This is a genomic window from Nocardia alni, assembly GCF_019038435.1.
Lineage (GTDB): Bacteria > Actinomycetota > Actinomycetes > Mycobacteriales > Mycobacteriaceae > Nocardia > Nocardia alni.
Genome location: NZ_JAGPOX010000009.1, coordinates 1 through 56877, shown reverse-complemented (window position 1 = coordinate 56877; position 56877 = coordinate 1). Strand labels below are relative to the sequence as shown.

Below are 56877 nucleotides of genomic sequence, written 5' to 3'. Positions count from 1 at the left end.
GTCGTTATCGTCGGCGGCGGTATTGGTGGATCGGCACTGGCATTCGCACTGGCCAACGCCGGAATAGACACCGTCGTACTCGAGCGACAGAAGAGCCATACGGATCGCGTGCGCGGCGAGGTGATCAACTGCTGGGGCGTCCGGGAGGCCCGGGAATTGGGTGTTCTCCCGATTCTGGAAGACGCCGGCGGAAATTATGCGAATCGGTTCGTCGCCTACGACGAGACCGTGAGCCCGGAGCACGCCGACTCGGTGGCGCTCGACGTCGGATCCATGCTCCCCGATATCCCCGGGGTCCTGGACGTCGGCCACCCGCAGGCCTGCGCGGCACTGCTCGCCGCCGCCGAGAAGGCCGGTGCGCGCACGGTACTCGGCGTCGAGGACACCGTGGTGGAATGCGGACCACGCCCTGTCGTCCGCTACAACGGCCCGTACGGGGAGCGGACGCTGCACGCCCGGCTGATCGTCGGGGCGGACGGCCGGGTATCGGCAACCCGCCAGCAGCTCGGTGTTCGCCTCACCCAGACCCCGGCCAATTCGCTCGGCGGCGGCCTGCTCGTCGACGGCGTCGACGGATGGCGGCAGGACACCAGCGGCATCGGTACGGAGGACGACCTGCTCTATTTCGTCTACCCGCGAGCCAACGGACGGGCCCGGCTGTATCTGCTGCACTCCCCGCATCAGCGGGGCCGATTCTCCGGGGCATCGGCGTCGAAGGATTTCATCAAGGCGTTTCAATTCCACTGCATTCCGAACAGCTCGGAAATCTTCGGCAATATCCGGCCCGCGTCACCGCGGACGCCGTGCGCCTTCTTCCCGATGAACGACTCGTGGTGCGACACGATCACTCGCGACGGGGCCGTTCTGATCGGCGACGCGGCCGGTTGGAGCGATCCGGTCATCGGCCAGGGCCTATCGATCGCCCTGCGGGACGCCCGGCTCGTGCGAGACGCCCTCCTCGCACATTCGGAGTGGACGCCGGATATCTTCGCCGACTACACCGCCGAACGCGAGGTCCGAATGCGGCGGCTGCTTCTCTCGGGGAAGGTCCGCACGGCGATGAGCCTGACCTTCGGGCCCTACGGGCGGAGGCGCAGAAAAGCCTATGCCGCCGCCTGGCCGAAGGACGAGATCCTGGCGGGCTCGCGGCTGGCGACTTTCAAGGGGCCGCACAACGTAGCCGCCGAATCGTTCGAGTCCGAGGTCATCGAGCAAATCATGCAATTAGGTTCGTAGAAAGGATTTTACCGTCATGTATGTGCGCAGCGCCGAAACCGATCCGATTATCCGGAAGAACGGCTGTGACATCCGGCAGCTGTACCCGTGGGACGACGTCGTGACCCCACCGTGGAACAGCACCATGTGCACGGTCCGGCCGCTGGAGTCGAGCACCGAACACCACCACGCCACCGACGAGACCTTCATCTTCCTCGCCGGCCGGGGCACGGTGTCCATCAACGGGACGCAGGAGCGGACCGTCGAGCCCGGTGACCTCGTGTACATCCCGAACGGCAACGACCATGTCGTCACCAACACCAGCGAGCGCGACCCGCTGAGGTTCATCAGCATCTACTGGCTGCAGCCCGAGGTGCCGGCATGAGTACTCCCCAGTTGTACGGGTCGACGTTCTCCCCGCCCACTCCCAACGGCGATTTCCATCTCGGCCATTTCGCGGGTCCGGTGCTGAGCAGCGACGTGTGCGCACGGGCCATGCGCCGCCACGGCCACGAGGTCAGATTCGCGTGCAGCACCGACGACAATCAAACCTATGTGGTGACCACCGCCAGAAGGATCGGAACCGACCCGAACGCCCTGCTGGCGCAGGCGTACGAATCGACCTCGGCGTCACTGGATCTGGCCGGGATATCCACCACCGGATACACGACGACCGACGCCCCGTACGAGGAGTTCGTCCGGGAATTCTTCACCGCATTGCACGCCGACGGGGCATTCGACCTGCGCGAGGTCGAGCTGCCCTATGACGTGGACGCACAGGCATATCTGACCGAGGCGTTCATGACAGGGCGGTGCCCGCAGTGCCTGGCGCACGCGCGGGCGGGCGTGTGCGAGGCGTGCGGGCTGTACAACCTGCCCGGGCAGTTGCTCGACAGCGGTGAGCGAACCGTGGAATACCGGCCGGCGCGGATCTGGATGCTGGATCTGGAACGGCACCGGCGGCTGATCGGGGAGGAACTGCGCGAATACCACCACGCGAATCGCCAGTCCCTGCAACGGATCATCGAGAAATCACTCGACGCGCCCCTGCCGTCCATCCCGGTGACCTATCCGATCGACTGGGGTATCGGCGTGGACTGGGACGGCGTCCCGGGCACGATCAACGCGTGGCCGGAAATCTTCGTCGGGCACCTGTACTGGTTGCGGCTGATGAACCCGGCTCCCGGCATGACGGAACTCGTCCAGTTCATCGGCGTCGACAACGGCTTCTACAACGCCTTCGTGTACACCGCGCTGTCCGCACTGGCCCGGCGGGCCGGCATCGCCGAACCGCCGCGGCGGCGCACGATCACCAACAACTATCTGCAACTGGGTGGCCGCAAATTCTCCACGAGCAAGGGCGACGTCATCTGGGCACGCGAATTCCTGGCCGAAACCGGCCGTGATCGCGCGCGATTCATTCTGGCGTTGAAATCACCGGAATATCAGCACGCCGAATTCACCCCGGAATCGGCTCGGGACACTCTCACCGAACGGTTCGACACGCCGTTGCGGCGCCTGTCCGAGGCGTTCGCCGCGGTACCGCCGCGCCTGGACGCCGTGACGTCCGAATATCCCGCGACGTGGTGGACCCGGGCCCTGGCGGCCTCGACCGCACGATTCGACGAGGCCTACGACCTGGACACCTTCAGCGCGAAGGCCGCCGCCGAGGCATTCGCCCTGCACATCGAGACGCTGCTGCTGGGCTACACCACCCGCGACATGAGCAGGCCGGACGAGCAGGCCGGAGCGGTGCGATTCCTGCACGCGCTGGCCACCCTCGCCGATCCGATCGTCCCCGATATCGCGCGGACGGTGACCGCACTGTTCGAATCCCACCTGGACGCCGCTGTCCCCGTGGCGGTTTGAGGACCCGATCGTCAACTACTCGAAGGAATCTGACCCATGCTGCGTACATTCATGAATTCGAAAATCCATCGGGCCACGGTAACCGAGAGCAATCTGAACTACGTCGGTTCGATCACCATATCCCTGGACCTGATGCAGTCCGCCCGCATCGGAGTTCACGAACTGGTCCAGGTCGTGGACATCGATAACGGCGAACGATTCGAGACCTACACCATCGCCGGCGAGCCCGGACTCGGCCAGATCTGCGTCAACGGCGCGGCCGCGCGACTGGTTCAGCTCGGCGACAAGATCATCATCATTTCCTACGCCCAGCTCACCGAGGAAGAAATCCGCACGCACCGCTCGACGGTCGTCCACGTCGGCGACTACAACAAGATCCAGGAAATCGTCGATCACGAGCCGGCGAACACCCTGTACGAGACGGTCTGACCGCGTTCGGCGCGGCAGAAAGCGAAGAGTCACATGTCAACTCCGCAGAATATTCCGGTACAGCCCGTCCTCGGCATCGGATTCGGGCCCGCGAACCTGTCCACCGCGATCGCCGTACAGGATCGGGGTCTGCTCGAACACTGCCACTTCATCGAGCGATCCCCCGGCTTCCAGTGGCAGAACGAGCAGATGCTCGCCGGGGCGGATATTCAGAACAATCCGTTTCGCGATTTGGTCATGCCGCGCGACCCGGGGCACGAATACACATTCATCCGCTATCTGTACGACCGCGGCGATCTCACCTCCTACCTGCACTACAACGCCAAATTCGCGCTGCGCAACGAGTACAACGGCTATTTGAACTGGGTCGCATCGCATTTCGACGACCACGTGACCTACCGGCAGGAGGTTCGGGATGTCACGGTCGTGCAGGATCCGGCGGGCGCAGAGTGCTTCGAGGTCCGGACTCTCGACCGGATCTGGCGGGCACGCCACCTGCTCCTGGGCACGGGACGCTCGCCGAACATTCCCGAGGAATTCGGCGCCGGCAGCCCGCGGGTATTCCACGCCAGCCGCTACCTGTCGAGCATGGCGCGCCTGTCGGACGAGCGCGCGGCGTTGCGGACCGTGGCCGTGGTCGGGTCCAGCCAGAGCGCCATCGAGATCGTGCTGAATCTGCTCGGACGCCCGGATGTCGAACGCGTGGTGTCGATTCAACGAGGAATCGGGTTCCGGCTCAAGGACACCAGCCCGTTCTCACGCCGGGTGTTCCTGCCCGAATTCATCGACTATTTCCACCCGCTGCCGCTGGAAACGAAGAAGAGCCTGCGAGCCCAGCTTCGCGCGGTCAACTACGGCGCGTGCGATCAGGACGTCATCGAGCGGCTCACCACCGTGCAGCGGGACTACGCCCAGCGGGGATCGGATCGCTTCGCCCTCGCGCCGTTCTCGCGGGTGCACGCCGTCGACGCCGACGGCGACGGACCGCTGACGCTGACCCTCGCCGACATCAACAACGGCAGCACCTCGACGCTCGGCGCGGACGCCGTCGTGCTCGCCACGGGATACCGCGACTTCGGCACCGACGCCGACGACGAGCAATGCCACCCCCTGCTTCGCTCGGTCCGCGACAGAATCGGCGTGCACAGCGACGGCACGCCGCGGGTGCACCGGGACTACTCCCTGGACTTCGCCGGCCCCGACGACGAGCTGTCGATCTACCTGAACGGACTGTGCGAGGCCAGCCACGGCATGGGTGACGCCGGGGCGCTGGCGGTGCTGTCCACGCGCGCGGACGATATCGCCGAATCGCTCGGCGCACGACTGTCGGCGAGGCGGCGCGCACCCGCCGGACTGCTGCGCGTGTCATGAACGCGGGCGCCGACATGAACAGGGACACCGTGGACGCCGACATCGTGGTCGTCGGGGCGGGCATCGTCGGACTGTGCACGGCCGCGGCGGTCGTGCACAGGGGCGGCAGGGTCGTGATCGTGGCGCCCGGCGACGCGCCCGTCTCCGAGGCGTCCGGCGGGTTGATCCGGCGCTTCGACCTCGACGCCGGGCCGCTGGCCGAGCTGGCGTCGGCCAGTTTCGACCATCTGCGGGCGATCGCCTCCGCCTACTGCGCGTTCCAGCCCAGCGGCGCCCTGACGCTTCAATACGGCCACGATCCACTGCCGACGCATGTGCGCACCCGCACGGTGCCGTACGCGTCCCAGTCGCTCAACCAGCGGTGGCCGCAGATCACTGTGGCGCCCAACGTGATCGGCGTCTTCGAATCCGGCGCCGGATGGATCGACGCGCCCAGGATGCTCGTCGCCGAGCGCGGCGACCTGCGGGCCCGCGGCGCCTGCTTCGTGCACGACCGCGCGGTCCGGGTGATCACCACACAGGGCCGGGTCCGTGGCGTCGTGACCGCGGCCGGTGAGCGGATCATGGCCAGGAGGGTGGTGCTGGCGGCCGGCGCCGGGTCGGCGGCGCTGGCCCGCACCGCGCAGGTGTCCTACCCGCTGCGCACCCGGAAGATCGGCTACTGCTACTTCCGGGTCGGGCGGGATCGAATCCGCAACCTGCCCAGCGTGGTCGACCGGGTCGGCGCGATGTGGGTTCGTCCCTGCACGAACCCCGATTTCGTCCTGGCCGGGCACAAGGTCCAGGTGTTCGGGGTGCCCGCGGTCGTCCGCCACGAGATCTCCGACTCGGACGTGCGCCAGATCCGCACCGCGGTCGCGCCCGTATTTCCGCTGGTGGCCGATGCTCCGGTCGTGGGCGGGGTGACCGCCTACGACGCGGCTCCGGACTCCGCGACACCGGGCCCGGTCCACCACTGCGCGAACCCGCACGGCCTCACGATCGCCGCCGGATGGAACGGGGGCGGGTTCAAGGCCGCACCCGCCATCGCGGAACTCGCACTCGAGGATCGGTCGTGAGCACGTCGCCGGGCAGACCGGCCAGGCTCAACGCCACCGACGAAATGCTCGCCGTGGCAGAGAATTCCGTCGGCGCGTCACGTCGGATCCAGATCGTCTGGGCGCTGCCGCACCGGCCGGATCCGGCTCGTCTGCATGAATTCTGGAAGAGGCTGGACGCCGGTGTGCTCAGCCGGCAGCCGAGATCGCCCGTGCTCCCCGGGGCGCGCCGATGGTGGTCTGCCACCGGCAACGAACAGCAACCCTGCCTGGGCGCGGATCCCCTGCGCGACAACCAGATTCTGGAGTGGCTCGACCGCCAGGTGACCGCCCCGCTCGACGGCCGCCGCCTGTGGGCGCTGAGCTACTGCCCCACCGAGACCGGATCGGTTGTCTGCCTTACGGTCCCGCACTCCACCATCGACGGCATCGGCCTGCTCCGGGCAATCGACGCGACCACACGGCGACCGGACGCTCCCCTGCCCGACCACCCCAGCGGCATCGACGACCTGCGCGACATCGCCGATCAGCTGATCACCGGGACCCCGGATACCGCGCGCTGGCTGGGCAAGGTCGGCCGCGACGCGCGGTTGCGCGCCTCGATCCGCGACGCGGTTCGCTCGATGGCGAAATCACGTGACCGGTCCGGCGATTCGTCCGCGGGTGAAGAGCCGCAGTTCTTCTCGACCGCCTTCGTCACCGTGCCGGCCGCGGCGTGGGAGGCCGCGGCCGACGCGGTGGGCGGCACGACCAACAGCCTGTTCCTCAGTGTCGCCGAACGCCTGTGCCGCACGGCGATCGAGGAAACGCGCGGCAGGCCACTGGAGATCGGTATTCCGATCAGCCTGCGCGGCGAGGACGACGATTCCTCGGCGAACGCGCTGGTGGTCGTGCCGCTGCGAATCGACGAGAACGCCCCGGCCCCGCACCGGGTCCGCGCGCTGACCAAGGACCGGCTCGCCCGCGTATGCCCGGAAGACACCACGCTGATACCCCAGGCCCTCTGGCATCACCTGCCGCACGCGCTGTCTCGTGCCCTGAAGACACCGGGCGCCCAGTTCACCGATGCCGTCGCCTCGAACTTCGGCGAGACGCCGGGCCGGGTGCCGGACGCGATCGACCATCGGCCCGCGTCGAAGGTGTTCGTGCGGACCATGAGCGTCCCCGGAGTGGTACCCGGCCGGGCACGACTACGCCTGTCGCTGTGCATGATTCGCGTCCGTACCGAACTGTCCCTGTCGATCACCGGAATCCCCGGCCATTTCGGCGCCCCGGGCCGGCTGGCCGACACCGTCGAATCCGTCCTGCACAGCCTGCGCATACCGGCCGAGAAATGGACTGTCTCATGATCCCCGATCGCTGGTTCCGGACCGTACCGGACTCCTCCACCCTGTCGCACAGCCGAATCCTGTCCCGGGTGCTGGTGCCGCTGGCCCGGCTCGACGAGCAGATCGCCGATTACGAGGCCATGCAGGGATGCCGCGCCGATCTGCGCATGCCGATCCCGGACTTCGGCGGCCTGGAACTCGCCGCCGTCGGGGGCGTGCTGCTCATCGCGAGTGAACGCCCCTTCACCACCATGCAGAAGCGCACGCGGTTCTCGTTGATCGTCCCCGAGCTGGACCGCCAGATCGGGATCGCGACGCAGGTGGGCGCGCAGATCCTCGAGCCGGTCGAGAAAATTCTGCCGGGCCGCAGAGCCCGTCTGCGGTATCCGGGCGACGTCATCGCCGAACTCGTCGAGCACCGGCCGCTGACAGGCGAGCGGCCACACTCTCCGAGTCCGGCGACGGCGGGGCGTCGGACGATCGGCCCGAATCTCGAAGTGCCGCTGCACGAACTCCCCGCCGTCGCCCATGCCTTCGCGACGGTGATCGGATATCCGGCCAGTCCCGGATCGTCACCGCGCACGCACCACGTCCGCGTCGGCGACCTCCTCATCGCCGCCCGGACGCCGGCGCTGTGACGCCTCGACCAACTCGACATCCCCTCCCCGTCGGGTCGAATCGCATTGCCATCGGTTCGCGGCACTCGATGCGGAAAATCGTGTCAGCGGCCCCGCGCCCGGATCCGATGCCCGGGCAGCGGCCGTAGGCACAGGGCCGGCCGATCCGCGGCACCCGTCGGGCAAAGCCCGAAGATCGACAATCCGGACATCAACTGGACTCGATGAACTGCGCATCACCCCCCGGGCGTGCGCAGCGAGGCACTCGCGGACCGGGCCCGCGATCTCTCCACGCAAACTAGTAGATGTTTTTACCATCCAGATGTTAACATCATCTTAGCTGTGGTTGCAGCCCCTTCGCCGCAGACTTGGGGCTGCGGCCGCGGCCCGTTCGATCAGGAGTTATCACCGCCGTGGAGACAACCGGCGACACACAAGCCGATCCGACATGGGAGATCCGGCGGCTGTACGCAGCCGCGGCGATTTCCCATTCCCCGCGTCGCACGAACTCGAGATGCCATGGGCATCCAGATGTTGATATCATCCGAGTTCGGATACGCCATCGACCACGGAAGTTGTCATGAGTACCACGGTTCGATCACGAGAACGGGCACGCACCGCAGCCGATGTGCTTGCCGACGCACGCTGCGTGATGGGGACGCCGAGACGACCGGCCGCGCGGCTGCGCTCGATCGGACTCGATGACGCCGCGACGCCGGGGAGCGCCGCGGGAATCGACGCGGCGTTGCCGGCAGCACTGGTATTCGGGGCCGCCAAGGCGGCCGGTTCGAGCAGCACCGGGGAGTGCCGCGCCGAGGCCGCTGCCGTGGGACTGCTGTGCGATTTCTCCGCGCTGCACGAACAGCCACCGGCCGCCGGCGGGGACGGCCCGTCGGCCGAGCACGCCGCGGACTCGCACGCTCGCGACATGGTTCTGACCCGGGTGGTCAACGAGTTGGTCGGACGGCCCAGCAGTACCGTCGTGGCCCGCGTGCTGGCCGCCCTGTCGAACGACCCGGACAGGGCGGCGCAGCAGGCTGCCGTCGAGACCGCCGAGGACGGCACGCCCGCGTCCGCGGCGCGTTCGGCGGCCGTGCTGATGTCGTGTGCCTGCGAGATGGGAGCCATCGCCGCCCACGCCACCGCCGCCGACCGCGCGACGCTTGCCGGCTTCGGGCACCACATCGGACTGGGGTTCCAGCTGACCCAGGACCTGCTCGGAATCTGGGGCAACCCCAGTGTCACCGGACGACCGATGTACGGGGACATCGCGGATCGGGTCGAGTCGCCACCCATCACCGTTGCGCTGCAAGCCGATTCACCGGTCGCGCGAGAGCTCTGCGAGCTCTACGCTGGAGAGTGTAACGATACTTCCACACTGCATCGGATGGCGTGCATGATCGAACTAGCCGGCGGCCGCAGTTGGGCCAATCGTCAACTCGACCACCACCTGACGACGGCCCGGGAATGTCTCTCGGCGCTGTCGCCCAGCGCCGATACCGAAGACCTGGCCTTGCTGACGGGGATGATCGCCGGCAGGGCGTCATGAGTGAGCGAGGCGACCTCGATCGGATCCCCGTGGCGCCGGGAGCATTACCGTTCTTCGGCCACGGATTACGGTTGCTCGCCGACCCGCTCGGCTTCATCTCCTCACTCGGCGGGAAGAACGCACTGAGCCGAATCCGGCTGGGCCCGTTGACCATCGTGATGGTGTGCGACCCGGACACCAGTCGCAGCGTGCTGCTGGACGATAGGACCTTCGATCGCGGCGGCCCCCTCTACGACCGCTCCCGCGAATTCGCCGGTAACGGCCTGGGCACCTGCACGCACAGCGCGCATCGCCGCCAGCGGCGACTGTGCCAGCCGGCCTTCGCGGCCGATCGCCTGCCCGGATACGCGCAGGCCATGACCGCCTCGATCGATGAGGTCCTGGCATCGTGGTCGCCCGGGCAGACCATCGATGTGAGCGCGGAGATGTCCAAGCTGACGGTCCGGGTCGCGGTCCGCACGATGTTCTCGTCCTCGTTCCCGGCCCACCTGGTGGATCAGGTGGCCGACGACTTCGCGGTGATCGCCAAGACGATGTTCCGGCGAATGGTGATGCCGCCCATCGTGAACCGGATGCCCACCCCGGGCAACCGGCGCTACTACGGTGCACGGCAGCGGCTGCGCGCGGTGGCCGCCGACCTGATCGCGCAGCGCCGGACCGATCCGCACGATCAGTCGGACCTGTTGTCCGCGTTGATGCGGGCCCGCGATACCGACGCGGGCGACGACGCCGGTCTGCACGACGAGGAACTCGTCGACCAGGTGTTCACGTTCCTGTTCGCCGGGGCCGAGACGAGCGCGAGCACGCTCGCCTGGGCCCTGTATCTGCTGTCGCAACACCCGCAGGCGCGCAGTCAGGTCAACAGTGAGGTGGACCAGCACCTCACCGCGGCAACGGCATCGGCGAGCGACCTGCCGAACATGCCCACCCTGGACCTGGTCCTGCGGGAAGCGCTGCGACTGTATCCGGCGGGCTGGCTGCTGACCAGGGTCGTCTCGGCCACCACCCAACTCGACGGAGTCACCATCCCCGCGGGGACCATCGTCGCGGTGAGCCCGCACCTCATTCACCGCCGCGCGGACCTCTACGCCGACCCCGGCGAATTCGCGCCCGAGCGCTGGCACTCCACCACCGCGGGCATCACCACCTACATCCCGTTCGGTGCGGGCGCCCGGCGGTGCATCGGCGATCAGTTCGGCCTGTTGGAGGCGGGCCTGGCGCTGGCGACCATCACGGCTCGATGGGACCTGACCCCGGTGTCCACGCGGCCGGTATCGGTGTCGCTGGAACATCTTCCCGCACCGAAGAATCTGATGATGACGCTGACACCGAGAGCACACTCCAGCACCGCGGCGTCGGCATAGCCATGGCCACGCACGAAGCGACATTCGCCGGACGGTCCCCCGCGATCCTGCCCGTGAATTGGCTGCGCGAGGCGCGGATCTGCTGGTCGTTCACCCGGCGTGATCTCAGCGCGACCGTGATCCCCGCGACCATATTCGCCATCGCCGCGTGGGCGCACACCGGACACCAGGCGCTGTCGCTGCTGGTCGTCGCGGTGAAGTGCCTGGTCTACTTCTGGCTGTACATCTACACCTTCAACCTGTCCAACCAGCTGATCGGTATCGAGGAGGACAGGCTCAACAAGCCCGAACGGCCGCTGGTCACCGGGCTGGTGACGCCGCGGGGAGCGTGGTGGCGCCTGGCGATCGTGACGGCCTTGTTCCTCGCGGCCGGCGCCGCCCTCGGAGTGCTCTGGTGGACCCTGCTGTGGGTCGCGGCGTGGGTATTCCACAACCATCTGGGCGGTGCGCGCCGCTTCTGGGGCAAGAACGCCGCCATGGTCGCCGGCACCATCGCCCAGCTCGCGGCCGCCTGGCAGATAGTGACGCCCCTGAGTACCCCGGCCTGGACATGGATTCTGGCGATCGCCGTCCCGCTCGGTCTGCTGGTGTCCCTCCAGGACCTGCGAGACGTCCAGGGCGACCTCGCGATCGGCCGCCGCACCGCCGTCACGGTATTCGGCGACCGCGCCTGCCGATATGTTTTCGCCGTCGCGTTCGCCGTCTACCCGTTCGGCCTGTACGCGCTGCTGTACCGGCACACCATCTGGCCGGCCGTGGCCCTCGGGGGCGTGTGTGCCGCGGTCGCGTTCACCATCGCCTATCGCGTCGTCGCGATGCGCACTCCCCGGGCCGACCACAGAACTTACATGCTCTACACCTACTGGTATTGCCTCACGCTGGCCAGCGCCGTCGCCGCCCTGGCGCACCACTCGCACATGCACACATGACACGGCCGCTCGAGCGGCGCGCTGGCGGGCCGGGGAAGCACGGGATGGCAGGATGAGATGACCTGCCCGAACGACAGGAGAACAAAGACAAACCATGGCTCGATTGACGAGAGCGGAACAGCAGGAGATCACCCGCCAACGGGTACTCACCGCGGCGAAAACGGAATTCGCACAGCGCGGATTCCGTGCCGCCACCGTCGACGGTATCGCCGAGAGAGCCGAACTGACCCGCGGCGCCGTGTATTCCAACTTCCCGGGAAAGCGAGCCCTGTACTTCGCCGTCCTCGCGCGCGAGGCCGAACAGGCGCCCCCTCCTTCCGGCCGGCACAACGGGCACAGCCCCAGTGCGGCATTGGGCATGTTCGCGCGCACCTGGGTTCAGGGCCTGCCGCGGATCACCGATTACCATTACGATTCCGACAACAAATTCCTCTCACCGGCGCTGAGCCTCGAGTTCATCCCGGAGATCATGATCGATGAGCGCGTGCGCCGCTGCTTCGCCCAGCTCATCTCCCTCGACGCGATCCTGCTCGCCGCGACCCTGGACGAACTCGATCCCCAGCACTCCCCCACCCGGTCGCTGCGCATCGCGGAGGCCGTGCTGACCATCCTCTACGGCGCGACCCAGCTCTCGTTCGCCGCGCCCGGAGCGACCGACCCCGACCATGTCATCGCGCTGTGCGAGCACGTCGCGCACCTCGAAGGCGAGCCGGTCGCGCCGCCCGCGCCGCGAGCGACCGCCGCATCGGTCACCACCGTCGACGAGCCCTGGTCCCCGCCCGCGGCGATCGACCGGCTGCACAACAAGCCCGCCCGCACCGGCTCAGGCATCGTCTCCGTCCTGGGCATGAACCGCATCTCCGCCATCCGCGAGATCCTGCGCGCGAGCCCGCAGGAGCATCGGCTCACCCTCGTGATAGTCACCAACGATCCCGCCGAACTCGCCCCTCTGGCCCGGCTGGCGATCGCCGACTTCAGCCGATCCCTGCGCCACGCCTTCCCCGCCCGGGCGATTCCCGATATCCAGATCATCGTCGACGAAGCGGGCGCGACCGCCGCGGCGTGCGGACTCGACCGCGTCACCGACGACACCGAATTCACCATCGCCACCGGTACGAACCGCATCACCGCCAGGGCCGAGGGCCCGGGAGCGTTTCGCGCCGTCGCCGAGCACGCGAACCAGCGGTCGACGTCGTTGCAGCGCTAGCGTTCCCGCTGCGGCGCACCGCAGTTGAGTCATTGGCTGTTCAGATTTACTGCAACAAAAAGGGTTTCACTGTCGCACCCGGGGAAGCGCATTCTCGGGCGGGGTCGGCACGTGGCCGGTTTTCGTAAGTCCAAGTGGCCCATATCCGCAAGCTCGAATCCATGTGCCTTTGGGACAAAAAGTTGCTAATTTCGGACAATGGATTCGTTCCGCCTCCCGCCAGGCGTTCTGCCCCACAGCACAGCCAGTGTGCAGATGATGGTCAACGCTGGACAGGCACACGGCCTGACCGAAACGTTGATGCTGGATGGCGCCGGAATAACCTCGGACGAGCTAGCCGATGAGAATACGCTGATCTGGCCGTATCAGGAATTCACGGTCGCGCGAAACCTGTTGTCCCAGCTCGGGGACCGGCCCGGACTGGGCGCGCAGACCTCTGCGCAGGCCACCATCGGCAAGGGCGGGGTGGTCATCCTGGCCGGGCTGGTCAGCCAGACGGTCGGCGACATTCTCGTGCTCGCGACCCGCTACCAGGAACTGCTATCCGTCGTCGCGCCCTACACCTGGGAGGAGAATGATGACGAGTTCATGATGGTGGTCCACGGTGAAGGAGTTCCCGAGGATGTGCGCTCGTACTTCGTCGAACGCGAAATCGGCTCCGTCCTCGGCGCTCGCGAGATGCTGAATCTGGATCTTCCTGTCGTGGGCATCGAGATGCAGATCCCCGCCGACCGCGGTGAGCAGCTGGCGCGCATCCCCCCGTACGACCGGTATCGGCTCGCCTTCGAGCGGCCCCGCAACATGCTGATCTTTCCCCGCTCATTTCTGAAACAGCCCATGCCGCATGCGGATGCGGGCACGGCCGCGGCTCTCGAACGGCAGTGCCAGGAGGCGCTGCGCCAGCTCCGGGAAACCGGCCGCACGCTCACCACGACGGTCCGCGAGCGCCTGCTGAACGACCGAGGGCAGATGCCGACGATGACGCAGGTGGCCGCGGAACTGCATATGACGGTCCGCACCCTGCGACGCCGATTGACCGCCGAGGGCACCAACTTCCGCAGTCTGCTCAACAACGTTCGCGAGATCAAGGCCGCCGAACTGCTCCGCACGACGGCCACGGTCGAGGACGTGGCCCGCCGCCTCGGCTACGCCGAAACCGCCAACTTCACACACGCTTTCACCCGCTGGCGAGGCATGTCGCCGCGTGCGTACCGGCAATCGGCGCCGCGCAAGTAGTCCGGCCGGACGATCGCCCGAATCAGTTGCCGCGTACGGACTCTCGATCCGTGATCAGCTCCGGGTGGAACGTGGTCACCATCCGGCGGATCCCCTCGCGCCAGCCGACGGTCGTGTCCCCGATGAGTTCGCGCAGCCGGGACGCGTCGGTCGGATTACCGCGCAGCGCATGGGAACTCTCGTCGAATACGGGTTCCTTGCCGACCAGCGAACCGAGGTACTCACACCACTCCTGCAGGCTGACGATCTGCTCGCCGCACCAGTTGACCGTCGTGGCCGGGACCGACGCCGCCGCGAGCAGCTTCGGGATGGTCGCGATGATGTCGTCCTCGTGGATCGGGTTGTAGCGAGCCGGGCCGCCGGGCGGAACCGGGATCGGGATGCCGGCCAGGATCATCTCCATGTGGTAGAACGGCCATCCGCCGTGGTCGCCGTACGGGACGTTGAGCCGGGCGATGATGGTGGGCAGGTCGAGCGCCCGCGCCATCGTGCGCGCGACGACCTCCCCGGCGATCTTGGAAATCGAGTAGGTCGGGAACATGGGTTTGTGGTTGTCGCCGAGGGCGGCCCGCTCGGTCCGGGGTTCGTCGCCCGGCGGGTCGTAGACCGCGGCGGACGAACAGTGCAGGAAGGCTTTCGCGCTCCGGCAGTGCGCCATCAGCAGGCCCACGGACTCGGCGTTGGCGCCCAGATCCTTGTCCCAGTCACCACTCTTGGCGACGGCCAGGTTGAGCACGTAGTCGAAGTCGGTCGGCAGTCCGGCGAACTCTCCGGTCGCCAGATCGACTGTCTCGCACCGCACCCCGGCCTTGTCGAGGACCGCACGGGCCGCGGTGTCGCTGAACCGGGCGATCCCCCACACTTCGTTGTCGACCGCAAGGGCCCGGGCGATGGGGGTGGCGACCTGTCCGGTCGGACCGGTGATCAGGATCTTGGAGTCACGCATCCGCTGATGGTAAACGACCGACCGGCACGTTCCACCCGGAATCATTCACCTGTGACCACCGCGCGGCGAGGAACGATCCCGTGCTGGGCGCTCGACTAACTGCGAAGTGCCACAAGGCCCTAGGATCGAGTATGGCGACCCCGACGGGTCCGGAACGGAGGCAGTGCTGTGGGCGACAACGAGGAAATCGCACTCGATCTCGGTCTTGATCGGGCCCACGGTGCCCGCATCTACGACTACATCCTGGGCGGCAAGGACTATTACGACCTCGACCGCGCGGCGGGCGAGGAATCACTTCGGGCGTGGCCCGCGCTGCGGGTCCGCATGCGGGCCAACCGTGAATTCATGCACCGGGCGGCCCGGTTCCTGGCCGCCGAGCGCGGCATTCGCCAGTTCCTCGATATCGGCACCGGCATCCCCACCCGGCCCAACCTGCACGAGGTGGTCCAGGCGATCGCGCCCGAGACGCGAATCGTGTACGCGGACAACGATCCGATCGTGCTGGCCCACGCCAGGGCATTGATGTCCAGCACCCAGCAGGGGCGCACCACCTACATCAACGCCGACATGCGTGAGCCCGAATCGATTCTCGCCGCACCGCAACTGCGCGAGACGCTCGACCTCGACGAGCCCGTCGGGCTGCTGCTCATCGCGATGCTGCACTTCATCGAGGACGACCAGGAGGCATTGCGGGTCGTCCGCCAGGTGATCGACGCGCTGCCCTCCGGCAGTTACTTCGCCACGACGATAGCCACCGACGACTTCGATCCCGAACCGCTGGCCAAGGTCCGCGATCTGTACCACGCACACGGCGAAACGCTCGAGTGGCGCACCAAAGCGCAAGCGCAAGAGTTCTTCACGGGCCTGGAACTCGAGGAGCCGGGCCTGGTGCAGATGCACAAGTGGCGTCCCGACTCCAGCAACGAGGGCATCGCGGACTCCGACATCGCGATGTACGCAGCGGTCGCCCGCATACCCTGACCGGAACGAAACACGGTGTGTAGCTCGGTGACCGGCGCGACTGCCGGCCACCGAGGCTACCGTTAACTACTGACTCGACGCTTTACTGGTGTCGAACAGAGTCATCCAGAACTCGCGCTGCACGGCGTCCCACAGATCCTGATGCTGCGGCAGCGCCTCACGCGCGTCGGCGAGATCCAGCGAGCGGATATCCCCGGAGAACACGATGGTCCCCGGCTGTGCGAGCGGCAGGAGCTTGCCGGGCCATTCGACCGCGGGACTGCAGTCGCCGAGCAACATTACGCGCTGTATCCACGGCCGCTGGCGAATCAGACTCCAGTCCGCCATCTTCCTGCCATCGGCAGTCGTCGTCGTGCGCAGGCCTTTTCGCTTCACTACCGCCCTCTTTGCCGCTCGCGGTTCCCGATGCCGGGGGACACGACACCCCGGCATCGGGAAGATTCGAACGCACTATCCGTGATCACCTGACACACAGGAGCATTCGCTCCGAGATCGGCGGCAGGCAGGGGCGCTCTCCGGGCAGACGCTGCGTCGATCGCTCGTTCAACGAGGCTTCTCATGCTCGTCTCCTCCTGTCGCGGAACGCAATTGACTGCCTGCGGTACAGACCTCGAGTCAGGCGTCTCGGTTGTCGGACAGTGTTCCAGACACAGCACGCATATGCAACGGCACCTGCGAATGAACATACAGTCGCAGATGCAAACGCAGATCCATCTGCACGTGCGTTTGCATGTACAGTGGTACTGAGAGTCTCAGTAATCGGCAGGAAGTGTGTGAGTGTGATGTCCGACAGCGCTGCCCCGCGCGCGACGACCCAGGACGAGATCGGTTGGCGCAAGAGCTCGTACAGCGGTCCGCATGGCAATTGTGTTGAGTTGGCAGGCCTTTCGCGCGATCACATAGCGATGCGAAACTCTCGCGATCCCGATGGCCCGGTCTTGTCCTGCACTCGTGCGGAATTCGCCGCGTTGGTGCGAGACATCAAGGACGGCGGCCTGGACGGGCTGATGCTGTAGGGTGTCCCGCGGTGGTGCACCCACAGGGCTGCAGATTCTGTACAGCATGGGAGTGACTCGATGACAGGCGGTGCGGTAGTTCAGCCGTCCGCCGAACGTGGTCCGACAGTTCTACGGATCGCGCTCGGTGGCCAATTACGCAAACTCCGTGAGGAACGCGAGATCACCCGCCAGGCCGCGGGCGACGCGCTGCGCGCATCCGAGACCAAGATCACGCGGCTCGAACTCGGTCAGACCGGGTTCAAGGAACGCGACATGCAGGACCTGCTCACGCTGTACGGCGTGGACGACCCCGAGGAGCGCGAACGCTTCCTCGGGCTGGCTCGTCAGGCCAGCCTGCCCGGCTGGTGGCATCGCTACACCGACCTGCTGCCCTCCTGGTTCGAGACCTACGTCGGTCTGGAACAGGCCGCCTTCGGCATCCGCATCTACGAAACCCAGTACATCCCCGGCCTTTTCCAGACCGCGGACTACTCCCGATACATCTTCGGACTGGACTCGCGGGAAGAAGCGCAACGTCTGGTGGACATGCGAATGCGCCGGCAGCGCATACTCACCCGCGAGCCGAGCCCGCCGACGGTATGGGCCGTGATCGATGAGCATGTGCTGCGAAGACAGCCACGGGACCCGCGAGTGGCCCGAGACCAGCTGGCACATCTGCTCGAACTGACCGAACTGCCCAACATCACCATCCAGGTACTCCCCGAGACCTCCGGCCCCACTCCCGCCGAGGGCGGCTCGTTCACCATGCTGCGCTTCCCCGAACCGGAACTGCCCGACGTGGTCTATCTCGAACAACTCACCGGCGCACTCTATCTCGACAAGAGACAGGATCTGCTGCGCTACCGGGCGCTGATGGACACCCTGTGCGCGGCCTACGCCCGGCCGCCGGAACAGACCGCCGACTTCCTGCAGAAGCTGCTCAACGACCGCTCCTAGCCCGTCGTTCCCCCTGGTCCGGGGGCGACCTACGGGCGGAACGACGCCCCTCCGTCGCGAACGTGCATGATGGTCCTTGTCTCGGTCCGGCGGAAGCCATGACCGGTTTTGTTGACGGAGGAGCAGCTCGATGTCGATCGCTATCACCGAAGACCATGTCACGCTTGCCGATACGGCCGCGAAGTTCCTGCTCAGGCGGGAGGCGCGGGCTGCGGGGCGGGCGCTACTGGAGGCCGAGACCGAGACGCTGCCACGGTTCTGGGACGAGGTGCCCGGCCTGGGCTGGCTGGGCCTGCACCTCCCGGAGGAGTACGGCGGGTCGGGGTACACGCTGGAGGAGCTGGTGCTCGTCGTGGCGGAGCTGGGCGGCGCGATCGCACCCGGTCCGTTCGTGCCGACGGTGATCGCGAGTGCGTTCATTTCCGTTGCGGCCGAACAGATTACGCGGGAGAAGCTGCTGCCCGGCCTCGCCGACGGTTCGACGGCGGCGGCTGTGGCCACCACCCCGGGCCTGAGCCTCGACGACGGCACGGCGACCGGTTCGGTGGTGGTACTCGGCGGCGGGCTGGCCGGACTGCTGGTGCTCACGGCCGGGGACGATGTCGCGATCGTCGAACTCGGCGACGGCGTGCGAGTGACGACGCCGCGGAATCTGGACCCGACCCGCCGCTCGGCGCGCATCACCCTCGATCACGCGCCCGCGACCGTGGTGCCGGGCGCCGCGCGCACGCTGCTGGATCTCCAGCGCGTGATCCTGGCGGCCGAGGTGGCCGGCGTCGCCGCCGAGGCGACCCGGCTGGCCGCCGAATACGCCAAGACCCGCATCCAGTTCGGCCGTCCGATCGCCATGTACCAGGCGGTGAAGCACCACTGCGCCAATATGGCCGTGGTCACCGAAACGGCCGCCTCGGCGGTCTGGGACGCCGCGCGGGCCGCCCGCACCGGTGGCGATCAGCTCTCCTACGCCGCGGCCGTCGCGGCCGTGATCGCCGCTCCCGCAGCCGATTTCTGCGCCAACCACATGACCCAGGTGCACGGCGGCATCGCCATCACCTGGGAGCACGACGCACACCTGTTCATGCGGCGCGCCACGGCGCTGCGGCATGTGCTGGCGCCCGACCGCGCGTCCACCGATCTGGTCGACCTGGTACGCCAGGGTGTTTCGCGGGCCAAGGCCGTCGAATTGCCGCCCGAGGCCGAGGCCGTGCGTACGCGGGTGCGTGAATTCGCCCGCGGCCTCGCCGAGCTTCCCGCGGCCGATCAGCGCACCAGACTGATCGAGTCCGGGTACGTGATGCCGCACTGGCCCGAACCTTTCGGCCGCGGCGCGGGGGCGATCGAGCAGTTGGTGATCGAGCAGGAGTTCACCGCGGCCGGGGTGACGCGCCCGTCCTACGGCATCACGGCGTGGAACGTGCTCACCATCATCCAGCACGGCACTCCGGACCAGCTCGAGCGCTGGGTGCGGCCCGCGCTGGACCAGGAGGTCGTGTGGTGCCAGCTGTTCAGCGAGCCGGAGGCGGGTTCGGACGCCGCGGGCATCAAGACCCGCGCGACCCGCGTGGACGGCGGCTGGCTGATCAACGGCCAGAAGGTGTGGACCTCCGGCGCCCACGTCGCGGGGATGGGCTTCGCCACCGTGCGCACCGATCCCGACGTGCCCAAGCACCAGGGCATCACCATGATGGCGATCGATATGCACGCGCCGGGCGTGCAGGTTCGCCCACTGAAAATGGCTTCGGGGAATTCGGAATTCAACGAGGTGTTCCTCACCGACGTGTTCGTGCCCGACCAGGACGTCGTCGGCACGGTGAACGGCGGTTGGTCGGTCGCGCGCGCCACGCTCGGTAACGAGAGCGTGAGCATCGGCAGCGGCGGCGCGGGGGTCATGACCTTCCCGGGCGCCGCGCTGGTCCCGCTGTTCGACGCCGCGCCCGAGCGCCTGACCGGCGGCGCCGCGCGCATCGGCCGCTACATCGCCGACCACCAGGCCGTCGAACTGCTCAACCTGCGCGCGGCCGGGCGCGCCGTCGCGGGCGGCGGGCCGGGTCCCGAGGGCGCGATGACCAAACTCATCGTGTCGGAACTCGGCCACGAGTCGTCGGCCATCGTCTCCGAACTCCTCGCCGAGGACGCGTTGTTCATGGACGGCTTCGCCGCGACGGGCAACATGATGGTGCTCATGCACCGCGCGATGTCGATCGCCGGTGGCACCTCGGAGATCAAGCGCAATCAGATCGGTGAGCGCATCCTCGGCCTGCCCCGCGACCCACTGCTGCAATAGCGGTCGACATCCGTTGTGCCGCCGCACGATCCCGCGGCGCCTCGCCCTCCGGCGCATATCTTCCAAACTTGAAATATTGCGAGATTGGAAGTTTTGCTCGACCATGGAGGCATGACGCCGCAGGGGTTGCGAGAGCGCAAGAAACAGGCGACTCGCGCGGCGCTGAGCCAGGCCGCTTGGGCGATGATGCTGGAGCAGGGCCTGAAGGCGGTGAGTCCGGAGAGCGTCGCCGAGATCGTCGGCGTGTCCGGACGTACCTTTCGCAACTACTTCTTCTCGGTGGAGGAGGCCATCGTCGAGGCCGCGGTCCGGCACGTCGAGTCGGTCGCCGACGCGGTGCGTGCCCGGCCCGCGGACGAGCCGGTGTGGGACGCGCTCGCCGCGGTCCTGCCCGATATGGTCGCGACGATGGTGAGCAGCCGCGAGGACGTGGCGACGCTGTCGCGGGCCGGGCGCGAGAATCCGGCCATCCTGGCCGCGCACCTGACCACGATCGACCGCATCGCGCGGCAGTTGACCGAGGCGATCGCCGAGCGCATGGGCACCGATCCCGAGCAGGATATGTCGACCCGGTTGCTGGCCGCCGCGGCCGGGGTGACGATGCGGACGTCGCTGGAGGTGTGGTCCGCGGGCGACGGTTCGACCAGCCTGTCCGACGTGGTCCGGGCCGCTCTCGCGCAGTTGCGCAGCGGAGTTCCGCAGGGCGGCATCGCCGAAACGGGCTGAAGCCCCGATACCTCGCGGGCGGGAGGCCCGTTCGCATATTGATCGGATATGAGTAATCGCTGATAGTGAGGAAGATCGATGACCAGTACCGTGCACGCTGCTCCGCGGTTGCCGTTCGACCGCCCCAACGCATTGGAAGTGGCGCCCGAGTACGCGGCCTTGCGCGAACAATCGCCGGTGACCCGGGTGACCAGTCCCGCAGGGGATCCGGCCTGGCTGGTGACGGGGTACGCGGAGGTCAGGCAGATCTTCGGAGACGCCCGCTTCGGTCGTCGACATCCCACGCCGGAGACGGCGGCCAGGGTGTCGGAGGCCGCCATCGCGGGTGGCTCCCTGGGTGATTACAACACCGAGACGCGGGACCACCAGCGGCTGCGCAAGATGCTCGTGCCCGCGTTCTCCGCGCGGCGGATGATGCGGCTCACCGAGCGGATCCAGGAGTTGACCGCGCACTGCCTCGACGACATGCAGAAGTTGCGCGACGCCGATCCGGACGAGCCCGTGGACCTGAACAAGGTGCTGGCATTTCCGTTGCCGGCCTTGGTGATCAGCGAACTGCTCGGGGTGCCGCCGGAGGACCGCACCCTGTTCGGTGAGCTGTCCAAGCGGATGACCGCGATGTACGACGGCGCGGACGCGTGGGCGGCGCGGTCCGAACTCGAGGCGTACACCGCCGGGCTGGCCGCGGCCAAACGCGTTAACCCGGGCCCGGACGTGATCTCCGACGTCGTCGCCATGCAGGAGGAGGACCCGACCTTCACCGACTTCGAGGCGGCCCGGCTGGCGGCGGGCCTGTTGTTCGCCGGACACGAGACCACTTCCGGCCGAATCAGTTTCGGCGTGCTGTGGCTGCTGTCGGATCCGAACCGGCGGGCGGCGTTCGTAGCCGATCCCGACGGGCAGGTCCAGCCCACGGTGGAGGAGATCCTGCGGCTGGCCGCGCCGTCGGCGGGCCCGGGCCTGCTGCGGTACGCGCGTGAGGACGTCCAGGTCGGCGGGGTCACCATCGCCGCCGGTGACCTGGTCCTGCTCAATACCGACGCCGCCAATCGCGACGAGTCGGTCTACACCGATCCGCGGGAATTCCGGGTCGATCGTAAGCCCAACGCCCACTTGACATTCGGCCACGGGATGCACGCGTGCATCGGCGCCAACCTCGCGCGGACCGAGCTGCGGACCGTATTCCCCGCGCTGTTCCACCGGTTCCCCGGCCTGCGCCTGGCCGCGGACGTGAACGAACTCGAGATCCAGACCCATCTGGTCACCGGCGGCGTCGACCGGGTTCCCGTCCTGTGGTGAACGCGAGAACTTTATTCTCGCATTAGAGAGTTTCATATTCACTCGAGGCATACGATCGGAGGCGCGGGGGTAGACGCGACGAGCGAGGTTCGAATGGCATCAACCACCTATCGGGTTGTCCAGTGGACGACGGGCAATGTCGGCATGAGTTCCGTGCGGGCACTGGCCGCACATCCGAACCTCGAACTCGTCGGCTGCTTCGCCTGGTCGCCGGACAAGGCCGGCCGGGACGTCGGCGAACTGTCCGGAGGTGAGCCGGTGGGCGTACTGGCGACCGGCGATGTCGACGCGCTGCTCGCCCTGAAACCCGACTGCGTGGTCTACAACCCGATGTGGTCGAACGTCGACGAACTGGTGCGGATTCTGTCCTCGGGGGCGAACGTCGTGTCCTCGGCGTCCTTCATCACCGGGCACAACCTGAAAGACGCTGAGCGCGAACGTATTCAGCAGGCATGCCGACTCGGCGGGTCGACCATGTTCGGCTCGGGCGTGAGCCCCGGCTTCGCCGAACTGCTGGCGATCGTCGCGGCCACCGCGTGCGACCGGGTGGACCGGATCACCATCGCCGAATCGGCCGACACCACCTTCTACGACTCACCGGACACCGAGCGGCCGGTGGGTTTCGGGCGCCGGATCGATGATCCCGAACTCGCCGGGGCCGCCGAGCAGGGCACCGCGGTATTCGCCGAGGCCGTCAGGCTGCTCGCCGACGCGCTGGGCGTCGAACTCGACGAGATCCGCTGCGTCCCGGAATACGCCCAGACCACCGAGGATCTCGATCTCGGCTCCTGGATCATCGAAAAGGGCTGCGTCGCAGGCGTATATATCAGCTGGCAGGGCCGCGTCGGGGATGCGACGGTGGTCGAACTCACCCTGCGCTGGCGCAAGGGCCAGACCCTGGACCCGGATTGGAAACTCGACGGCGACGGCTGGAAGATCACCATCGACGGCCGCCCCACCGTGAACATGACGGTCGGCTTCGCCCCGCCACCGGATTTCCAGGCCAGCACGATCGCCGAGTTCATGGTCCTCGGGCACATCATGACCGCGATGCCGCCCATCCACGCCATTCCCGCGGTGGTCGCGGCCGCCCCGGGCATCGCGACCTACAACGATCTGCCCCTGCCGCTCCCCCGCGGCATCGCGCGAGGACCGGCCGGGATCAACTCGGTCGAAGGATGATCACGGGGATTTCCCGGTCGGTCCACGTCTGGTAGGTGGCGAAGTCCGCGTATGCCTCGAGCAGGAGCGCCCACAGTCGTTCGCGCTCCTGCCGATTCGCGACGATGGCGTGGACCGGACGGCGGCGGCGGCCGATCTGGATGTGGGTGTCGGGGTGTGCGCGCAGGTTGTGATACCACTGCGGGTGTTTGTCGAGCCCGCCCTGGGACGCGACGACTATCGTGTCGGGGCCATCGGTGATGTAGAGCAGTGGCGCGGTGTACGTCGCGCCGGATTTCCGGCCGCGATGGTCCAGCAGGAGAGTGGGTACCGGGTTGCGGAATCCCGCGCCGATGCGCCACTTGCTTCCGATTCGCCCGCCCGTGCGCCGGAATACCCAAACCTGGGCTCTGCCCGCGTATTTCATCATCTTCGGCACCCATGGGGCGTTGAGGTGCTTCGGGGTGGTGGCTGTCATGGTCCTGCTGCTCACTCCTCGGACCGGTTCAGCAGGGCGTTGACGCCCGGCCGAACGGATTACGTATGTGTTCACTAGTCTAGACAGCAGTCCATCTCCAACCTTAAGGACCGCCCGACGCAGAGTCCGCCATCGCAACTGTCCGTGGCTCGTCCGCGAATAAGAGGCGGTCGGTCGGTATGCTCCGGGGAGCGAGTTGGGTGAGCAGTTCGAGTGAAACGCCGACGCACAAGCAGAGACCGCAGGTTCGACAGATCGTTGCCCCGTGAAAGGCCACTGATGTCCACCTCCCTGTACCGCCTTGCGAAATGGTCCTTCACGCACCGGAGGCTGGTGCTCGCCCTCTGGCTGCTGCTCGCGGTGGTCATGATCGTGCTCGGCACGGTGAGCGGGGGAAAGACCAACGACAACTTCACCATCCCGGGCACCGAATCCGAGGACGTCGCGACGCTGCTGACCGCGCGGATGCCCGCCGCCGCCGGTGGGCAGACGCAGATCGTGCTGGCCACCCACGGCAACGCGAAGATCACCGACGCCGACAATCACACCTCGATCGAGGCGATGCTCACGCAACTGAAGGCGATCCCGGGCGTCGTGACCGTCGGCGACCCGTTCCAGACCAAGACGATATCGCCGAGCGGGCAGGCGGCCATCGCGACGGTCCAGTACAAGCAGGCCCCCGCGGACGTGCCGACATCGACCCTCGACGCGGTGACGAACGCGGTGAAGTCCGCGCAGAACTCCGGCGTGCAGGTGGAGTATTCCGGCAGCGTCTATCCCGGCTGGCTCATCTCGATTTCCGAGGTGCCCGAGATCATCGGCATGATCATCGCGTTCGTCATCCTGCTGGTGACCTTCGGAGCCTTCGTCGCCGCGGGCCTGCCGATCCTCAACGCCATCATCGGGATCGTCGTGACGCTGATGGGTGTCACCGCGCTGGCATCGGTGGTCACCATCGCCTCGGCGTCGACCACCGTGGCCATGATGCTCGGGCTCTCCTGCGGCATCGACTACGCGCTGTTCATCCTGTTCCGTCATCGCAACAACCTGATGACCGATATGAGCGTCGAGGATTCGGTGCCACTGGCCGTCGGCACCGCGGGCAGTTCGGTGGTGTTCGCCGGGATCACGGTCATCGTCGCGCTGTGCGGGCTCGCCGTCGCGGGCATCCCGTTCCTCACGGTGATGGGCCTCGCGGCGGCGGCCGCGGTGCTCGTCGCGCTGCTGATCTCGCTCACCCTGCTGCCGGCGCTGCTCGGTTTCGCCGGGTGGAAGGTGGCGAAGTTCCTGCAATCCCCGCTGCGGCCCGGACGTCCCGAGGCGGTCGCCCGGCAGGCCGTGGATCGGCCGGAGCGGACTGCGGGCGCGATCTGGGCGCGGTTCGTCGTGCGGTGGCGCATCCCCGTTCTCATACTGGGTGTGGCGCTGCTCGCCGTGATCGCCTCGCCCGCGCTGGACATGAACCTCGGCCTGCCCAGTGGCTCGTCCAAACCGACCTCCGACACCCAGCGCCGGGCCTACGACATCATCGCCGACAACTTCGGTCCGGGATACAACGGGCCGCTGCTGGTGGTCGTCGACAATGTCGGCAACCCCGACGACCTCACACCGATCACGCAGGCGCTGAACAAACTTCCCGACGTCGCGGCCGTACTTCCCGGCACCGGCAGCGGCACGCTGCAGACCATCCAGGTCGTTCCCCAATCCGGCCCGAACGACCCGAAAACGGCCGACCTCGTGCATTCGATCCGCGACAACCGCGCCACGATCGAAGGTTCCACCGGCACACGCATTCTGGTGGGCGGGTCGACCGCGTCCAACATCGACGTCTCGGGCAAGTTGTCTTCGGCGCTGCCGGTTTTCCTGGTCGTGGTCGTCGGGCTCGCGTTCATTCTGCTGACCTTCGCCTTCCGCACCATCTGGGTGCCGATCAAGTCCATCATCGGCTTCCTGCTCTCGGTCGGCGCGGCGTTCGGCGCGGAGGTGGCGCTGTTCCAATGGGGCTGGGGCGAACATATCTTCGGCATCGCGCCGAGCGAGATCATCAGCTTCCTGCCGATCATCATGCTCGGCATCATCTTCGGATTGTCCAGCGACTACGAGGTTTTCGTCGTCTCCCGGATCAAGGAGGACTTCACCAAGAACGGGGACGCGCGCACCGCGGTCGAGCGCGGCACCGGCTACTCCGCGCGCGTGGTCACCGCGGCCGCACTGATCATGTTCTCGATCTTCGTCGCCTTCATGATCAACAAGGATCCGACGATCAAGGCGATCGGCTTCGGCTTCGCGGTCGGCGTCCTGCTCGACGCTTTCGTCGTGCGGCTCACACTCGTCCCCGCCGTCATGGCGATCGCCGACCGCCAATTCTGGTACCACCCACAATGGTTCAGCAAATACGTCCCCGACCCCGATATCGAGGGCGAGCGCCTGGAACAGAGCCTGGGCGTCGCGGGCGAAGCTGCGGGCGAACAAGAAGAGCCGCTGCCACGCGCGACACGCTGACCACGGACGGTCCCCCCGCACCGCAACTGGCCTCAGCTGCCACGGAGCGTGAGAGCCTCGGGCGCGGCGGGGACGACGCCGGACATGGTCGGGTAGTACTCGGGTGTGGTTGTGCCGGTGAGGAAATCGCTGGACCAGCCCAGGGCCAGGGCGTGCAGGGTGGCGACGTCGGCCGCAAGCGGATAGCCGCAGACGGTTTCGCCGAGCACGTCGGAGCTGGGACCTTCCGCGTCGGTGTGCACGCCGGTGGGCAGGAGTACGCCGAGGAACGGGCGGTGCAGGTCGGACCGTAATGCGGCGGTGCCGAGACCGAGGCTGTTGCACGGTTCGGGCGGGGCCGAAATCGCCAGCACAGGAAGAGGAGTGGCGGAAATTCCGGTCAAGGCGTGGTGGAAATTGTCGCCGAGGAACGAGGGCACCGGGTCCAGCAGAATCAGTCCGCGCAGTGCGGACCATCCCTGTGGTGCTGTCGTTCTCAGCCGGTTCGCCACGAAGGCGACCGCCTCGGCTCCGGCGGAGTGCCCGACGAATACGAACGATCGGGGCATGGCGGGGGCGGCGTGGTGTGCGCTGCGGGCCGCTTCAGCAAGGCTGCGGGCCAGCGGACCCTCGGGGTCGCTCGCCCCGCCGAACAGGTCGGCGATGTTGTCGAGGAAACCGGTGTTGTCGCCCAGGTTTTGCAGGGTGCATCCGGTCGGGTCGAGAAAGGGCAGGCTGGGGGCGAATACCAGATCGCCGGCGGCGGCGAAGGCCACGGCCAGATCGCCGACGTTGGCGTCGGTGCGGGCGAAGCCGTGCTGTAACCACACCAGTCCGCGTGGTGTTCCGGTGGGCAGATACCAGTCCGCGGGCTGTTCGAGAATTCTGGTGGCGCAGGGTATATCGATGACCCCGGGCAATCGCGTGGCCGCATCCACGGTGGGAGACACGGCAACCACGCAGGCGGCCAAGGCGGCGAGCGTGACACAGAGCAGTCCGCGGTGAAACATGGGAATTCCTTCGTGCGGCGGCTCAGTGCTCGCGCAGTAATGCGCCCGCACCTTCGATGCGATCCTGGATACCGTTGTCGCGCAGCGCCATCCACCAGGTCGCGGCATTGATCGCGATGACGGGCTTGCCGAGCCAGCGTTCGGCCTCGTCGGCCAGCCGCACCATGGACAGGTTGGTGCCGCACTGCAGCAGCACGTCCACCTCCGCGCTGTCGACCTCGAGCAGGCCCGCCCGCAGTTCGTCCTCGGTGACGTGGGCGATGGATACGGCCGTGGGGCAGCGCAGGCCCTTGATCGCGACGACCTCGAATCCGAGCTCGCCGAAGAATCGGATCACGTTCTCGTCGCCGACGGGCTGATACGGCGTGAGCACGCCGATTCGGCGGGCCCCGAACAGGTGCAGCGCGCGGCGGCAGGCTTCGGCGCCCGTTGCCACGCGCAGACCGGTCACATCGTGGATCTGTTTCACGAACTGCCGGTTGCCCTCCACACCGCCCCAGAAGGTTTCCGCGGACATGCCCATGACCATGTACTCGGGATCGCACGTCAGCACCCGCTCGCAGGCGGCCACGATCTCGGCCCGGATCTGCTCGAGCAGCCGCGCCATCCCGTCGTCGTCGCCCATGTTCTGATCGCGGATGTGGATGCGGCCGAAGTGCGCGGTCACGCCGGGCACGGCCATCCGGTAGAAGTCGGGCTCCACGATCGTGTTCGTGGAGGGGGCGATCACCCCGAACTTGCGTCGCCAGGCGAGCGCGTCGGTCATCGTATTCTCCTCGTGGTGTCGTGCTCACGTGCCGAACGGATTGCGCTTGCGCAGGGGTGCGACGGCGAAGCGGCCGATCACCTTCGGGGTGGTCAGCCACCGTACGTGCGCGCCGTTGCGGGCGCGGCTCACGGCGCGTTCGGCCAGCCACGGGGCGACCGTCTCCACCGGGTCCGCGAGGATGTCGAATACCTTGCGCGCCTTGGCCAGTGCCCGCGGATCGGAGTACCCGTGCGTGAGTAGATCGGTGACCACCATGCCCGGGCTCAGCAGCCCCACCGAGACGCCCGGCGGGACCTCGGCGGCCAATGCGTCGGTCAGGTAGGTGACCGCTCGTTTGGTCGCGCCGTAGGTGATCAGTCCCGGCACGCTGCGCCCGTCGCTGCCCAGGCCCTCCATATTCCACACGTGACCGTGACCGTTGGCCGCCATTCCCGTCAGGGCCACCGCGGACCCGTTGAGCACACCGAGCAGATTGGTCTCCAGCACACCGCGGGTGGCCTCGGCGGGCAACTCCCACAAGGGTTTCCGATCGTGCGAAACGCCCGCGTTGTTGATCCAGATGTCGATGTCACCGAAGCGGTCGCTCGCGGTGTCCCACAGCGTCTGCAACTGTTTGCGGTCGCTGACGTCCGCGGTGGTCACCAGGGCGTCGCCGGGCAGTTCGGCCCGAACGGCCGCGACACGTCCGGAATCCCTGCCGCACAGTGCGACTCGATGTCCACGCGCGAGCAGCGCGCGGACCATGCCGAGCCCGATACCGCGGGTGCCGCCGGTGACCACTACGGTGCTCACGCTCGCTCCAGCACGCCGTGCACGATCATCGAGAGCGAGTTGTGTTCGAAGAGTTGGTAGACCAGTGCGAGTCTGTGGCCCGCGCCCATGCCGGGCTCGGCATCCATCATGAACTCCCGCCCGGCGATGCGACGACCGTCGGTGGTGTGCAACCGCACGAAATTGGCTCGGCCGTAGGAGTTCGCGTTGCCCCACGCCCCCGGGCCCTCGTAGAAGGTGCGCACCCCGTCGCGCCTCAGCCTGCCGGCGAGATCCAGTTCCAGCACGCCCCGCAGGCCCAGGCGGCGGCGCGAAACCAGCAAATCGACCGGCTCGGTCAGCAGTTCCGCGCGCACGCCACCCAGCGGCTTCTGCGCGGCCGACCAGACGTCCAGATCGCCCGCGTAGCAGCTGTTCTGCTTGGTCGGCACGATGAACGGCACAGCGCCGCAGCGGGTCTCGTGTTCCAGGTGCCGCTGCTCGCGTTCCGGGTCGCGGGTGTACAACCCGTTGAACACCCCGACCATCGCCGGTCCCTGATACAGCACCGACGAGTAGATCTGCGTATCGCCGACGGTGTGGTTCCAGGTGTTCAGCGACACCTGCCAGCCGGGGCCGTAATAGTTGGCGTCCACGAAACCGCCGTAGGGCTGCCCGGATCCGTAGAAGTCCGGCCCGGTGTAGAGGCGGTCGGCGTCCGAGTCGCGCACGCCGAACGCGAACGGCGCGCCGAGGGCGAACCGGCCTGCCATATCGCCGCCTCCGGACAGGCCACCGTCCATGTAATAGGTGGTCTCACCGTCCGCGAACACCGAGGACCGGCGGATGTCCTCGAAGCCCCGCCAGGTGCCTTCGCCGTCGAAAAGCGAAGGACGACCGATCCATTCGCCCTCGATACGTTTCTGGAAGACGCTGGGTGAACTCATCGAATCAACTTCCCGCGCACCCGCTCGGTCTGTTCGGCGCCGATCAGCCGATCCACCTGCGCCCACACCGGATCCACCTCGGGACTGAACAGATTCGCGCGCTGGGCGGCATCGCGACTCGCCAGATCCGCCTCGACATCGGGAACTCCCTTGTCCACCAGGCCGAGCCAGTGCCGCAGATAGCCGTCCACGGTGTCGTCCAGCGCCCGGAATGCCGTCTCGGTGGCCCGGCACACGAGCATCCAGGGCGACATCAGCGCACGCTGCCGGGGCCCGATCGCCGCGGGCGAGAGGCCATCCATCGCCCAGGCCTCCGCCAGCAGGCCGGTGAGGGGTCCGAAAACGGCATCCAGATAGTCCAGATGGACCGCCAGATCCACCCGCGGGATCAGATCCAGATGCATGGCGAAATATCCGCCGAACACCGAGTCGAGCGTGAAATGCGGTACGGCGGAATCGGATCGGGTGAACGCGAAGACCATATGGCTGTCCAGCCCGAGGGGCGGCACCACCAGATCCACGGTGACGGCCTTATCGATCGGACCGCCGCGCAGCACACGCAGCCGGCCGACCGGTTCGGGTGCGATGGGGCTGGTGAGGGGTCTGTCCTCGACGGTGTCCAGGCCGAGCGCGAGGGTCAGGGTGGCCAGGACGCGCTCGCTGAGCGCCGCGGGCAGGGATTCGGTGCGTGCCGCGTCGCTCACTGCGCGGTCCCTCCGGTGCGGGCCTTGTGCACCCAGGCGCCGGCCAGTTCGGGATTCTCGCGTCGCGCCGGAGAGGCGATGATGGTGGCGCTGCGCCGCGGCGTCTCGCCGGTGATGATGTCGTCGCCACCGACCCACCAGCCTCGCTTCACCAACTCCAGCCGCCTGCGCCGGTACGCGACCTGCAGACCGTCGCTGCGGACATGCAGTTCCTCGGACAGGTCGTACGGAAGTAGCTCGGGCCGTTGCGATTCGACGACGGGGCGGTCCTGCAACAGGATCTTCTCGATGCGCTTGCGGGTATTGCCGTCGGCCCAGGCGCCGGTGAAGAAGTTGCGGAAGCCGAGGATCTTGATCAGGGTGCGATCCTCGGACAGCGGAATGTTGAAGTCGTAGAGCAGCAGATCCCCGATCGGCAGCCGCACATGCAGTTTCACGATGTTCGGCAGATACCAGGCATTGGTGACGGAGAGATACTCCGGCGTCGGCCGACGTTTCCACAACAGCCCCCATGTTCCCTTGGGCGGTGGTGTGCTGAGTTCGAAATCGGCCTCGGCCGACCAATCGGTCTGCCGTATCCGAAAATCCGGTATCTCGGGCTTGTCGGGATTCCCGAACGCGGTACCGTGCACGAACGGGGTGTGCGCCGCGTCGACCACGTTCTCGAAGGCGCGCTCGTAGTTCGCGTCGATCTCCATCTCGTACCGCACATGCCGGAAGGTGGGGTCGTCGAACTCGGGAATGACCGGTATCGGGGGCCGTTCGTCCTCGGGCAGATCTCCGAGGAAGGCCCACACCAGGCCGTAGCGTTCGATGGTGGGATAGGAATCCACACGGGCCTTACGGGGAATCGTGCGGCCTGGGCCGTTGGCGGGGATATTCACGCACGCACCCTGCGGATCGTACTGCCAGCCGTGATACGGGCAGGCGATGACATCCCCGGAGACCGTGCCCATCGATAGGGCCGCACCGCGATGCACACACAGATTCGACAGGCAGACCGGCGCGCCGGACGCGGTGCGGTACAGCACGAACTCCTGGCCGAGACAGACCACCCGGCCGGGCCGGCGCGTCACCCGGTCGGCGAATTCGACCGCGTACCAGAAATTCTTCAGCATGATCTGGCTCCTATCGCCGCGACAGGCGGATATCGCCGGCATGGAATTCGGCGAGAGCGGTCTTGGCCGCGGCCTCTCCCGTCAGATGGGTACGCAGGAACACGGCGGTGAGCCCGGCGAAGGGAGCGAGCGCGTCCGCCTCGTTCGGGCCGTCGAGAAATGCGCGCGCCGCGGTCGGATCGGGGTCGGCGATGCCGAAGTGGTTGGCGCCCGGGATGATTGCCAGCAGGTTGTCACCTTCGGGCAATGCCTCCTCGAAGGTGCGCCGCACGGGATCGGGCCGGTCCCGGCCGTCCTCGCCGTAACGGTCCGCACTGCCCTGGATGACCCCGTCGTTCGTACCGACGCCCAGCAGAACGGGGCAGCTCACCTGCGCGGGCAGTACGGTTCCCGGATCCCAGCCGAGCATGGTGGCGACCATGGTGTGCGCACCCCATGCGAAAACAGCTCGGACGGAGGGGAAGTACCGCGCCGACTGCAACACCACCGTGCCGCCCGCCGAATGCCCGCCCAGCGCGACCCGATCCGCATCGAGCGCCCCGCGCAGCGGCGGCAACTCGTTCAGTTCGGCGAGCCCGTCGAGGACCGCGCCGATGGCCGGACAGGTCGGGCGGGTGCCGTAGGCGTCCGGGCGGGCCGCGTCCAGATCGACGCCCGGGGTGATGCCGCGCTGTCCGCCGAACAATTCGGCCACGCGATCGAAAGTGACCACCACGAAACCATTTTCGGCGAGAGCCACGGCGAACCGGCGGTAGGCGTCCTGGCCCACGTTGACGCCGGAGACGAACACCACCACCGGATAGGGCGCACCCGCCGGATCGGGGGCGAAGACGCCGCTGAGACGTTCGGCGTCGTCACCGGACGAGATGGCCGGGTAGTACACCTTGAGATGGGCGGTGTCGAAGGGCGCGGCGCCGTCGGTGCGGACGGACCACCACAGCGAACGAATCAGGGTCATACGTTGTCGCTCTCGAACAGGGGACCGGGGATCACAGTGCGGGCCGGGGCAGTTCGCGGTCGCCGCCCCACAGCCCGCGAACCAGTCGGCGGGTGAGATCCGCCCCGAACATGCGCTCCCCCATCACGTTGGCGGGATCGCGCTCGGCGATATTGCTGCGCACGGTCAGATCACGCTCGGCCAGCGCGGCGCGTTCCTGCGCCGGAACGGGTTCGGCTTCGTCCACCCAGCCCAGCCACTGCTCGACGCGGGTGGTGAGAATCCCGGCGACGGTGTCGAGATTGGGCCGGGTGGAAGGGAACGAGTAGCAGTAGGCGGTGGGCGAGAGGCTGGCGCGGATGAAACCGGTACGGCTGGTGAACCAGGTGAAGTCGGGATGCTGCTCCTTGAATGCCAGCCACGATCCGTCGTTCGGCGTGTAGTACCGATCGAAATAGTCACCGTCACCGACCAGATCACCGCGCGGGACTGCGTCTACGTAGAACCAGCCCTGCGGCCACAGCAGCAGCGCCACGGCCAGGTGCGGGACACGGACCCGCGGGCCGAGCCATGCGGTCAGGTGCAGATTCACGAATCCGGTTCGCGGATCACCGATCCAGGAGTGCACCAGCCAGTCGATCTCGGGCCCCGAGTAGGCCGCCAGGCTGCCGGAGGGCCCGGTCGCGGGATCTCCGTAGGAGTCCAGGTCGGCGGTCGACGGGTCGCGCGTCAGCTCGAAGCGGGCGTCGATTCGGGATTTCAACCCGCCCAGCAACTCTCGCCATTCCTCGAAGGTCTCGCTGACGTCGGTGCGGGGATTCTCGTCGACCATCTGCTCGACATGCTGCACGGTTTCACTCATGGCGGCTCCGATTCGTCGGGTGGGCATACGGGGTCAGGACACCGTCATGGCGTCGAGTGCGGGGCGCGGGCGGCCGTCGACGAGGTCGGTTCCCCTCGAGACACAGCGGTTGGCGGCCTGCGCCGGACGGATCAGCGCTCGCACCGTGGCCTCGCCGGGGGCGACGGGTGTCACCTCGGGATGGCTGATCACCCCGGTGAACGGCCCGTTCCAGGCGGTCCACAGCGTGAAATCTGGGCTGAGCGCATAGATCCCGCCGGCGAGCCTGCCGTCCGCGGTGGACCCCGCGGCCACCACGTTCAGCCGGTTCTCCGCCGACCGTTCCGCCAGACCGAGGCGCAGTTCCCAGTCCTCGACGGGGGTGCAGCAGACCGCGGCCACATCGGCGTCCTGGACCACGGCCAGCCGGAACGTCTCCGGGAACAGCGCGTCGTCGCCGACGACCAGAGCGACTCGGCCCCACGGTAGTTCGACGATCTCGAGACGACTGCCGGGTTCGGTCAGCCAGGGATGCCGTGCGGTGGGATGCAGTTGCGGCTGGCGGGCCACGATGCCGTCGCGGGAAATCAGCAGCCCGTGGTGGGCATTGCCGTCGCGCACGGTGGTCACCGCGTGAGCCGTCGAATCACCCAGGGCGGCAGTGATTTCCCGCACCGGTATAGACGCGAGTTCGGGAAGGACGATCAGGTCCGCACCGCAGGAGGCCAGTTCCGCAACGCATTCGGCCCGTGGTTGCGTGACCGCGGCGATGCGGGCCTGCTCGCCGGGACGCGCTCGGCGACCACGGGGTGCGTGGCGCAGTGGCGCGTAGAGCTCCGGGCGGCGGGCCGCGATCACATCGGTCCCGTCGGGACGGCGTTTGTCGTCGGCGCGCGCGATATCTATATCGGCGACGATCAGCGCCTCGCCGGATTCGGGGGCGATCGCGACGGGAGTTCCGTCGGGGGCGACGATCTGGCTCTCGCCTGCCCCGTAGAGACGATCCTCGGGCACCCCGAGCCGGGCCGCGATGGCGGGCAGCTGATCGGCCGGTAACAGCGGTCCGACCTTGTTGGCGGCGACCACCCACACCTTGTTCTCGGCGGCCCGCACCGGGATGTGCAGGCTCGCTTCGTCGGTGGCGAAGGAGTTGAGGCTGTTGAGCAGCAGCTGTGCTCCGCGCACGGCCAGCGATCGCGTCACCTCGTTGATCACGCCCTCCATGCAGGCGTACATCCCGATGCGCCCGAGCGCGGTGTCGATGACGGGCGAATCCCGCTCCCCCGGGTCCAGATGATCGTTCTCCGCGCCCATCAGAATCTGCTTGTCCGACTGGCCAAGCAGCGTACCGTCGGGGCCGAAGAGCAACCCCGTGCCGGTAGTCCGGCCGTCCGGCCGCGCCAGGGTGACACCGATCTTTACGTGGATGCGGCGCCGGGCGGCTCGGCCGGCGATGGCGGACAGGAACGAATCACCGAGTGAGCACGCCATACGCCGCGCATGGTCGCGGTCGGCGTACCAGGATAGGTGATTACAGAATTCGGGCAGTACGACGAGGTCGGCCTCCGCGTCGGCGGCGCTGTCGATCATTCGCCGGCACGCGGCGAGATTCACCGCGACGTCGGTCCCGGCGGCGAGCTGTGCGGCGGCGACTCGGGCCATACGCCACGCCCTTTCGTATGTTTCCTACACCGAAACCGTGTATCCAATACAGCTGATTCTGTACCCCGGGTCGCCGATCTGTCCAGGGGGGAGATCGGATTTCACGCCGCGGTAATCCCAGGTAACTGAATTGTGTTGGGGTGCAGTGGGGATATGCGCCGCCGCCTTGACACTCGCCGGTAGCGCGGGTTTCAATATGGCCAATCCGAAACCTCGTTTCCGTCTGAGAAACAAGTGTAGGAGTGTGGAGATGACCACCACCCTGCCGCGCGGTCACCGCGCCGCCATGTGGCCGCGGCCACCGCATCACCCCGAGGCGGTGCGCTGAGATGGCCGGCGGCCGGACCGGTGCGGCGGGGCTGATTCTGGCCGGAGCGGTGGCCGGGCCCCTGGTCGGCGGGCAGGTGGCGCTGCTCAGGGCGCCGCTCGGCGGTGTGCTGGGCGTGCCGGGCGACGTGGTCGGATACATCGGGGCGGCGGCAGTGCTTCTCGGTTGTGCGACAGCGGTTTTCGAGTCGCGATGGCGGGTGGGCCTACGCGGGATCGGCGTCTGTGCCGTACTGGCCGGGGTATCGATGGTGATCGCCGGTACGGTCGACCAGAAGTGGGTTTTCACGGCAGCCGTGCTGTGCGCCGGGGCATCCACCGGTCCGGTCCTGGTCCGCGGTCGCATATCGGCCTGGCGGGAGCCGCCCGCGCTGACCGGTTGGCAGGTGGCCTCGGCGGCCGGGGTGGCCTCGGCCGCGGCGTCGGCGGCGGCATGCGCGAGTACGCCCGGTGCGGGCCTCGCGGGCGCGGGCGCCGCGGTGCTACTGCTCGGTCTGGTCGTGATCGCGAAACCACCTGCTACACAGTGGGAATCCGGCCCGATGCGGGGGCCCCGGATGCCGTGGCGATATCCGCCGGTGTATGTCGCGGTGGGATTCGTCGCGGGCGGGGCCGTGCTGCCTGCCCTGCACCTGCTGCTGTTCCGCTGGAATGTGCTCGACCGCGACCAGGCGCTGCTCCTGCTGCCTGCCGCCGTACTCGCCGTGGTGGCCGTCGCGATACCGGGTCCGCGCGCCGAATCCATTGCACCACTGCTCGTTCTGGCGTCGGGAGGCTCTATTCTCGTCGCCACCGCGCCGGGGCCGGTCACCTCGGCGATCGGCATCGCCGTCGTCCTGGCCGCCGCGGCGCGCGCTCTGCGCGGTCTCGACCTCGTTGTACCGCACGATATCCGGGCGGCGACGGCGACCCTACTGGCGGTTGTCGCGGGCGGAGGGATCGGGCTCGTACTGGTATCCGTGCCAGGGCAGCTCATCGGCGCCGGGAACGCCCTGACCATCCTGGCCATCCCCACGGCGCTCGCCGCGCTGCTGCCGGGACGCCTCACGGCGGTATCGGCAATCGATGCCGCGGCCCTCGAAGGAGGCACCCCGTGATCCGTTCCGCCGCCCTGTTATCGGCCCTCGCCGCCGCGATCGTGCTCGCACCCACAGCCTCCGCCGCACCCGCGGCGACTCTGCGGGTGAGCGCGGTCACCGACCTCGCCGAAGGACAGCGAATCACCGTCAACGGCAGCGAATTCCGGCCCGGCCTCGCGGCCGTGGCGGTGGGGTTGTGCAAGAAGGGCTACACCAACGGGCTGCACGACTGTGACCTCGACGGCGGCGCGAGCTTCGTCAATATCTCCGATGACGGCACCTTTCCCACCGTAACCCTCACCGCGCGTTCACATTTCCAGGACATCGACTGTCTGCGCCAGCAGTGCGTCATCGCGGCCGCGCCACTACCGGGCACCGAACCGCCCGCGCTGCTGACGGCGAACTCGGCACAGATCGCCATCGGTTTCGCGGGCTCACAACTGCCCTCGACAGCCGTCGCCCCGTCCGCCACGGCGCAACAGTCGAACACCGACACCCGAGGCCCGTCCACCACATTGTGGAGCATCACCGCCGCCCTGCTACTCATCGTCACCGCCGTCACCCTCGTCGACCGCCGGCGAAAACCCAGGAGGAACCCATGAGAACAATCGCACTACGCTTCGCCCTACCCATCACGGTGGCGGCGGCAGTCCTCGGCGCGGCGCCGTCGGCCGCGGCAGCCACCGTGTCGGTGAGCCAGACGACCGGCCTGCACGCCGGTCAGACCATCAGCGTCGCGCTCAGTGGCCTACCGGCCAACCTGGCCCAGGTCGCGGTGGGCCAGTGCCTGGCGAAGGTGGCAGGCCCGAACGACTGCAACCTGAGCGGATCGCTCCTGGGCCACGCGGACGGTCGCGGCATCTGGCAACCCAACCGCGGATCGGCGATCGCGCTCGTCGGTTCGATCGGTGGAACCAACTGCGCGGCCGCACCGGGAACCTGCATCATCGGCGTGACCAGCCTGACCGACCCGGCACACATACTGTCCGCGACACCGCTGTCGTTCGGCTGAACCTGATACGTAACGCGCAGGCCCACGAAGTGTTGTGCCACAGCGATATCGAATGAACCGACCGCCGATCCCACCGCCACCGTGCCGACGTGTCCGCTGCGATCCAGCAGATAGGACGGCTCGTAGTCGTTTGAACGTGCCGCACCGCAGATTGGGCAGGACCTTGTTCGGCGGCACCGCTGCGGTTCGGCCGAACCGGATGCGCGTCGCACGGGTCCAGAAAGTGTTGTGCTACAGCGATATCGACTCGATCGACCGAGAATGCCCGCAGATATACCGGGTCACGGGTCGCTTGGCCGACCGCACAATGCGCCCGGTGATCGGGCGGTGCGGTCAACTCCCGTCGGCTCCGGGATACGCGCCGGCCGACATTCCGGTGCCGCCCGTGCGAAATGCGGCCGGGGCATGGACGACGGTGGTCTGCACGTATTCGTGTAGGCCCTCCTCTCCGAATTCGCGTCCGAAACCGCTGTTCTTGGTGCCGCCGAACGGTGCTCGCAGCGACATGCCCGTGCGGTTGTGGGTGTTCACGAAGGTGAAACCGGCCTGTACGCGGGCGGCGATACGGAAGGCGCGATCCTCGTCGGCGGACCATACCGAAGCGCCCAGTCCCTGGTCCGAGTTATTGGCCCGGTCCAGCACCTCGTCCTCGGTGGTGTAGGTCGACAGCGGGACGATCGGCCCGAACTGCTCCCGGCACACCAGGGGTGCGTCGTCGGGCAGGTCGAGCGCCAGGGCCGGCGTGACGAAATATCCGCCGGTATCCTGCGGCACTCGGGCCAAGGGCAGGATCCGGCCGCCGCGTGCGCGGGCGTCGGCGACCAGGCCGGTGAGTCTGTCTGCCGCCGCACGGCTCACCACCGGGCCCATCGTGACATGCTCGTCGAGTGGATCGCCGACGACGAGAATCCGTTGTGCGGCTGCCAGATAGGACTCGATGAACTCCTCGCGCCGGGCCTCGGGCACGTACAGCCGCTTGGCGGCCATGCATACCTGCCCCGATGTCGCGAACGACGCGAGGACCAGGCGTTCGTAATCGTCGGGGCCGAGCGCGAAATCGTCCAGGAAGATCGCGGGATCGTTGCCGCCGAGCTCCAACAGGACCGGTTTCAATGCCCGTCCCGCCGCTGCGGCGATACTGCGCCCCGCCTGCTCACCGCCGGTGAAGGCGACCTTGCCGACCAGTGGATGAGCGACCAGCGCCCGCACGGTCTCGGGTCCACCGTGTAAGACCCACACCCCAGGCAGCAGGCCCGCCACCTCCGTCACCGCCAAGGGCGCCAGCGGAGAAGGCTTGAGCACCACGCTATTTCCCGCGGCGAGCGCCGGTCCGAGTTTGACCATCGCCAGGATGATCGGCGCGTTCCACGGTGTGATCGCGGCTATCACCCCGAACGGCCGCGGGGTACAGCGCAGTCGTCCTTGCGCGTCGTCCAGCGTCGAGGCCGCGAGCACCCGAGGGGCGGTATCGTGCACCCACCGCAGATACTGTGCGGCGAAACCGATCTCCCCGCGGCAGTCGGCGACCGGTTTACCTGTTTCCCGTGCCAGCAGAACCGACAGCTCCGTACGTCGCGCGTCGAGCTGGTCGGCGGCCTGTGCCAGCACCGCCACTCGCTCCGGCATCGGTCGATCCGACCATGCGATGGAACCCTGATACGCCTGGCGCACAACGTCATCCACCACATCCGGACCGGCTACCACGACCGACCCGACGATCTCTGCAGGGCGCGCCGGATTCTCCCGAACGATATATGTATCGGTCACAGCAATATCCTTACCGGATCGTCGCGGCGGCGGGCGGTCACCCGGGCTTCGGGCCTACGGGAGGCCGATGTGCAGCAGTTCCCACAGGAGCGCGGTCCGAGGCTGACCGACAGCGCGCAGCGGCCGGGCGATGTCACACAGCTGCTGGTAGACAAGAAGTCCGCTGTCGGGCGGGTGTTGCATTCGAGCCCGGTGAAGCCCGCCCGGATGACCGTCGGCAGCCGCAATGGCCGGTGGTATCGGAGGGTCATCATCGTGACCGGCGGTGCCGTCGGGATCGGGGAAGGCGAACGTCGAACGGTTCGAGGCCGCGGGCGCAGGTGTCAACGTGACCTGTCCAGTGGGTGCTGCGCGGTGATCGCACCCCTGGGGCGTGCCGGGTCTCGCGGGCCCAGGTCCGCCCCGGTCACGGTTGTGGCTCCAGGGAATCGATCAGACAGGCGCGACGCAGATAGGCGCGCGCAGCGGCCGGATCGGCGGCCAGGGTGCGCAGGTGCTCGCGGAAGTCGTTATCGTGGCCGCGCAGTCGTTCCCAGTTGGCGTGGCTGGTGCGTTGCACGTGCTCCACTGCCACGGTGCGGCGGCGATCGGCCGCGGCGTCCAGCACTGTCTCGGGTCCGCCGTCGAACACGGCGGCCAGTGCCTCGGCCAGGCCTACAGCGTCATGGATGCCGCTGTTCATACCCATGCCGCCGAGGGGGTTGTTCACGTGTGCCGCATCACCGGCGAGAAGTGCCCGGCCGATCCGGAAACGGTCCGCGACCCGCTGGTGGACTGTGTAGAGAGAGCTGTGCAGGAGCCGCCATGGTCGGCCCAGATCGGCGACCGCGGTCAACCGCTGTGGCAGCCTGGCCAATTCGGCGTCTTCGGGCGTATCAGCGGGGGTAGGCAGCAGTACCCGCCAATGTTCCGGGGTTCGCAGCAACACGAGCCATTCGGCCGGATCGAACACGTAGTTGATCGGTGCGAGACCGGGCAGGGCCGCGGCCAGATCCTCGTCGACCGATGCCACCAGGAAGCGTTCCGGATAGGTGCTGCCGTCGAATCGGGCGTTCAGCGCGTGCCGGACCGCCGAATGCGCACCGTCCGCACCGATCACCCAGTCCCCGATCACCGGTCCGCGTGCGGTGTGCACGACGACGCCGTCGCCATCCATCGACACCCCGTGCACCTCGTGTCCGAAGCGCACCCGGGCCGTACCGGGAAGTGCGTCGAGCAGAATCGGGGTGAGCTTGCTCTGCTCACACTGCACCCGGAACGGATACCTTGTGTCGGCGGCCAGTACGCCCAGGTCCAGGGTGGCGATCTCATCACCGCCGCGATCCCGGTACTGGAAGGTGGAGGCCACGATCCCCCTGTCCAGCAACGGTTTCAGCACGCCGAGCGTTTCCAGCATCTCGAGTGTCGGCGGGTGGAAGGTGGACGCGCGCGATTCGGCGGCCAGGGCCGTGCCCCGTTCCAGCACGGTCACCTCGATCCCGCGCCGGGCCAGCGCGAGCGCGGCGGTGAGGCCGACCGGTCCGGCGCCGACCACCACGACGACGCTCACGAGGTGTGCAGGGCGAAGCGGCCCTCGACGCCGACCACGCGGGCCCCGGTGAAGAACCGCAGCGTTTCCGCGGCGCCCTCCTCCCCCAGCCCCGACCCCCCCCACGCCGGGCGGGGTGTCATGAGGTGCAGGCTCATGATCGACGACCCGTTCACCTTCACCTCACCGGCGCGGATCTGCCGCGCCACGCCGAGGGCGAACTCCTCGTCGGTACCGCAGACGTAGCCCTCCAGCCCATATGGCAGGGCATTGATCAGCCGCACCGCCTCCGGGACCGAGTCGTAGGTGACGACCCCGGCGACCGGGCCGAACACCTCCTCGGCCAGATCCCCGTCGAGCAGGGTGGGCGCGACGAAGTTCCCGGTGGGCGGCGGCCGGCCGAAACTGGTGTGCCGGTGTGCGTCGACGGCCGCGCGCACGACGCGCACGTGCCGGGAGTGCACCAGCGGGCCGAATTCGGTCGCGCGATCCAGCGGTGCGCCGAACCGCAAGGCCGCCAGGCGTTTTCCGATGGCCTCGAGAATTCCGGCGGCGTGCCGGACCGGTAGCACCAGCCGGCCCAGCGCGCGGCACCACTGACCGTTGAGGGTGGTTAGCAGTTCGGCCGCCATCCGGGCGGCTGTGTCCGGATCGGCGTCGGGCAACACCAGCAGGGGGTTGTTGCCGCCGAGTTCGAGTTGCGTGGGGCGCAACAGCGCGGCGGATGCCGCGGCCACCGACCGTCCGCCGACCAGACCACCGGTGAACGAGACGGCCTGTACACGCGGGTCGGCGGTCAGCCTCATCCCGGTCTCGGGACCGCCGTGCACCAGCTGGAACATGCCGGGCGGAACATGTTCGGCGATCGCCCGGCCCAGCGGTCCGGCACTGTAGGGCGCCAGCTCGCTCACCTTGAGGATCACCGGACATCCCGCGGCCAGCGCGTTGGCCACCTTGTGCGCGGCCATCGGAGCCGGCGCGTTCCACGGCACCAGGCACAGCGCCGGGCCGAGCGGCAGCCGTTCCACTCGCACGCCGTCGTGGTCGGCACGCAGGCTGCCCGCGCGCACTTGCTCGGCGGCCAGGCGGAACGATCCCGTCACGATCGCGCCCAGCAGCTCGGTCTGCCGGATCGGTACACCTGTTGCGCGGGAATCGAGTTCGGCGATCGAGGGCAGCAGCGGTGTCAGCGTCGCGGCGATATCGTCGAGCATCTCGGGTGTGATCGCACCGCGCGCCCGCTCGGCCACCGTGAGCGCCCGGTCGATCCGTCCCGGCGCGGTGGCGCGAGCCCGCGTGAGTTCGGCGCCCGTGGCCGGATCCTCCAGTGCCAGGCCGAGATCCACCGCCGGGGTACTCCACCGGTCGTCCACCAGATCGGTGACGGGCGGCAGATCCTCGCTCACCGCCCGGCTCCGGATGCTTCGGCGGCGTTGTGCGGCAGCGCATTCGCGGTCGCGCCGTTCGGCGCGGTGGTGAACAGCTGGTTGGCCTCGGCATCGGTGACGATCCGGGCGACCTCGAGCATGCCGCGCTCGGCCGGGAAGGTCATCACCAGGCCCATGGCCAGATCACGCAGCGCCCGCCCGGCCGGCCCGCTCATCGAGGCCGCCGACGTGCCGCCCGCCTTGAGCGCGCCCAGCGCCACCTGGAAGCACGCCTCGGTGACCGCGCCCTTGCCGAGCCGCCACTGGGTGAAGACATCCTGCTTGGGCTTGATCGGCGGTTCACAGGTCTCGATCTCCAGCTGATACCGCAGCCACAGGTAGGCGGCACGCAACTGCCTGGTCATCTCGCCGATGAGCACCTGGTGCACGGGCGAGGAGGCGATCGGTTCGCCGGTGTCGGCGAACGTCTTCCGGGTGGTGGCGGCGAGGGTATCGTCGTAAACCTGCTGGGCGCAGCCGGTGTAGACTGCGGCGATGGCCAGCTGGTTGCCCACGAAACTGCCGCGGCTCCTGGTGAGCATCGTGGTGAAGGCGCCCGGGACCGTCAGCGCCTCGTCGTCGGGGACGAAGACGTCGTCGAGACGGATGCCGTTGTTGGCGGTCGCCCGCATGCCCAGCCCGTCCCACGCAGCGCGGGTGTGCACGCCGGGGGCCTCGCGCGGTACGAAGAACGTCGCCAGCCCCTCGGCCGTATCGTATCCGGCCAGCTTGGCGGAGGTGAGATAGTAGTCCGCCACGCCGGTCGCGCAGCCGAAAGACTTCTCGCCCTTCAGGATCCAGCCACCCTCGACCTTGCTCGCCGTGGTGGCGATGGTGATGTTGGCGGCGGCGGTCTTGACCGATTCGGAGGCGAAGTTGGCCAGCCACACGCCCTCGGCCATGCGGGTCAGCACCTTCTCGGCGAAGGCGCGCACCACCGGGACATCGTCGTCGTCGAACAGGCCGGCCGCGATCGCGTCGAGCGGCAGCAGGCCGCGCGAGGCGCTGGTGTTGTGGAAGAAATACGCCAGTGCCGTTGACGGACAGGCGGTTCCCATCGCGAAGGTAGCCGCCGCAAGATCGCGGAGTGTACCGCCCAGACCGCCGAACTCCTGCGGGACCACCAGGCCCAGCAACCCCGCCTCGCGCAGCAGGCGCACATGCGAGACCGGGAATGTGGCGGTTCGGTCGGCCTCCTCGGCGGCCTCGCGCAATGCCGGGAGTATCGCGTCGACCCGTTGAGCTCGTTCGCGTTCCTCGCCGGACATGTCTTCGACGAGTTGTTCACCGATCATCGGGCGACCCCCTTCGCAGTGGGTGCGGTTCAACCCACCCGATCTACGTTTCGATAGAGGAAACATTGTCACGACCACGGTAACTTCCTGGATGCCCGGGTGCAACCGGAAATCCGCGTACGCCGCTGCTCAGGAGGGCCCCCGGGCTGCCGTTTCGCATCGGGAAATCACTGTCCTAAGCTGGAACCGTGACGGATACCGAGGGCGAGAGCCAGAGTCGGTCCATCGCCGCGGTCGAGCGGGCCATGGACGTATTGTTGTTGTTCGGCCGTTCCGGCCGGGCGGATCTCGGGGTCACCGAGATCGCCAACGAACTGGGGCTGACCAAGGCCGCGGTGCACCGGATCCTCACGGCGCTGCGCAATCGCGACCTGATCGCCCTCGAACCGACCACCCGGCGTTACGCACTCGGCCACGCGGCCATCGCGCTGGGCCGGGCCTACCTGGCACGCACCGATCTGCGGGTGATGGCCGCCCCTGAATTGCGCCGCCTGGCAACCCAGACCGGGGAGACCGCCACGCTGTCCATTCGGCGCGGCAACACCCGCATGTACATCGACCAGGTCGTCCCGGATCAGGAACTGCGAATGGAGGTCGCCCTGGGCGTGCCGTATCCGCTGCACGCGGGCAGTCCCTCCAAGGTGATCCTGGCCTTCCTGCGGCCGGAGGAGATCGACGAGTACCTCGATCAGCAGGAGCTGACTCCGTTCACCGACGCCACCTTCACCACCCCGCGCAAGCTACGTGCCGAGCTGGAGGAGATCCGCGGGCGCGGTTATGCGATGTCGTTGGGAGAGCGGCAGATCGGCACGGCGTCCATCGCGGCGCCGGTGCTGGATCACGACGGCGGCGTGGTCGCGGCGATCAGCGTATCCGGTCCGTTGCCGCGATTCGAACCGCACATGCGGGACTGTCTGCCGCTGCTGGAGAAGGCGGTCGGTGCGATATCCGCCCAATTGGGTTACGGCGGTTGATACTTCACAGGTGTGCGCCGGGCTTCAGTACGCCCAGCGCCGCCGCCCCCAGGACACTGCCCCAGATCGCCCACACGTACGGCAGGCACCCATCGATGCTGCGGCGCAAGGTGCGCTCCACCTCCGGTGTCGAACCGCTCGTGAGCAGGGCGGCGAAGGCGGCTCCGAAGGGACGCAGCGTGATACGGATGCCTAGACCGGCCGCGATCGCGACGCAGTAGAGAATGATCTTGCCGCCCAGCCACTTCGGGTTGGTGGTGACGCCGAACGGCGCGTGCGCGAACAGCGTGTAGAGGCCCCCGGCGGCCATGCCCGCCACGACCACGATGCGGATGGCGAGGTCGCCGCGATGCACCGCGGCGAGGCGGCCGTGCGTGCGGTGTTCGGTGACGGTCAGAGCCAGCCAGATCAGCGCGAACACCCACACCGACGCCACGAACCACCAAGGGAACAGCGCGATTCCGAACAGCGACGCGCCGTGCGGATCCAACGCCATCAGGGTGAGGCCACTGGGCAGGAACAGCACCAGGCAGATTCTCGGCCCGAGATCCAGTCCGCTCATGATGGCCAGGGCGGCCGAACGGGCCATCGGGGTGAGTTCGGGATTGATCACGAACCGGCTGGAGTAGAACACGCCCAGGTCACCGCCCAGCCAGAAGACGAACAGCACCAGGTGCAGCAGGATCCACCAGCCGTGCGTATGCGCTCCCATCGCCCTCTCCGTTCTGCTGCGAAACGATCGGCCGACATGACCCGCGAGGCTCCGATCATGCCGCGCAGGTGGGTATTTCACTGATTGGCGGGATCGCCCCAGGCGCCGATGGAACGCGAGCGGACCGGCTCGATCAACCGCGGCGGCAGCGTGCCGGGATAGTTCTCGCCCCAATTGGTGGCCGTACCGCTCATCACGACCCTCGCCTCGGTGGTGTACCAGTCCACCAGGTCCGCATCCGAACGGATGATCCAGGTGCAGCCGTGCTCCGCATCGGCGGTGAAGTCGCCGTGCCGGATGAAGGCCGGTCGCCAGAAGTAGGTGCCGGGCCACATCCGGCCGAAGTTGTACTCGAATCCGCCGTCGAGGCAGTACGCCTCCTCCGAGCACGGGTGATGGGCCAGCGGCACCTCGCGCCAGCCCGGCTTCGCCTTGATGAGCCGGGTGTAGAAACCTGTCTTCTCGTCGCGATGCAACAGTTTGATGTACAGGCCCGGCACCGGTGTTCCGCCGAGGTCGAAACGCATGGGGCTGCCGTCTTTCACATCGATCCACGGCATGGTCGCGGAGTCGAGCGTGATCAGCCGCTGGTCCGGTCGCACGAAATCCCGATCGGCGTCGGCGCGATCGAAATGCCAGTCGCCGCCCTCGCGGAACAGCAGGATCTCGGTCCCGGCCGCGACGGAGACCGACGGGGTCCACACGCCCGCCGGGGCCGTCCAGTAACCCTCGGAGCCCAGTACGGTGTCGCCGATCCGCACCTGTCCGGACAGCACGAACCATTCGGTATCGGCGACGTGCACCCCGCCGGGCCGGGACCACTCGGAAGTGAAAGCGACTCGGAGAGAGGCAGATCCGTTCTCCTCGTCATAACTGAGATTGCGCTGCTCGGCGGCGCCGGTGGCGTGCTGGAACTCGGCGATGTGGGTGATCAGATCCCGATCGTCGATGAGCTCTACGTGTGGACGCATGAGATCTCCCGAGGTGAGCAAGAATTCGATACAAACTGTACTGGTTATCAGTAACCGCAACAAGGTGTATCGTAAATTTCCGTGACCAGGCCCGGACGCCCCACGGGACCCGCCAGCGATACCGAGGCGGTGGTGCTGACGGCCGCGCTCGAACTACTGCTCACCGAGGGCGCGGTGGCGCTGACGCCGCAGCGGCTGCATACCGTCACAGGCGTGGCCCGGACCACCATCTACCGGCACTGGCCCATGCCGCGGGACTTTCTGGCCGCGCTCATCGCTGTCGCACCACACCCGCCGGCGCGGCCCACCGGCGACCTGGCGGGCGACCTGCACGCCGAGCTCGACCTGCTGTGCGATCGCTTGCGGGACAAGCCCGTTGCCGCGTTCTTGCGTGCCCTGGTGACAGCCTCGACGACGGACCCGTCGTGTGCCGAACTACGGCGGCGCTATGTGCTGGACCTGCTCGAGCCGTTTCGCCGAGCCTTGCACGCGGTCGGCCTGGAACGCGAGGACGCCGCGGAGGTGGCGACCGACCTGGCGGCGCCGTTGCTGGTGGACGTGCTGCTGCTGGACCGGCCCGTCGACCGGGAACGAGCGCATCGCGCGCTATCTAATGTGCTGGCCCACACCACCTCTCGCTCCGGATAACCTTCCCCGACGTCTCGAGGAAACGATCATGACCAATTCCGTCGGCCCACGCGCCGTCTTCGGCGTCATCGTACCCAGTACGAACACTGTTGTGGAACATGATTATTGGACCGCCGGTGTGCCCGGAGTCAGCTACCGCGCGGGATCGATGTACATCTCGAATCCGGTGATGGGCGACGACGCGGACTTCCAGGCCCTGCTCGGGCAGATCCGCGCCTCGATCGACACCGCCGTGCGCGATGTGCTCACCGCCGAGCCGGATCGGATGGTAATGGGCATGTCGGCGGAGACGTTCTGGGGCGGCGTGGCGGGAAACGCGGCCTTCGAGCGGCGGCTGCGCGAGCGTACGGGCCTGCCCGTCACCACCGGAGCCAGTTCGTGCCGAGCCGCGCTGCACGCGCTCGAGTGTCGTCGGATCGCGGTGTTCTCGCCGTATCAGCCGATCGCGGACAAGGAGGTCGGCCGATTCTTCACCGAGGCGGGCTTCGAAGTCGCCGCGATCACCGGATTGCGCTGTCCGACCGCGATGGATATCGCCCGCGTGCCCGAGCAGCGCCTGCGAGATCTGGTGGAGGAGCTCGACGGTCCCGAGGTGGAGGCGATCGTTCAGGTGGGCACCAACCTGTCCTTCGTCGCGCTCGCCGAGGAGTTGGAGGCGCGGCAGGGCAAACCCGTGATCGCGATCAATGCCGCAACACTCTGGTATGCGTTGCGACAGCACGGTTTCGACGATCGCATCGAGGGCGCGGGCCGGTTGCTGCGGGAGTGTTGACGCACCCGGTGCCGATGCGTCAGCTCAGCAGTCGCAACGCGGCCTCCAGCGTCACCACGTCGGCGTACTTGGCGTTGAGATCGTAGAGATTCGCCTGTTGCAGGCGAGGGTCGCGGTCACCACACGCGTCGGCCACGACGATCGGACGGAACCCGTGCTGCAGGGCGTCGGTGGCGCTGGCTCGCACACAGCCGCTGGTCGTGAGGCCGGTGATCACCACCGTATCGATGCCCGCGGCGGTCAGATCCGCCGCCAGCGCGGTGCCGTGGAACGCGCTGGCGTACTGCTTGGTGACCACCGCCTCTCCCGGGCGCGGCGCCGGCTCGTCCAGGAAACGGGCCAGCGGATTACCCTCCTCGAATACCGCCAGCGAGGGGACCTTACGGCGGAACAGCCCACCGTCCGAGGTCCCCGGCCGGTAGCTCACACGCGTGAAGATGACCGGATATCCGTTCGCCCGAGCACGATTCACCACCTGGATCGCCGCACGCACCGCCTCCTCCACCGGGGCGCGCAACGGTGAGGCGTCATCGAGATAGGCGGCGCAGATGTCGATGACCAGGACAGCTGGGCTCGTTCCCGCGCCCAGCGGGGTCGCGAAACCCGCGCTGCGGGCATCCTCGTCGAGATCCTTCACGTGCGTTCCTCCGCATCGTCGACGGGCCAGGACAGAGTATGCCCCGCGACGCCTGCGGATGTGAATGCGCCGCAGGGATATCGGTCCGAGCCGAGATCGAGTCGATTCCGCTCGATGGTCACATCGAGCGATCGGCCCGGACTCGATCGCGTAATACCTGCCTCATCGCGAACTGGCGAATATCGGCTTTCGCTCGAGACCGTACCGTTTGTGACATGTACACCAAACCCGCTCGTGATCAAGCTGATTCGCGATCACCCGGTCGGCTCCGGTTGGCATGCAACGAGAGTAGCGTGGAGTTTCCAGCACCCTCAGTATCACTATCGCGCGGTGGCGTATTCCAAAGGCGGAGGGGCAGTGTCGAGCATCGATGAGCGCATTCACATGGCGGTCGCCTGGCTGCTGAGCAGCCAGTTGCCGCACGTGGGCGGCGGCGCGGGCTGGGGTTGGATACCCGACGTGCCGCCGAACCCGCAGAACACCGCCGAGGTCGTGTGCGCACTGCACCGGGCAGGCTGCGAAATACCCAGCGCCGCACGGGTTACCACATTGGTACGGGCCGTCATGGTAGAGCGGCCATCCGGTGACGAATGGTATTTCCGCACACCCATCGACGTATCGTGGCGTGTACGTGCACTGCGTTGTCTGGGAGTGGCCGAAACCGACGAGAGTTTGGTTGCCGGCGTGCGATCTATACTGGACCAACAGGATTCGGAGTCCGGCGGGTGGCGGATGTCGGGTTATCTGGGGCCGGTGTCGATTACCGCGACCGCGGGGGCGGTGCAGGCACTGATCGGCGGCGATTCCTCCGGCGCCGAACGGGACCGGGCCATCGCCCGCGGGATCGCCTACCTCGTCTCGGCCGTCTATCAGGAACCACGGTCGCTGCCCATGTACGCGGCCGCGCATGTCGCGACGGTCCTGTCCCGGCCGGAGATCGCCGCCATCGGCGACAAACGGGCCGAGCGCGCCTGCGCCCTGGCCGCCGAGCGGCTGCTGGCGGGTCTGCGCCGCGACGAGCACGACATCGAGACCGAACTGTTCCGCCGGGACAACTTCGTCGATACCTGGCGTCACCTCACCCTGCACCTGGCCATCGGGGCGGTGGTCGCCGCCGACAGTCGTTCGGTCTTCGATCCCGCGGTGCGCGCGGCCATGGTCGAACTGCTGGATATGCAGGAGGTGGACGCGCTGGGCATCTACCGCGGCGGATTCCGGATCTCGGCGGAGGGCCCGGTCACCTCGTATGCCACCACCCAGGCGCTCGAAGCCCTGCTGCAAGTGCAGCCCGCGATCAACGAACGGGTGAATCCGGCGAAGGTGTACGACGAGATCTGCCGTGCCGACGGCGCCCATCCCACGGACGCCCAGGTCCTGGTCTCGGTCCGCGGGCACCGATTGGTCATGAACTCGACCGCCGCGGCGACGCTGCTGCCGGTGAGCTCCGCCGCCGGGGCGACCATCTTCGCGCTGGCCCTGCTGTGCACCTCGCAGTTGGGCCATATCGTGAGCCGCGGGCTGGTGGTGTGGGGGACGCTGCTGTTCGCGCTGGGCGTCTACGGCGCGATCGCGACCCGCTTTCCCCGCCTGCCCAAACGCCGCGTGGCCGCCGCGATGTTCGCGGCATTGACCGCGGTGGTCCTTCCCGTGATCGCCTTTCTGCTGGTGTGACGACCGTGCCCACCCGGCTGGTCTCACTCGCCCTGATGGTGGCCGTCACCGTCCTGTGGGGCGGTTCCAGTGCGCTGCTCGCCGTGCTGGCCGCGCCGACGACCTCGTGCCTGGTCGCGTTCGGTGGCGCGGCGACATTGCTGATCGTGGCCCGGTTGCGCGGGGAGAATCCGTGGCGCGCGTTCGTCGCGCACCCGGCTCTCTACCTGCGACTCGGCGGCTTGGAGACAGCCAATCTGGTCCTGTACGTCACCGCGTTGCGGATCGGCCCGTTGCCGGTGGTGGTACCGCTGCACCTGGCCGCACCGGTGCTGCTCATCAGCATCGGCCTGGTGCGCGGCCGGCGGCCGCCCACCGTGCCGGTCGCGATCGAACTGCTGCTGGTCGGTGCGGCGATGTGGCTGGTCACCACACATCATCCCGCAAGTCTGGCGGTGGGCGAGGTCGCTGCGGGCTGTCTTCTCGCACTGGCCAGTGCGGCCTGCGTGGCCATACTGGTCAGCCTGATCGCCCGGGAGGCGGAGGCGCGCTCGACCGTCACCTCCGCGGGTCTGCAGATCCTGCTGGCCGCGATCGCGGGCACCCCGCTGCTCGCGATCGACCCGCCGACACCGCGCTCGGCGGCCGAACTGCTCGCCGTCGGTGCGCTGTTGCTGGGTCCCGGATTCGCGCTCTACTGGCGGGCTCTGCGGCGGCTGGACGCGACGACGGCGAGCATCATCGGGCTCAACGAGGCGGTCGTGGCCGCGCTGGTGGGGGCGCTGTGCACAGGTACCCGGCTCACCGTGGCGACGGTCGGGGCAGGCGCTCTCGTACTCGGGGCGGTCGGTCTGGAACAGTGGTCGGCCTCGGGGCGTGATGCGCCGCCCTGACGAATTCGGCGCAGGCCAGCGGATCCTTGTCGCCGTGGGGATCGTCGAGGCCGGAGTTGACGTCGACCCAGGACGGCCGCACCGCCTCGATCGCCGCCGCGACATTGTGCGGGTTCAGCCCGCCGGCGAGCATCACCGGAAACCCGAGGCCGGCGAGTTTGTCCACGATCCGGGCGCTGATCGTCCAGTCATGAGTGCGCCCGGTGCCGCCGAGCCGGTTGGCCGACCGCGAATCCAGCACGATCCCATCGCAATCCGGAGCCACCGCGACCGCCGCCCCGATCGCCTCCGGCCCCGTCACATGCACCGCGCGGATGACCCGCCGCCCGTCCGCTCTGTCCTTGACCGCGCGCACGGTCTCCAGCGTGATCAAACCGTGCAGCTGGATGCAGTCCACGCTGATACGGTCGGCCAGGTCGAGGATCTGCGCGGCGGAGGTGAGATGAGTGACCAGAACACGATCGACAGTCGCCGGGACCAGGCGCGACAGTCGCCGGGCATGCGCCGCGTCCACGACGTCCTCGCTGAAGTGGGTGACACCCGAAATGAAGCCGACCGCATCGGCGTCGGCGGCCAGCGCGGCCCGCAGATCGGACTCGCTCCTGATCCCGCAGATCTTCGCTCGGACAGTGATCATCCGGCACACCATAATGCCTACTCGGTACCATGTCCGGCGCGGTCGTCGGGCGACGAGAGATGCCGGACACGGCGTCAGCGGGATCGGAGGCCGTCGGCAGCCCACCGACATCGACGGCAGCGGCACACGGCTACATCGGCGGCGCTGATGCCCTCCCCCAAGCGATGGATCCCCTTCCGCTGACGGTAACACGCACAGACAAAGCACAGCCAGAGTCAGCTGGGCGCCGGACTCGCACTGCATGCGAATGGTGCACCGGCGCTGATCAACGCACGGTCAGAAGTGGTACGGACCGAATCGGCCCCACGCGACCAAGGCCAGTAGTAGGAGGTAGATGACATTCATTGCCGCGAGCGAGGTTTCGGAGCGGCGAAGGTGAACGATCGAACCACCGATGACCAGGGCCAGGCCGCCCAGGGCGGCGATGGGGACGAGGATCGGCGCGATATTCACGGCGGCGGGCAGAATCAGGCCGAGACCTGCCAGCGCGTCCAGGACACCGATGGTTTTCACGGCCGGTACGGAGAACTGCTCGACCCAGCCGAAGGTGGCCGCGAGCTTGTCCTTGGGCCGCAGGATCTTCAAGGCGCCGACCGCTATCAAGGTGGCCGCGAGCAGGGCCTGCACGACCCACAACAGCACGTTCACGAGAACTCCTCGGATATGGTCCAAATTTGGACATTGCTGTCACGCTAGCAGGTCATCCAAATTTGGACCATTGCTATTCTTGGTGACGTGGCAGATCAATCCGAACCGTCCGGCGACAGCGAACTCCTGCCCGCCGAAGTACGAACCTGGATGCGCATACTGGCCGCCGCCGGCGCTGTCGAACAGCAGCTACGCACCCACGTCAAACTGGCATTCGGGGTCTCCCACGACGATTTCCTGATCCTGTGCCTGCTGGCCGACCAGCCCGGCCACACGCTGCGCATGACCCGGATCGCCGAACTGCTCGGCCGCCCGAAGACCCGGATGACCTACCAGGTCAGCTGCCTGCACCACTTCGGCCTGGTCACCCGCAGTTCCGTCCGCGGCGACAAACGCGGCATCGCCCTCACCCTCACCGACAAGGCCCGCCGCCTGCTCGCCGAGAACTCCCCCGCCCTCGCCCAGGCCGTCAGCGAGGCCGTCACCCGCACCTTGGGCCCCAGCCAGCGCGAGGCGCTGGGCTCCCTACTGGCCCAGACCACTACGGACGGCGATCGGTCGCGATGAACCGTCACACATGACGAAATCCGCTGCGAATCAAGGCGATGCCTGCTGACCGATGCATGCCGTGGCGTCGATGACCAGCCGACTCGACCGGCGGAGTCCGCTGCGAGAGAGGGTTTCAGCGTGTGAGCTGGCTGATGCACACCTCGTGGATGCGGGTGTCGGCGCCGACCCTCAGGCGGCCCACGAGGGAGGCCTCCGGTACACGGTGACCGTTGAGATGGCCCGCCGGTATCGCAACGACGTGGGCGTCGGCCCGGCGCAGTGCATCGATCAGCGCGAGGAACTGCGGAGGCAGCAGGCCCGAATCCATTTTCTGCTCGTGGAAGACCTCGCCCAGGTCGAAGCCCTCGACGGCTGCCACCTCGGCGAGCAGCGCCTCCCACCGCAAGGGGTCATCCACCAACTCGTCGCACAGGTAGCCCAGCATCAGTGGCCGTAGGGTCGCCACGATTCACCTGCCATAGCCCGGCGCCGTGCCCGGATGAAGGATATTCGGCACCACTGTTCGTGCCGCCTGCCCGCACCGCATGCATACTCCTCGAAACGCCCTATTTGCCCGAAAGAACCAGGCACAACGGCGAATTCGCCCTGGTCGTGCTATAACTCCATCAAGATTATTATCGACATCACATGATGTCAACAGCATCCGATGTCAACATGCGGTGGCCTGCCGCCGCGGAAGGGCACTGGACATGCGGTCCTGCACTCCTAGTGCGGAGCGGTGTCGACCATGTCGTGGGTGACACCGTAACGCTGTCGCTGCTCGTTCATGAGGGCGGCGCGCTGGGCGAAGGCGCGTCTGGTGCGCAGCTGGTTGACGCCCGGGATCGCGGCGAGGGTGCGGTTGACGCCGCCCAGGAACGGACCCAGCACCGTGGGCGCGTACTTCAGCCGGGTGTCGGGGACGGCCAGCATGGTCGCCGGGCCGTCGCCGATGAACGCCCGGGTCAGGCCGTTCACGACGTCGACCGCGAGGCGCTGCTTGGCCCGGCCGCCCCACGGGATCAGGTGCGCCACTTCGCGAGCGAGGTAATCGTGGGTCAGCGCGCGGACGAAGATTCGGTCGTCGGCGCTCGGCTCGGTCGCGGTGAGTGTGTAGAGCTCCTCGATGCGAATGTGGTCGGCCTCGTCGGCCGGATTCAGTTCGGGGCCGACGCCGCTCAGATGCCCGACATAGCGCCACAGATGGTAGATGTCATCGAGTTCGCCTGGGGTGTACCGCACTCCGAGCTTGTGCATGGCCGCCAGCGCGATATGGCCGAACTCGGCGAGGGTGAAGGCCATGAAGCTCTGCGGAATCGGCGCGCCCACCGCGCCGGAGTCCCAATTGCCCTCGGTCAGTAGGTGTCTGCGCACGAACGCGTGAATTATGCGCACCCGCAACGTCTGTGCGAATCCGGCGCCGTCGCGGGACAGCCCCCCGGGCGTGAGGATCGCCTCGAGCCAGGAGCCGACCTCCAATGATCGGACCGCGGCCTGAGTCGTGTAGCGGCCGGTCAGCACCAGCGGCAGGCCCGCGGTCGAATTCATCGCTCCCGAGGTCAGCGACGCGGCCCCGAGCACGATCGCGAAGGAGGAGGTGTGGCGCGTCAGGTGGCCCGCGGCGCGATCCAGGCGGGCGTGCTCCAGCCAGAGCGGTTCGGCGTCGACCGCGGCGAACAGCGCCCGCAGCGAGGCCGGGGCATCGGCGACCGTGTCGATGCCGTGCTCCAGCGCGTGCCGCAGCATTCCCATGCCGTGTCCCGGCCGCAGTCCGGCGAAGTCCGCCACGACCGCGTCGGCGGGCGGGTCCGCGTGCGTGATCCCCTCGAGCCATAAGCGACCGCGCTCGCCGTATCGGCGGATCGCGGCATAGGCGTTGGGCACCCTCGGGATTGCTTCTGTCACACCACTATGCAAACATGAGAATTCCTCATCTTCTATTCACTTTTGGGAGACGCCGGATGCCGCCTCGGGGCCGCTCCCGCCCGCAGCAGCGGCGGGCCGTGGAGATGCGACGCCGCCTGCTCGACAGCGCCGGGAAGCTGCTGTCCAAACATGGTGTCGAGTGGGTGACCACGCAGGCGATCGCCGATGCCGCGCACGTCAGTATCGGCACTGTATATCGGTATTTCCCCGATCGTTCGGCCATCCTCGCCGAACTGGCCGACGAGGCAGCGCGGGAGATCTCCTACGAACTCGTCGAGGCGGTCGGCCGGGCGATGCGCCACGATGTCGAATCCGCGGCGCTGATCGTCGTCGAGGCGCTGACCGCCGCCTGCGAGAAACACGCCCGGATCCTCGCGGCCGGAGCCGGACCCTCATCTTTCGATATACCGCCGTACCTCAACCGCATGACGGTGCAGGAGGTGGAACGCAGTCTGCTGCCGCTCGGTAGCGCCATACCGCGCCGGGCCCGGCCGGACCTGTCGCAGAACGAACTGGACGATCTGGTGTTCCTCACGATGGGCGTCACATCGAGTGCGTGCCTGCGGATCGCGTTGCAACGACCCCCCGGCTCGGATCGCGACAGGATGGTGGCGGTGACGGCCAAGATGCTCGCGGCCGCGCTGACGGCGAACTGATATCCGCGACGACACCGAAACCTGTCGGTGGTCGCTCGTATCGTTGGTCATATGACCGATATCGCGCCGTTCGCCGCGGTCGCGCGCGCACGATTCGGGGATCCGGGCGTCCACGCCCTGGTACGCCGAGGGCGCACCGTGCACGCCGTACACCTGGGCCAATGGATCGGCGACGAGTACGCACCAGAGCTGGTGTGCCACACAGGAGTCGCCGGATGGTCCCCGTCGGCGCTGGAACCCACCCGCGCGGCAGTCACGTGCGCCCGATGCCTGCGCAGCCTGGGCGCCGGCCGGGAGCACCAGGGGCAGTTGGCACTGTTCGACCCGGCTGCCCGGTAGCACGTGGCTACCCAGCACGCATGCCGCCGATTCCACGCATAGGGGTGCGGCCTATGTGTACTTCCCGTGACGCACACGATCTGCGATCGTGGTGGCTCACGACCATGGACGAGGAGACGCGTGGTGGAGATTCGGAGCATCGCCGGTGCGGTGACAGCGGTGGTTGCGGCGGCAACCACGTTGACGATGCCGGCGATGTCCGCCGGGGCCCAGCCGTCCTGCCCGCATGCCACGGTGAGTACGCTCTCGGCCGCGACGACGCCCGGTCTGGACTGGTCGGAGAATGTCGGCACCGATCGGCATGGTGCACTGTGGGTTTCGCGGCTTTCACGCAATGTAGTCGAGCGCGTGGACGAGAACGGACACGTCACCGCGAGCGTCGCGGTCGACTCCCCCGGCGCCGTACGTGCGGCCCGCGACAACCTCGTGTACGCCGATTTCGGTGATTCCACGACCAACCTGCCGCCCGGCTCCCACGGCGGCGGCGTCGTCCGTTTCGATCCCGATCGCCCGACATCCGGACCACACGTTGTCGTATCCGGCCTGGGCATGGCCAACGGTCTCTCATTCGACTCGGCAGGCAACCTCTACGTGGCCGACACCTCGACCGGCGTCGTCCGAATCCGGCCCGACGGCTCGGTCGACACCCAGTGGAGCGCCCAAGCGCGCATTCCCGGCCTCGACGGACTGGCCATCACCGGCGACTCCGTCTACGCCACACAGATATTCAGCCCCACCGGCCGCATCCTGCGAATCCCGATCGCCACACCGGCACGCCCCCGGGTCGTCGCCGATCTCGGCTCAGGAGGCGTCCCACCACTACCCGACGACATGACCGTCGGCCCGGACGGTGTCCTGTACCTCGCCACGGGAACCGGCCGCCTGGTACAGGTAGATCCGGCCACCGGGCAGGTCTGCACCTTGCTGTCGGGCGAGCCGATGACGTCTGTCGCCATAGACCCGCACCACCCCGGGACCTTGATTCTCGGCACCGAGAGCGGCGACCTGCTCCGGGCACGAGTCGAACAATAACGTCGCGATACTCCAGTATCAGGAGCCGCAGGTCCGAAGTGGCCTGGAATCGTTCTAGAGGCCGATGTGGACCGTTTTTTCTTCGGTGTCAGCTTCGATTCCGGTGCGGCCGAGTTCGCGGCCTGTGCCGCTGCCGGCGCGGCCGCCCCAGGGGAGGGCTGGGTCGGGGACACCCCAGCCGTTGACCCAGACTGTGCC

General features: G+C 67.7%; 57 protein-coding genes (1 of these 57 only partly in view). 33 read left to right on the top strand and 24 right to left on the bottom strand.

From position 1 onward, the window contains the following. The 13 genes from JZ791_RS05870 to JZ791_RS05810 all read left to right on the top strand — a co-directional run. Positions 1-1236, top strand: the 3' portion of a protein-coding gene (locus tag JZ791_RS05870) for an FAD-dependent oxidoreductase (protein WP_216893135.1). The gene continues 42 nt to the left of window position 1, outside the view; the window shows 1236 of its 1278 coding nt (coding positions 43-1278); its start codon lies off the left edge, out of view; the stop codon is at positions 1234-1236. Between the two features lie 16 nt (positions 1237-1252). Beyond that, a complete protein-coding gene (locus JZ791_RS05865) occupies positions 1253-1600 on the top strand; it encodes a cupin domain-containing protein (RefSeq protein WP_216893134.1) in 348 nt (115 codons plus the stop codon). Beyond that, on the top strand, positions 1597-3084 hold the full coding sequence (locus JZ791_RS05860) for a class I tRNA ligase family protein (RefSeq protein WP_216893133.1): 1488 nt from the start codon (positions 1597-1599) through the stop codon (positions 3082-3084). Before JZ791_RS05865 ends, JZ791_RS05860 begins: the two co-directional genes overlap by 4 nt. Positions 3085-3120: 36 nt before the next feature. Then, on the top strand, positions 3121-3513 hold the full coding sequence (gene panD / locus JZ791_RS05855) for an aspartate 1-decarboxylase (RefSeq protein WP_216893132.1): 393 nt from the start codon (positions 3121-3123) through the stop codon (positions 3511-3513). Positions 3514-3546: 33 nt separating this feature from the next. Then, entirely contained in the window at positions 3547-4884 is a 1338-nt protein-coding gene (locus JZ791_RS05850) for a SidA/IucD/PvdA family monooxygenase (protein ID WP_216893131.1), read from the top strand. 14 nt (positions 4885-4898) lie between these two features. Next, complete coding sequence (locus JZ791_RS05845; RefSeq protein ID WP_216893130.1) at positions 4899-5942, top strand: NAD(P)/FAD-dependent oxidoreductase; 1044 nt, start codon at positions 4899-4901, stop codon at positions 5940-5942. Further along, positions 5939-7270, top strand: a complete 1332-nt coding sequence (locus JZ791_RS05840; protein ID WP_216893129.1) for a hypothetical protein — start codon at positions 5939-5941, stop codon at positions 7268-7270. The genes JZ791_RS05845 and JZ791_RS05840 overlap by 4 nt, the downstream gene beginning before the upstream one ends. Then, positions 7267-7887 carry a hypothetical protein gene (locus JZ791_RS05835; protein WP_216893128.1) on the top strand — a complete coding sequence of 207 codons (621 nt, stop codon included), beginning with the start codon at positions 7267-7269 and terminating at the stop codon, positions 7885-7887. Before JZ791_RS05840 ends, JZ791_RS05835 begins: the two co-directional genes overlap by 4 nt. A 559-nt stretch (positions 7888-8446) precedes the next feature. Beyond that, complete coding sequence (locus JZ791_RS05830; RefSeq protein WP_216893127.1) at positions 8447-9415, top strand: polyprenyl synthetase family protein; 969 nt, start codon at positions 8447-8449, stop codon at positions 9413-9415. Further along, a complete protein-coding gene (locus tag JZ791_RS05825; RefSeq protein WP_216893126.1) occupies positions 9412-10779 on the top strand; it encodes a cytochrome P450 in 1368 nt (455 codons plus the stop codon). Before JZ791_RS05830 ends, JZ791_RS05825 begins: the two co-directional genes overlap by 4 nt. A 2-nt stretch (positions 10780-10781) precedes the next feature. After that, positions 10782-11708, top strand: a complete 927-nt coding sequence (locus JZ791_RS05820; protein ID WP_216893125.1) for a UbiA family prenyltransferase — start codon at positions 10782-10784, stop codon at positions 11706-11708. 103 nt (positions 11709-11811) lie between these two features. Then, on the top strand, positions 11812-12915 hold the full coding sequence (locus JZ791_RS05815; protein WP_254205266.1) for a TetR/AcrR family transcriptional regulator: 1104 nt from the start codon (positions 11812-11814) through the stop codon (positions 12913-12915). Positions 12916-13173: 258 nt separating this feature from the next. Then, positions 13174-14151 (top strand): AraC family transcriptional regulator, encoded by a 978-nt coding sequence (locus JZ791_RS05810; RefSeq protein ID WP_216893123.1) that lies wholly within the window; start codon positions 13174-13176, stop codon positions 14149-14151. Between the two features lie 22 nt (positions 14152-14173). On the opposite strand, the gene JZ791_RS05805 is transcribed toward JZ791_RS05810, so the two are convergent. After that, on the bottom strand, positions 14174-15097 hold the full coding sequence (locus tag JZ791_RS05805) for an NAD-dependent epimerase/dehydratase family protein (RefSeq protein ID WP_216893122.1): 924 nt from the start codon (positions 15095-15097) through the stop codon (positions 14174-14176). A 168-nt stretch (positions 15098-15265) separates the two neighbouring features. Here JZ791_RS05805 and JZ791_RS05800 point away from each other — a divergent pair, with 168 nt between their 5' ends. Further along, positions 15266-16078 (top strand): SAM-dependent methyltransferase, encoded by an 813-nt coding sequence (locus JZ791_RS05800; RefSeq protein ID WP_216893121.1) that lies wholly within the window; start codon positions 15266-15268, stop codon positions 16076-16078. A 66-nt stretch (positions 16079-16144) separates the two neighbouring features. Here the strand turns inward: JZ791_RS05800 and JZ791_RS05795 are convergent, their stop codons facing one another. After that, positions 16145-16453 carry a hypothetical protein gene (locus JZ791_RS05795; RefSeq protein ID WP_216893120.1) on the bottom strand — a complete coding sequence of 103 codons (309 nt, stop codon included), beginning with the start codon at positions 16451-16453 and terminating at the stop codon, positions 16145-16147. Between the two features lie 407 nt (positions 16454-16860). Here JZ791_RS05795 and JZ791_RS05790 point away from each other — a divergent pair, with 407 nt between their 5' ends. The 6 genes from JZ791_RS05790 to JZ791_RS05765 all read left to right on the top strand — a co-directional run bounded on the left by JZ791_RS05790 (position 16861) and on the right by JZ791_RS05765 (position 23524). Further along, complete coding sequence (locus tag JZ791_RS05790) at positions 16861-17094, top strand: DUF397 domain-containing protein (RefSeq protein ID WP_216893119.1); 234 nt, start codon at positions 16861-16863, stop codon at positions 17092-17094. A gap of 60 nt (positions 17095-17154) precedes the next feature. Continuing rightward, entirely contained in the window at positions 17155-18033 is an 879-nt protein-coding gene (locus JZ791_RS05785; protein ID WP_216893118.1) for a Sco1979 family transcriptional regulator, read from the top strand. Positions 18034-18163: 130 nt separating this feature from the next. Next, positions 18164-20317 (top strand): acyl-CoA dehydrogenase family protein, encoded by a 2154-nt coding sequence (locus tag JZ791_RS05780; RefSeq protein ID WP_216893117.1) that lies wholly within the window; start codon positions 18164-18166, stop codon positions 20315-20317. 111 nt (positions 20318-20428) lie between these two features. After that, complete coding sequence (locus JZ791_RS05775) at positions 20429-21043, top strand: TetR/AcrR family transcriptional regulator (RefSeq protein WP_216893116.1); 615 nt, start codon at positions 20429-20431, stop codon at positions 21041-21043. A 78-nt stretch (positions 21044-21121) separates the two neighbouring features. After that, positions 21122-22342, top strand: a complete 1221-nt coding sequence (locus JZ791_RS05770; RefSeq protein WP_216893115.1) for a cytochrome P450 — start codon at positions 21122-21124, stop codon at positions 22340-22342. Positions 22343-22435: 93 nt separating this feature from the next. Then, positions 22436-23524, top strand: a complete 1089-nt coding sequence (locus tag JZ791_RS05765) for an NAD(P)H-dependent amine dehydrogenase family protein (RefSeq protein WP_216893114.1) — start codon at positions 22436-22438, stop codon at positions 23522-23524. Here the strand turns inward: JZ791_RS05765 and JZ791_RS05760 are convergent. Then, entirely contained in the window at positions 23505-23981 is a 477-nt protein-coding gene (locus tag JZ791_RS05760; protein ID WP_216893113.1) for a nitroreductase family deazaflavin-dependent oxidoreductase, read from the bottom strand. The genes JZ791_RS05765 and JZ791_RS05760 overlap by 20 nt on opposite strands. Positions 23982-24260: 279 nt before the next feature. Between JZ791_RS05760 and JZ791_RS05755 the strand changes: the two genes are divergently transcribed. Then, a complete protein-coding gene (locus JZ791_RS05755; RefSeq protein WP_216893112.1) occupies positions 24261-26483 on the top strand; it encodes an MMPL family transporter in 2223 nt (740 codons plus the stop codon). Positions 26484-26515: 32 nt separating this feature from the next. Here the strand turns inward: JZ791_RS05755 and JZ791_RS05750 are convergent, their stop codons facing one another. Genes JZ791_RS05750 through JZ791_RS05710 form a run of 9 tightly spaced genes read right to left on the bottom strand, consistent with a single transcriptional unit; the run spans position 26516 to position 35200 of the window. Then, positions 26516-27472, bottom strand: coding sequence for an alpha/beta fold hydrolase (locus JZ791_RS05750; RefSeq protein WP_216893111.1), 957 nt, complete (start codon positions 27470-27472; stop codon positions 26516-26518). Positions 27473-27494: 22 nt separating this feature from the next. Next, positions 27495-28238: a maleate cis-trans isomerase family protein gene (locus tag JZ791_RS05745; RefSeq protein ID WP_216893110.1), complete on the bottom strand. Its 744-nt coding sequence runs from the start codon at positions 28236-28238 to the stop codon at positions 27495-27497. A 24-nt stretch (positions 28239-28262) separates the two neighbouring features. Then, complete coding sequence (locus JZ791_RS05740; protein ID WP_308162791.1) at positions 28263-29033, bottom strand: SDR family oxidoreductase; 771 nt, start codon at positions 29031-29033, stop codon at positions 28263-28265. Beyond that, complete coding sequence (locus JZ791_RS05735) at positions 29030-29938, bottom strand: hypothetical protein (protein WP_216893109.1); 909 nt, start codon at positions 29936-29938, stop codon at positions 29030-29032. Before JZ791_RS05735 ends, JZ791_RS05740 begins: the two co-directional genes overlap by 4 nt. After that, a complete protein-coding gene (locus JZ791_RS05730; protein WP_216893108.1) occupies positions 29935-30642 on the bottom strand; it encodes a hypothetical protein in 708 nt (235 codons plus the stop codon). The genes JZ791_RS05735 and JZ791_RS05730 overlap by 4 nt, the downstream gene beginning before the upstream one ends. Next, complete coding sequence (locus tag JZ791_RS05725) at positions 30639-31760, bottom strand: aromatic ring-hydroxylating dioxygenase subunit alpha (RefSeq protein WP_216893107.1); 1122 nt, start codon at positions 31758-31760, stop codon at positions 30639-30641. Before JZ791_RS05725 ends, JZ791_RS05730 begins: the two co-directional genes overlap by 4 nt. A 10-nt stretch (positions 31761-31770) precedes the next feature. Next, the gene (locus JZ791_RS05720) at positions 31771-32718 is read right to left on the bottom strand and encodes an alpha/beta hydrolase family protein (protein ID WP_216893106.1); all 948 of its coding nucleotides are present in this window, start codon (positions 32716-32718) and stop codon (positions 31771-31773) included. 31 nt (positions 32719-32749) lie between these two features. Continuing rightward, positions 32750-33559 (bottom strand): oxidoreductase, encoded by an 810-nt coding sequence (locus JZ791_RS05715; protein WP_216893105.1) that lies wholly within the window; start codon positions 33557-33559, stop codon positions 32750-32752. Positions 33560-33592: 33 nt separating this feature from the next. Next, positions 33593-35200 (bottom strand): nitrilase-related carbon-nitrogen hydrolase, encoded by a 1608-nt coding sequence (locus JZ791_RS05710; protein WP_216893104.1) that lies wholly within the window; start codon positions 35198-35200, stop codon positions 33593-33595. A 329-nt stretch (positions 35201-35529) separates the two neighbouring features. On the opposite strand from JZ791_RS05710, the gene JZ791_RS05705 reads away from it, so the two are divergent. Genes JZ791_RS05705 through JZ791_RS05695 form a run of 3 tightly spaced genes read left to right on the top strand, consistent with a single transcriptional unit; the run spans position 35530 to position 37618 of the window. After that, positions 35530-36624, top strand: coding sequence for a hypothetical protein (locus JZ791_RS05705; protein ID WP_216893103.1), 1095 nt, complete (start codon positions 35530-35532; stop codon positions 36622-36624). Then, positions 36621-37208 carry a neocarzinostatin apoprotein domain-containing protein gene (locus tag JZ791_RS05700; protein WP_216893102.1) on the top strand — a complete coding sequence of 196 codons (588 nt, stop codon included), beginning with the start codon at positions 36621-36623 and terminating at the stop codon, positions 37206-37208. The genes JZ791_RS05705 and JZ791_RS05700 overlap by 4 nt, the downstream gene beginning before the upstream one ends. After that, positions 37205-37618, top strand: a complete 414-nt coding sequence (locus JZ791_RS05695; protein WP_216893101.1) for a neocarzinostatin apoprotein domain-containing protein — start codon at positions 37205-37207, stop codon at positions 37616-37618. Before JZ791_RS05700 ends, JZ791_RS05695 begins: the two co-directional genes overlap by 4 nt. Positions 37619-37951: 333 nt before the next feature. Here the strand turns inward: JZ791_RS05695 and JZ791_RS05690 are convergent, their stop codons facing one another. The 4 genes from JZ791_RS05690 to JZ791_RS05675 all read right to left on the bottom strand — a co-directional run bounded on the left by JZ791_RS05690 (position 37952) and on the right by JZ791_RS05675 (position 43635). Then, a complete protein-coding gene (locus JZ791_RS05690) occupies positions 37952-39385 on the bottom strand; it encodes an aldehyde dehydrogenase family protein (RefSeq protein WP_308162790.1) in 1434 nt (477 codons plus the stop codon). Between the two features lie 406 nt (positions 39386-39791). Next, complete coding sequence (locus JZ791_RS05685; protein ID WP_216893100.1) at positions 39792-40934, bottom strand: FAD-dependent oxidoreductase; 1143 nt, start codon at positions 40932-40934, stop codon at positions 39792-39794. After that, positions 40931-42319, bottom strand: coding sequence for an aldehyde dehydrogenase family protein (locus JZ791_RS05680; RefSeq protein ID WP_216893099.1), 1389 nt, complete (start codon positions 42317-42319; stop codon positions 40931-40933). The genes JZ791_RS05685 and JZ791_RS05680 overlap by 4 nt, the downstream gene beginning before the upstream one ends. Beyond that, entirely contained in the window at positions 42316-43635 is a 1320-nt protein-coding gene (locus tag JZ791_RS05675) for an acyl-CoA dehydrogenase family protein (protein ID WP_254205265.1), read from the bottom strand. The genes JZ791_RS05680 and JZ791_RS05675 overlap by 4 nt, the downstream gene beginning before the upstream one ends. A gap of 188 nt (positions 43636-43823) precedes the next feature. Here JZ791_RS05675 and JZ791_RS46415 point away from each other — a divergent pair, with 188 nt between their 5' ends. Next, positions 43824-44609 (top strand): IclR family transcriptional regulator, encoded by a 786-nt coding sequence (locus JZ791_RS46415; RefSeq protein WP_216893098.1) that lies wholly within the window; start codon positions 43824-43826, stop codon positions 44607-44609. Positions 44610-44613: 4 nt separating this feature from the next. On the opposite strand, the gene JZ791_RS05665 is transcribed toward JZ791_RS46415, so the two are convergent. Both JZ791_RS05665 and JZ791_RS05660 read right to left on the bottom strand, forming a co-directional pair. Beyond that, entirely contained in the window at positions 44614-45321 is a 708-nt protein-coding gene (locus JZ791_RS05665; protein ID WP_216893097.1) for a hypothetical protein, read from the bottom strand. A 77-nt stretch (positions 45322-45398) separates the two neighbouring features. Then, a complete protein-coding gene (locus JZ791_RS05660; RefSeq protein ID WP_216893096.1) occupies positions 45399-46292 on the bottom strand; it encodes a DUF4437 domain-containing protein in 894 nt (297 codons plus the stop codon). Between the two features lie 81 nt (positions 46293-46373). Here JZ791_RS05660 and JZ791_RS05655 point away from each other — a divergent pair, with 81 nt between their 5' ends. Together JZ791_RS05655 and JZ791_RS05650 are read left to right on the top strand one after the other, a co-directional pair. Continuing rightward, positions 46374-46940 carry a TetR/AcrR family transcriptional regulator C-terminal ligand-binding domain-containing protein gene (locus tag JZ791_RS05655; protein WP_216893095.1) on the top strand — a complete coding sequence of 189 codons (567 nt, stop codon included), beginning with the start codon at positions 46374-46376 and terminating at the stop codon, positions 46938-46940. Positions 46941-46968: 28 nt separating this feature from the next. Then, complete coding sequence (locus JZ791_RS05650) at positions 46969-47712, top strand: maleate cis-trans isomerase family protein (protein WP_216893094.1); 744 nt, start codon at positions 46969-46971, stop codon at positions 47710-47712. Between the two features lie 19 nt (positions 47713-47731). Here JZ791_RS05650 and JZ791_RS05645 read toward each other — a convergent pair whose 3' ends face one another. Further along, a complete protein-coding gene (locus tag JZ791_RS05645) occupies positions 47732-48349 on the bottom strand; it encodes an isochorismatase family protein (protein WP_308162789.1) in 618 nt (205 codons plus the stop codon). 357 nt (positions 48350-48706) lie between these two features. Between JZ791_RS05645 and JZ791_RS05640 the strand changes: the two genes are divergently transcribed. Further along, positions 48707-50020: a prenyltransferase/squalene oxidase repeat-containing protein gene (locus JZ791_RS05640; protein WP_216893093.1), complete on the top strand. Its 1314-nt coding sequence runs from the start codon at positions 48707-48709 to the stop codon at positions 50018-50020. Continuing rightward, a complete protein-coding gene (locus JZ791_RS46410) occupies positions 50017-50892 on the top strand; it encodes a DMT family transporter (protein ID WP_216893092.1) in 876 nt (291 codons plus the stop codon). The genes JZ791_RS05640 and JZ791_RS46410 overlap by 4 nt, the downstream gene beginning before the upstream one ends. Here the strand turns inward: JZ791_RS46410 and JZ791_RS05630 are convergent. Together JZ791_RS05630 and JZ791_RS05625 are read right to left on the bottom strand one after the other, a co-directional pair. Continuing rightward, the gene (locus JZ791_RS05630; RefSeq protein WP_216893091.1) at positions 50801-51529 is read right to left on the bottom strand and encodes a phosphoribosylanthranilate isomerase; all 729 of its coding nucleotides are present in this window, start codon (positions 51527-51529) and stop codon (positions 50801-50803) included. The genes JZ791_RS46410 and JZ791_RS05630 overlap by 92 nt on opposite strands. Positions 51530-51805: 276 nt before the next feature. Then, a complete protein-coding gene (locus tag JZ791_RS05625) occupies positions 51806-52177 on the bottom strand; it encodes a DoxX family protein (RefSeq protein ID WP_216893090.1) in 372 nt (123 codons plus the stop codon). A gap of 87 nt (positions 52178-52264) precedes the next feature. Here JZ791_RS05625 and JZ791_RS05620 point away from each other — a divergent pair, with 87 nt between their 5' ends. Continuing rightward, the gene (locus tag JZ791_RS05620) at positions 52265-52744 is read left to right on the top strand and encodes a MarR family winged helix-turn-helix transcriptional regulator (RefSeq protein ID WP_216893089.1); all 480 of its coding nucleotides are present in this window, start codon (positions 52265-52267) and stop codon (positions 52742-52744) included. 115 nt (positions 52745-52859) lie between these two features. On the opposite strand, the gene JZ791_RS05615 is transcribed toward JZ791_RS05620, so the two are convergent. Beyond that, on the bottom strand, positions 52860-53192 hold the full coding sequence (locus JZ791_RS05615; RefSeq protein WP_216893087.1) for a hypothetical protein: 333 nt from the start codon (positions 53190-53192) through the stop codon (positions 52860-52862). A gap of 260 nt (positions 53193-53452) precedes the next feature. Continuing rightward, positions 53453-54631: an oxygenase MpaB family protein gene (locus tag JZ791_RS05610; RefSeq protein ID WP_216893086.1), complete on the bottom strand. Its 1179-nt coding sequence runs from the start codon at positions 54629-54631 to the stop codon at positions 53453-53455. 56 nt (positions 54632-54687) lie between these two features. Here JZ791_RS05610 and JZ791_RS05605 point away from each other — a divergent pair, with 56 nt between their 5' ends. The 3 genes from JZ791_RS05605 to JZ791_RS05595 all read left to right on the top strand — a co-directional run bounded on the left by JZ791_RS05605 (position 54688) and on the right by JZ791_RS05595 (position 56679). After that, complete coding sequence (locus tag JZ791_RS05605; RefSeq protein WP_254205264.1) at positions 54688-55308, top strand: TetR/AcrR family transcriptional regulator; 621 nt, start codon at positions 54688-54690, stop codon at positions 55306-55308. Positions 55309-55359: 51 nt separating this feature from the next. Then, the gene (locus JZ791_RS05600; RefSeq protein WP_216893085.1) at positions 55360-55647 is read left to right on the top strand and encodes a hypothetical protein; all 288 of its coding nucleotides are present in this window, start codon (positions 55360-55362) and stop codon (positions 55645-55647) included. Positions 55648-55770: 123 nt separating this feature from the next. Next, positions 55771-56679: an SMP-30/gluconolactonase/LRE family protein gene (locus tag JZ791_RS05595; protein ID WP_216893084.1), complete on the top strand. Its 909-nt coding sequence runs from the start codon at positions 55771-55773 to the stop codon at positions 56677-56679. Positions 56680-56733: 54 nt separating this feature from the next. Here the strand turns inward: JZ791_RS05595 and JZ791_RS05590 are convergent. Beyond that, the coding region (locus tag JZ791_RS05590; RefSeq protein ID WP_216893181.1) for an aldehyde dehydrogenase family protein at positions 56734-56877 on the bottom strand (144 nt) is incomplete at its 5' end.

Excerpts from the sequence above, each read along its gene's own strand:
- JZ791_RS05865 (WP_216893134.1), top strand. The coding sequence starts at position 1,253 with ATGTATGTGCGCAGCGCCGAAACCGATCCGATTATCCGGAAGAACGGC.
- JZ791_RS05860 (WP_216893133.1), top strand. The coding sequence starts at position 1,597 with ATGAGTACTCCCCAGTTGTACGGGTCGACGTTCTCCCCGCCCACTCCC.
- panD (WP_216893132.1), top strand. The coding sequence starts at position 3,121 with ATGCTGCGTACATTCATGAATTCGAAAATCCATCGGGCCACGGTAACC.
- JZ791_RS05850 (WP_216893131.1), top strand. The coding sequence starts at position 3,547 with ATGTCAACTCCGCAGAATATTCCGGTACAGCCCGTCCTCGGCATCGGA.
- JZ791_RS05845 (WP_216893130.1), top strand. The coding sequence starts at position 4,899 with ATGAACAGGGACACCGTGGACGCCGACATCGTGGTCGTCGGGGCGGGC.
- JZ791_RS05835 (WP_216893128.1), top strand. The coding sequence starts at position 7,267 with ATGATCCCCGATCGCTGGTTCCGGACCGTACCGGACTCCTCCACCCTG.
- JZ791_RS05830 (WP_216893127.1), top strand. The coding sequence starts at position 8,447 with ATGAGTACCACGGTTCGATCACGAGAACGGGCACGCACCGCAGCCGAT.
- JZ791_RS05825 (WP_216893126.1), top strand. The coding sequence starts at position 9,412 with ATGAGTGAGCGAGGCGACCTCGATCGGATCCCCGTGGCGCCGGGAGCA.
- JZ791_RS05820 (WP_216893125.1), top strand. The coding sequence starts at position 10,782 with ATGGCCACGCACGAAGCGACATTCGCCGGACGGTCCCCCGCGATCCTG.
- JZ791_RS05810 (WP_216893123.1), top strand. The coding sequence starts at position 13,174 with ATGGTCAACGCTGGACAGGCACACGGCCTGACCGAAACGTTGATGCTG.
- JZ791_RS05805 (WP_216893122.1), bottom strand. The coding sequence starts at position 15,097 with ATGCGTGACTCCAAGATCCTGATCACCGGTCCGACCGGACAGGTCGCC.
- JZ791_RS05790 (WP_216893119.1), top strand. The coding sequence starts at position 16,861 with ATGTCCGACAGCGCTGCCCCGCGCGCGACGACCCAGGACGAGATCGGT.
- JZ791_RS05785 (WP_216893118.1), top strand. The coding sequence starts at position 17,155 with ATGACAGGCGGTGCGGTAGTTCAGCCGTCCGCCGAACGTGGTCCGACA.
- JZ791_RS05780 (WP_216893117.1), top strand. The coding sequence starts at position 18,164 with ATGTCGATCGCTATCACCGAAGACCATGTCACGCTTGCCGATACGGCC.
- JZ791_RS05775 (WP_216893116.1), top strand. The coding sequence starts at position 20,429 with ATGACGCCGCAGGGGTTGCGAGAGCGCAAGAAACAGGCGACTCGCGCG.
- JZ791_RS05770 (WP_216893115.1), top strand. The coding sequence starts at position 21,122 with ATGACCAGTACCGTGCACGCTGCTCCGCGGTTGCCGTTCGACCGCCCC.
- JZ791_RS05765 (WP_216893114.1), top strand. The coding sequence starts at position 22,436 with ATGGCATCAACCACCTATCGGGTTGTCCAGTGGACGACGGGCAATGTC.
- JZ791_RS05760 (WP_216893113.1), bottom strand. The coding sequence starts at position 23,981 with ATGACAGCCACCACCCCGAAGCACCTCAACGCCCCATGGGTGCCGAAG.
- JZ791_RS05755 (WP_216893112.1), top strand. The coding sequence starts at position 24,261 with ATGTCCACCTCCCTGTACCGCCTTGCGAAATGGTCCTTCACGCACCGG.
- JZ791_RS05750 (WP_216893111.1), bottom strand. The coding sequence starts at position 27,472 with ATGTTTCACCGCGGACTGCTCTGTGTCACGCTCGCCGCCTTGGCCGCC.
- JZ791_RS05745 (WP_216893110.1), bottom strand. The coding sequence starts at position 28,238 with ATGACCGACGCGCTCGCCTGGCGACGCAAGTTCGGGGTGATCGCCCCC.
- JZ791_RS05735 (WP_216893109.1), bottom strand. The coding sequence starts at position 29,938 with ATGAGTTCACCCAGCGTCTTCCAGAAACGTATCGAGGGCGAATGGATC.
- JZ791_RS05725 (WP_216893107.1), bottom strand. The coding sequence starts at position 31,760 with ATGCTGAAGAATTTCTGGTACGCGGTCGAATTCGCCGACCGGGTGACG.
- JZ791_RS05720 (WP_216893106.1), bottom strand. The coding sequence starts at position 32,718 with ATGACCCTGATTCGTTCGCTGTGGTGGTCCGTCCGCACCGACGGCGCC.
- JZ791_RS05715 (WP_216893105.1), bottom strand. The coding sequence starts at position 33,559 with ATGAGTGAAACCGTGCAGCATGTCGAGCAGATGGTCGACGAGAATCCC.
- JZ791_RS05710 (WP_216893104.1), bottom strand. The coding sequence starts at position 35,200 with ATGGCCCGAGTCGCCGCCGCACAGCTCGCCGCCGGGACCGACGTCGCG.
- JZ791_RS05705 (WP_216893103.1), top strand. The coding sequence starts at position 35,530 with ATGGCCGGCGGCCGGACCGGTGCGGCGGGGCTGATTCTGGCCGGAGCG.
- JZ791_RS05695 (WP_216893101.1), top strand. The coding sequence starts at position 37,205 with ATGAGAACAATCGCACTACGCTTCGCCCTACCCATCACGGTGGCGGCG.
- JZ791_RS05675 (WP_254205265.1), bottom strand. The coding sequence starts at position 43,635 with ATGATCGGTGAACAACTCGTCGAAGACATGTCCGGCGAGGAACGCGAA.
- JZ791_RS05665 (WP_216893097.1), bottom strand. The coding sequence starts at position 45,321 with ATGGGAGCGCATACGCACGGCTGGTGGATCCTGCTGCACCTGGTGCTG.
- JZ791_RS05660 (WP_216893096.1), bottom strand. The coding sequence starts at position 46,292 with ATGCGTCCACACGTAGAGCTCATCGACGATCGGGATCTGATCACCCAC.
- JZ791_RS05650 (WP_216893094.1), top strand. The coding sequence starts at position 46,969 with ATGACCAATTCCGTCGGCCCACGCGCCGTCTTCGGCGTCATCGTACCC.
- JZ791_RS05630 (WP_216893091.1), bottom strand. The coding sequence starts at position 51,529 with ATGATCACTGTCCGAGCGAAGATCTGCGGGATCAGGAGCGAGTCCGAT.
- JZ791_RS05605 (WP_254205264.1), top strand. The coding sequence starts at position 54,688 with ATGCCGCCTCGGGGCCGCTCCCGCCCGCAGCAGCGGCGGGCCGTGGAG.
- JZ791_RS05600 (WP_216893085.1), top strand. The coding sequence starts at position 55,360 with ATGACCGATATCGCGCCGTTCGCCGCGGTCGCGCGCGCACGATTCGGG.